This is a genomic window from Streptomyces sp. NBC_00237, assembly GCF_026342435.1.
Lineage (GTDB): Bacteria > Actinomycetota > Actinomycetes > Streptomycetales > Streptomycetaceae > Streptomyces.
Genome location: NZ_JAPEMT010000005.1, coordinates 456,800 through 514,470 on the forward strand (window position 1 = coordinate 456,800; position 57,671 = coordinate 514,470).

Annotated in this window: 48 protein-coding genes and 1 pseudogene (2 of these 49 running past the window's edge); 25 read left to right on the forward strand and 24 right to left on the reverse strand. The window is 72.6% G+C overall.

All coding sequences use genetic code 11. From position 1 onward, the window contains the following. On the forward strand, positions 1–1,416 hold the 3' portion of the coding sequence (locus OG897_RS37840) for an FtsX-like permease family protein (RefSeq protein ID WP_266664452.1). It extends 1,053 nt beyond the left edge of the window; 1,416 of the gene's 2,469 nt are visible here — the last part of the coding sequence; its start codon lies beyond the left edge, outside the window; its stop codon occupies positions 1,414–1,416. A gap of 60 nt (positions 1,417–1,476) precedes the next feature. On the opposite strand, the gene OG897_RS37845 is transcribed toward OG897_RS37840, so the two are convergent. From OG897_RS37845 to OG897_RS37870, 6 genes are all read right to left on the reverse strand, one after another. Next, positions 1,477–1,677, reverse strand: a complete 201-nt coding sequence (locus OG897_RS37845) for a hypothetical protein (protein WP_266664453.1) — start codon at positions 1,675–1,677, stop codon at positions 1,477–1,479. 124 nt (positions 1,678–1,801) lie between these two features. Then, positions 1,802–2,188 (reverse strand): hypothetical protein, encoded by a 387-nt coding sequence (locus tag OG897_RS37850; RefSeq protein WP_266664454.1) that lies wholly within the window; start codon positions 2,186–2,188, stop codon positions 1,802–1,804. Positions 2,189–2,559: 371 nt separating this feature from the next. Continuing rightward, positions 2,560–2,934 (reverse strand): hypothetical protein, encoded by a 375-nt coding sequence (locus OG897_RS37855; RefSeq protein ID WP_266664455.1) that lies wholly within the window; start codon positions 2,932–2,934, stop codon positions 2,560–2,562. Between the two features lie 71 nt (positions 2,935–3,005). Next, the gene (locus OG897_RS37860; RefSeq protein WP_266664456.1) at positions 3,006–3,887 is read right to left on the reverse strand and encodes an NlpC/P60 family protein; all 882 of its coding nucleotides are present in this window, start codon (positions 3,885–3,887) and stop codon (positions 3,006–3,008) included. A gap of 170 nt (positions 3,888–4,057) precedes the next feature. Continuing rightward, positions 4,058–7,879, reverse strand: a complete 3,822-nt coding sequence (locus tag OG897_RS37865; RefSeq protein WP_266664457.1) for a helix-turn-helix domain-containing protein — start codon at positions 7,877–7,879, stop codon at positions 4,058–4,060. A 117-nt stretch (positions 7,880–7,996) separates the two neighbouring features. Then, entirely contained in the window at positions 7,997–8,299 is a 303-nt protein-coding gene (locus OG897_RS37870; protein ID WP_266664459.1) for a hypothetical protein, read from the reverse strand. Positions 8,300–8,460: 161 nt separating this feature from the next. Here OG897_RS37870 and OG897_RS37875 point away from each other — a divergent pair, with 161 nt between their 5' ends. Further along, the gene (locus OG897_RS37875; protein WP_266664461.1) at positions 8,461–8,652 is read left to right on the forward strand and encodes a hypothetical protein; all 192 of its coding nucleotides are present in this window, start codon (positions 8,461–8,463) and stop codon (positions 8,650–8,652) included. A gap of 138 nt (positions 8,653–8,790) precedes the next feature. Here the strand turns inward: OG897_RS37875 and OG897_RS37880 are convergent, their stop codons facing one another. Further along, positions 8,791–9,210, reverse strand: coding sequence for a CBS domain-containing protein (locus OG897_RS37880; protein WP_266664463.1), 420 nt, complete (start codon positions 9,208–9,210; stop codon positions 8,791–8,793). A gap of 465 nt (positions 9,211–9,675) precedes the next feature. Here OG897_RS37880 and OG897_RS37885 point away from each other — a divergent pair, with 465 nt between their 5' ends. Both OG897_RS37885 and OG897_RS37890 read left to right on the forward strand, forming a co-directional pair. Beyond that, a complete protein-coding gene (locus OG897_RS37885; RefSeq protein WP_266664465.1) occupies positions 9,676–10,698 on the forward strand; it encodes a MerR family transcriptional regulator in 1,023 nt (340 codons plus the stop codon). Between the two features lie 155 nt (positions 10,699–10,853). After that, positions 10,854–12,047 carry an acyl-CoA dehydrogenase family protein gene (locus OG897_RS37890; protein WP_266664467.1) on the forward strand — a complete coding sequence of 398 codons (1,194 nt, stop codon included), beginning with the start codon at positions 10,854–10,856 and terminating at the stop codon, positions 12,045–12,047. 58 nt (positions 12,048–12,105) lie between these two features. Here OG897_RS37890 and OG897_RS37895 read toward each other — a convergent pair whose 3' ends face one another. Next, a complete protein-coding gene (locus OG897_RS37895; RefSeq protein ID WP_266664469.1) occupies positions 12,106–12,549 on the reverse strand; it encodes a YrdB family protein in 444 nt (147 codons plus the stop codon). Between the two features lie 161 nt (positions 12,550–12,710). On the opposite strand from OG897_RS37895, the gene OG897_RS37900 reads away from it, so the two are divergent. Next, positions 12,711–13,610 (forward strand): oxygenase MpaB family protein, encoded by a 900-nt coding sequence (locus OG897_RS37900; RefSeq protein ID WP_266664471.1) that lies wholly within the window; start codon positions 12,711–12,713, stop codon positions 13,608–13,610. Positions 13,611–13,628: 18 nt separating this feature from the next. Then, complete coding sequence (locus OG897_RS37905) at positions 13,629–15,899, forward strand: serine/threonine-protein kinase (RefSeq protein WP_266664473.1); 2,271 nt, start codon at positions 13,629–13,631, stop codon at positions 15,897–15,899. 80 nt (positions 15,900–15,979) lie between these two features. Here the strand turns inward: OG897_RS37905 and OG897_RS37910 are convergent, their stop codons facing one another. After that, positions 15,980–17,083 carry a copper resistance D family protein gene (locus tag OG897_RS37910; RefSeq protein ID WP_266664475.1) on the reverse strand — a complete coding sequence of 368 codons (1,104 nt, stop codon included), beginning with the start codon at positions 17,081–17,083 and terminating at the stop codon, positions 15,980–15,982. 144 nt (positions 17,084–17,227) lie between these two features. Here OG897_RS37910 and OG897_RS37915 point away from each other — a divergent pair, with 144 nt between their 5' ends. Both OG897_RS37915 and OG897_RS37920 read left to right on the forward strand, forming a co-directional pair. Beyond that, the gene (locus OG897_RS37915; RefSeq protein ID WP_266664477.1) at positions 17,228–18,802 is read left to right on the forward strand and encodes an NAD(P)/FAD-dependent oxidoreductase; all 1,575 of its coding nucleotides are present in this window, start codon (positions 17,228–17,230) and stop codon (positions 18,800–18,802) included. Between the two features lie 58 nt (positions 18,803–18,860). After that, a complete protein-coding gene (locus OG897_RS37920) occupies positions 18,861–19,241 on the forward strand; it encodes a hypothetical protein (protein ID WP_266664479.1) in 381 nt (126 codons plus the stop codon). Positions 19,242–19,281: 40 nt separating this feature from the next. Here OG897_RS37920 and OG897_RS37925 read toward each other — a convergent pair whose 3' ends face one another. After that, entirely contained in the window at positions 19,282–21,096 is a 1,815-nt protein-coding gene (locus OG897_RS37925) for a serine hydrolase (protein WP_266664481.1), read from the reverse strand. Between the two features lie 118 nt (positions 21,097–21,214). Here OG897_RS37925 and OG897_RS37930 point away from each other — a divergent pair, with 118 nt between their 5' ends. Together OG897_RS37930 and OG897_RS37935 are read left to right on the forward strand one after the other, a co-directional pair. Beyond that, the gene (locus tag OG897_RS37930) at positions 21,215–22,318 is read left to right on the forward strand and encodes a nitronate monooxygenase (RefSeq protein WP_266664483.1); all 1,104 of its coding nucleotides are present in this window, start codon (positions 21,215–21,217) and stop codon (positions 22,316–22,318) included. Positions 22,319–22,324: 6 nt separating this feature from the next. Then, positions 22,325–23,902 carry an acyl-CoA synthetase gene (locus OG897_RS37935; protein ID WP_266664485.1) on the forward strand — a complete coding sequence of 526 codons (1,578 nt, stop codon included), beginning with the start codon at positions 22,325–22,327 and terminating at the stop codon, positions 23,900–23,902. A 13-nt stretch (positions 23,903–23,915) separates the two neighbouring features. Here the strand turns inward: OG897_RS37935 and OG897_RS37940 are convergent, their stop codons facing one another. Beyond that, complete coding sequence (locus tag OG897_RS37940; RefSeq protein WP_266664487.1) at positions 23,916–26,198, reverse strand: germacradienol/geosmin synthase; 2,283 nt, start codon at positions 26,196–26,198, stop codon at positions 23,916–23,918. Positions 26,199–26,397: 199 nt separating this feature from the next. Continuing rightward, positions 26,398–28,794, reverse strand: coding sequence for a penicillin acylase family protein (locus tag OG897_RS37945; RefSeq protein WP_266664489.1), 2,397 nt, complete (start codon positions 28,792–28,794; stop codon positions 26,398–26,400). 161 nt (positions 28,795–28,955) lie between these two features. Between OG897_RS37945 and OG897_RS37950 the strand changes: the two genes are divergently transcribed. Beyond that, on the forward strand, positions 28,956–30,500 hold the full coding sequence (locus OG897_RS37950; protein ID WP_266664491.1) for a fatty acyl-CoA synthetase: 1,545 nt from the start codon (positions 28,956–28,958) through the stop codon (positions 30,498–30,500). Positions 30,501–30,530: 30 nt separating this feature from the next. Here OG897_RS37950 and paaK read toward each other — a convergent pair whose 3' ends face one another. Continuing rightward, positions 30,531–31,817: a phenylacetate--CoA ligase PaaK gene (paaK, locus tag OG897_RS37955; RefSeq protein ID WP_266664493.1), complete on the reverse strand. Its 1,287-nt coding sequence runs from the start codon at positions 31,815–31,817 to the stop codon at positions 30,531–30,533. 258 nt (positions 31,818–32,075) lie between these two features. On the opposite strand from paaK, the gene OG897_RS37960 reads away from it, so the two are divergent. The 4 genes from OG897_RS37960 (at position 32,076) to OG897_RS37975 (ending at position 35,918) form a co-directional block, all read left to right on the forward strand. After that, positions 32,076–32,540, forward strand: coding sequence for a hypothetical protein (locus OG897_RS37960; protein WP_266664495.1), 465 nt, complete (start codon positions 32,076–32,078; stop codon positions 32,538–32,540). A gap of 325 nt (positions 32,541–32,865) precedes the next feature. Further along, positions 32,866–34,395: an alpha/beta fold hydrolase gene (locus tag OG897_RS37965; RefSeq protein ID WP_266664497.1), complete on the forward strand. Its 1,530-nt coding sequence runs from the start codon at positions 32,866–32,868 to the stop codon at positions 34,393–34,395. A gap of 92 nt (positions 34,396–34,487) precedes the next feature. Continuing rightward, complete coding sequence (locus OG897_RS37970) at positions 34,488–34,862, forward strand: hypothetical protein (protein WP_266664499.1); 375 nt, start codon at positions 34,488–34,490, stop codon at positions 34,860–34,862. Positions 34,863–34,976: 114 nt separating this feature from the next. Next, positions 34,977–35,918 (forward strand): ketopantoate reductase family protein, encoded by a 942-nt coding sequence (locus tag OG897_RS37975; RefSeq protein ID WP_266664501.1) that lies wholly within the window; start codon positions 34,977–34,979, stop codon positions 35,916–35,918. Between the two features lie 23 nt (positions 35,919–35,941). Here the strand turns inward: OG897_RS37975 and OG897_RS37980 are convergent, their stop codons facing one another. After that, the gene (locus tag OG897_RS37980) at positions 35,942–36,445 is read right to left on the reverse strand and encodes a DUF4232 domain-containing protein (protein ID WP_266664503.1); all 504 of its coding nucleotides are present in this window, start codon (positions 36,443–36,445) and stop codon (positions 35,942–35,944) included. 112 nt (positions 36,446–36,557) lie between these two features. Between OG897_RS37980 and OG897_RS37985 the strand changes: the two genes are divergently transcribed. Beyond that, complete coding sequence (locus OG897_RS37985) at positions 36,558–36,998, forward strand: SRPBCC family protein (protein ID WP_266664505.1); 441 nt, start codon at positions 36,558–36,560, stop codon at positions 36,996–36,998. 61 nt (positions 36,999–37,059) lie between these two features. Here the strand turns inward: OG897_RS37985 and OG897_RS37990 are convergent, their stop codons facing one another. Next, positions 37,060–38,676: an acyl-CoA synthetase gene (locus OG897_RS37990; RefSeq protein ID WP_266664507.1), complete on the reverse strand. Its 1,617-nt coding sequence runs from the start codon at positions 38,674–38,676 to the stop codon at positions 37,060–37,062. Positions 38,677–38,852: 176 nt separating this feature from the next. Here OG897_RS37990 and OG897_RS37995 point away from each other — a divergent pair, with 176 nt between their 5' ends. The 4 genes from OG897_RS37995 to OG897_RS38010 all read left to right on the forward strand — a co-directional run bounded on the left by OG897_RS37995 (position 38,853) and on the right by OG897_RS38010 (position 43,266). Further along, on the forward strand, positions 38,853–39,707 hold the full coding sequence (locus OG897_RS37995) for a crotonase/enoyl-CoA hydratase family protein (protein ID WP_266664509.1): 855 nt from the start codon (positions 38,853–38,855) through the stop codon (positions 39,705–39,707). Between the two features lie 346 nt (positions 39,708–40,053). Beyond that, positions 40,054–40,995 (forward strand): Zn-ribbon domain-containing OB-fold protein, encoded by a 942-nt coding sequence (locus tag OG897_RS38000; protein ID WP_266664511.1) that lies wholly within the window; start codon positions 40,054–40,056, stop codon positions 40,993–40,995. 1 nt (position 40,996) lies between these two features. Next, entirely contained in the window at positions 40,997–42,067 is a 1,071-nt protein-coding gene (locus tag OG897_RS38005) for a thiolase domain-containing protein (RefSeq protein WP_266664513.1), read from the forward strand. After that, positions 42,064–43,266, forward strand: a complete 1,203-nt coding sequence (locus tag OG897_RS38010; RefSeq protein WP_266664515.1) for a thiolase domain-containing protein — start codon at positions 42,064–42,066, stop codon at positions 43,264–43,266. Before OG897_RS38005 ends, OG897_RS38010 begins: the two co-directional genes overlap by 4 nt. A 72-nt stretch (positions 43,267–43,338) precedes the next feature. Here OG897_RS38010 and OG897_RS38015 read toward each other — a convergent pair whose 3' ends face one another. After that, complete coding sequence (locus tag OG897_RS38015; protein WP_266664517.1) at positions 43,339–43,635, reverse strand: hypothetical protein; 297 nt, start codon at positions 43,633–43,635, stop codon at positions 43,339–43,341. Positions 43,636–43,932: 297 nt separating this feature from the next. Between OG897_RS38015 and OG897_RS38020 the strand changes: the two genes are divergently transcribed. Both OG897_RS38020 and OG897_RS38025 read left to right on the forward strand, forming a co-directional pair. Beyond that, positions 43,933–44,355 carry a thiol-disulfide oxidoreductase DCC family protein gene (locus OG897_RS38020; protein ID WP_266664519.1) on the forward strand — a complete coding sequence of 141 codons (423 nt, stop codon included), beginning with the start codon at positions 43,933–43,935 and terminating at the stop codon, positions 44,353–44,355. Between the two features lie 47 nt (positions 44,356–44,402). Further along, positions 44,403–44,639, forward strand: a complete 237-nt coding sequence (locus tag OG897_RS38025; protein WP_266664521.1) for a DUF397 domain-containing protein — start codon at positions 44,403–44,405, stop codon at positions 44,637–44,639. Between the two features lie 14 nt (positions 44,640–44,653). Here the strand turns inward: OG897_RS38025 and OG897_RS38030 are convergent, their stop codons facing one another. The 7 genes and pseudogenes from OG897_RS38030 to pelF form a co-directional block, all read right to left on the reverse strand. After that, the gene (locus tag OG897_RS38030; protein ID WP_266664625.1) at positions 44,654–45,496 is read right to left on the reverse strand and encodes an endo alpha-1,4 polygalactosaminidase; all 843 of its coding nucleotides are present in this window, start codon (positions 45,494–45,496) and stop codon (positions 44,654–44,656) included. 209 nt (positions 45,497–45,705) lie between these two features. Continuing rightward, a complete protein-coding gene (locus OG897_RS38035; protein ID WP_266664522.1) occupies positions 45,706–46,368 on the reverse strand; it encodes a spherulation-specific family 4 protein in 663 nt (220 codons plus the stop codon). A 332-nt stretch (positions 46,369–46,700) separates the two neighbouring features. Further along, positions 46,701–47,585, reverse strand: a pseudogene (locus OG897_RS38040) (NAD-dependent epimerase/dehydratase family protein); the annotation flags it as partial. Between the two features lie 6 nt (positions 47,586–47,591). Further along, on the reverse strand, positions 47,592–48,305 hold the full coding sequence (locus OG897_RS38045; protein ID WP_266664524.1) for a sugar phosphate nucleotidyltransferase: 714 nt from the start codon (positions 48,303–48,305) through the stop codon (positions 47,592–47,594). 86 nt (positions 48,306–48,391) lie between these two features. Beyond that, the gene (locus tag OG897_RS38050) at positions 48,392–49,393 is read right to left on the reverse strand and encodes an SDR family NAD(P)-dependent oxidoreductase (RefSeq protein ID WP_266664525.1); all 1,002 of its coding nucleotides are present in this window, start codon (positions 49,391–49,393) and stop codon (positions 48,392–48,394) included. Positions 49,394–49,495: 102 nt separating this feature from the next. Next, on the reverse strand, positions 49,496–50,893 hold the full coding sequence (locus OG897_RS38055; RefSeq protein WP_266664526.1) for a hypothetical protein: 1,398 nt from the start codon (positions 50,891–50,893) through the stop codon (positions 49,496–49,498). Next, on the reverse strand, positions 50,890–52,410 hold the full coding sequence (gene pelF / locus OG897_RS38060; protein ID WP_266664527.1) for a GT4 family glycosyltransferase PelF: 1,521 nt from the start codon (positions 52,408–52,410) through the stop codon (positions 50,890–50,892). Before pelF ends, OG897_RS38055 begins: the two co-directional genes overlap by 4 nt. A gap of 703 nt (positions 52,411–53,113) precedes the next feature. Here pelF and OG897_RS38065 point away from each other — a divergent pair. From OG897_RS38065 to OG897_RS38075, 3 genes are all read left to right on the forward strand, one after another. After that, on the forward strand, positions 53,114–55,894 hold the full coding sequence (locus OG897_RS38065) for an AAA family ATPase (protein WP_266664528.1): 2,781 nt from the start codon (positions 53,114–53,116) through the stop codon (positions 55,892–55,894). Between the two features lie 260 nt (positions 55,895–56,154). Further along, positions 56,155–56,961, forward strand: a complete 807-nt coding sequence (locus OG897_RS38070) for an alpha/beta fold hydrolase (RefSeq protein WP_266664530.1) — start codon at positions 56,155–56,157, stop codon at positions 56,959–56,961. A 63-nt stretch (positions 56,962–57,024) separates the two neighbouring features. After that, positions 57,025–57,522, forward strand: coding sequence for a hypothetical protein (locus tag OG897_RS38075; protein WP_266664532.1), 498 nt, complete (start codon positions 57,025–57,027; stop codon positions 57,520–57,522). Positions 57,523–57,536: 14 nt separating this feature from the next. On the opposite strand, the gene OG897_RS38080 is transcribed toward OG897_RS38075, so the two are convergent. Continuing rightward, positions 57,537–57,671, reverse strand: partial view of an N-acetylmuramoyl-L-alanine amidase gene (locus OG897_RS38080; protein WP_266664627.1) — the 3' end only. 1,620 nt of this gene lie beyond the right edge of the window; 135 of the gene's 1,755 nt are visible here — the last part of the coding sequence; the start codon falls outside the window, past its right edge — the gene reads right to left on this strand; its stop codon occupies positions 57,537–57,539.

Consider the following 57,671-nt stretch of genomic DNA (forward strand, 5'->3'; position numbering starts at 1 on the left):
GGCTGGTACGTCTTCGCCCTGGCCTTCCTCTTCGGCGTCCTGCTCACCCTGCTCGCCGTGCGCGCCCCGGCGAAGGCCGCCTCCGCCGTGCCGCCCGTCGCCGCGCTCGGCGGTGCGCACGCCGCGACCCCGGACAGCGCCGGCAGCCGCGTCGTGCGCACCGTGTTCTCCGTGCTGCTGCTGGGCGCAGGCGCGGCGCTGCTCGCCGTCGGCTCCGTGGCGCCCGCGCCGATGAGCCTGCTCGCCGTCACCCTGGGCGCGATCCTCAGCTTCTTCGGCGTGCTGCGGCTCGCCCGCTGGCTGCTGCCGCCCGTCGTGACGGTCCTCGCCCTCCCGGCCCGCCGCCTCTTCGGCACCACCGGCAGACTCGCCGCCCAGCAACTGCACCGCAATCCGGGCCGCACCGGCTCCGCGGCCTCCGCCCTGCTGGTCGGCGTCACCGTGATGGTCGCCGCCGCGACCGTGGTCTCCACCACCGGCGGCTCCCTCAACGACCTGTTGTCCTCCCGGCAGCCCGGCGCGTTCTCCCTGGTCACCGACAAGAAGCAGGTGCCGCAGGAGGCGCTGGACGCGATCGGGCGGGAGAAGCGGCTCCGGGTCGCCCCGGTCCGCAGCGCCACCTTCGAGGTGAACGGCCGCAAGACCGTCGTCGCAGCGGCGGACCCCGCACTCCTCAACGACAACGCCAAGGACGTCGGCCGGGCCCGCACCCTCGCCGAAGGACAGGCCCTGGCCGGTTCCACAGGGAAGGAAGCCGACGTCCCGCCGGGCCTGAAGCCGGTGCCCGGCACCTCGTCGCTGCCCTTCTCGGTCCTGCCCGTGGCGTCGTACTTCGTCACCCCGGGCACCCTGGAGCGCCTCGCCCCGCGCACCGTCGTCAGCGCCGCCTGGGTCACCACCGTCGGCGACCTCCCGCACGACGAGGCCCGCAAACTCCTCGACCGGGCCCTGGCCGACCTGCCGACCGTCCGCGTCCAGGACACCGACGCGGAGGCCGAGGTCATGCGGTCGATGATGGACCGCATGGTGATGGTCGCCGGGGTGCTGCTTGCCTTCTCGATGCTGATCGCCGCCCTCGGCGTCGCCGCCACCCTGATGCTCGGCGTCGACGAGCGCACCCGGGAGATCGGCATGCTCCGCGCGATCGGCCTCGGCGGCGGACAGCTGCGCGCGATGCTCACCCTGGAGGCGGTCCTGCTGTCCCTGACCGGCGCGGTCGCGGGCACCGTCCTCGGTCTGGTCTACGGCTGGCTCGCGGGCCGCTCGGTCACCCGGTCGTACGGGATCGAGCACACCCCCGCCCTGATGATCGCCGGGCTGCTGGGCGTCACGGTCCTGATCGGCCTGACCGCCGCCGTCCTGCCCGCCCGGAGGGTGCGCCGGATGGCGGTGGTGGACGCGCTGCACGCGGAGTGAGCACAGGGGAGGGGCCGGGACGTCCTGACGACTCCCCGGCCCCTCCCTCGGTCTGCGGTGTCAGCTCCTGCCGTGCTCCTGGCCGGTGCGGTGCTGCCGTCGGACCGGCTCGGACTGCTCGACGGTCCGACGCTCGCCGTGGTGGTGGCGTTCGGTGGACTCCGGCGTACGGCGGGCGATCGGGGACGGGCTCGTGTCGGAGGAGCGGCGGACCTCGGCGCGGATCATCGCGTTCAGTGCGGCGTACGGGTCAAACGGCATGGCTGTGTCGTCCTTTGCGGTACGGAGAGACCCCGCGCGCCTCTGAGAGGTGCGTGGGCGGGCACGGCGTACCGGCCGGAAGGGCCCGGGAGGAGCCCTACGGGCGGACCGGTACAGGGGCCTCTCAGCAGCGCAGCACCGCGCACCGTGCCGCGTACGGCGCGGGCCCACGGGCGGGGGAGGTGCGGGCGGACGCGGCGGTCGGCACGTACACCGACCGCACCGGAGGGCCGCTGCGCGGCGGGCTCTGCGGCGGGGCGGGCGGGGCCTGCACCCGGCGTACGCCGCCCAGCAGGAGCCGCAGTTCCGCATCCGCCGAGCCGTCCGGCGCACCCTCGCTCTCGGCGGAGCCCGAACCGGGCGGGGCACCCGCCGACCGGGTCTCCACGGAACCGCCGACACCCATGCCCGGCTCCGCGCCCACCAGCAGCGCGAACACCGCGGTGAACGCCAGCAGCGCGGCAAACGCGCGCCGGAGCACCGCCCGCGCGGGGAAGGGCATGGCAGCCATGGGGCACAGGTTCCCCACAACTCGACAGGAATGGAATGATTCGCCCCGACTTCAACCCATCGTGGTGAGCTGGACGGAGCAACGACCGGGAGCCGAGCGGCTGCTACCAGCTCGGTGACTTCGCGCCGTCCCATGTCGTCAACGACACGGACCAGGTCGCGGTGGTGTGGTCGGGCTCCGGCTGCACCGGAACGGTCGACTACGTGATCGACCCCGGCGGCTCGCACTACGGCGGGCGGAGCGTGTCCATCTGACGCGGGCCGCGTGACCCGTGACGTGGCTGTGGGCCGCTCCCCGGTTCTGCGGGAGCGGCCCACGGCTTCTGCGGGAGCGGCCCACGGCGCAGGCGGTTCAGCGCCCGCCGAGGCGCCTCAGCACTCGCGCAGGCCCGGCGCCGGGTCGACCGAGGTGTGGACGTCGACGGCGGGCATGTTGCCCCACTGGCCGTTGTCGAGCTGGGTCCAGTACCAGACGTTGTTGCCGCCGCCGTGGCTGTCGCCCCGGCCCCAGCACTGGAACCAGCTGAACGTCGTGTTCATCTGCCCGCGTACCGCCGAGCCGTACGAGCGGTGCTCGTAGCCCTTGGCGCCTGCCTTGTTGCCGCAGTACAGCTTGCCGTCGGAGCGGACCCCGCACTCGGCGGCGGCGGACTGCGGGGCCGCGATCCCGGGGGCGGCAGCGGCGGTGAGACCGGCGGTGAGCGCGGTGGCGGCGATGGCGACGGCGAACTTCTTGGTGAGGTTCATGAACTGCTTCCTTTTCTTGCGGAGTTGCTCGTGTTCTTGCGGAGTTGCTCGTGCGGGTGGGGGAGTGGGCCTTACGGGCAGGTCGGCACGCCGTCCAGCCAGGCGGGGCCCTTGAGGTAGATGTTGGTGATCCATGCCTTGTGGTCGGGCAGGTACGACCAGGCGTCGTTGGTGATGCCCTCGGCGGTCACCGACTGGGCGTGCTTCTGACACTCGATCCGTACCTGCGTGGGCCCGGCGAACCTGTGCACGCGTCGGCTCGTCGTCGACGGCTCGGCGTGCGTCCACACGTCCGTGCCCCAGGTGCTGTGGTTACCGCCCTGGCCGGGCTCGGCGCCGATGCGGACCGCGCCGAAGTAGTCGCCGCCCAGCCGGACGTCGCTGACCATGATCTTGGTGCCGGACTCCTTGGCCTCGACCATCTTTCCCGCGCCGAGGTAGACCGCGATGTGGTGGATCTTGCGGGCGCTGCCCCAGACGACCAGGTCCCCGGGCAGGAGGGGACCGAGCCCCTGCGCGGCGTCGAAACGCGCGCTCACCCGCCCGGAGCCGTACTGGCCGTGCGCGTTGCCGTTGAGCAGGTCCTGCCCGGTGGCCTGCGCGTACGCCCACCGCACGAAGCCCGAACAGTCGAACCCCCTGCGGTACGGGTCCTGGGAGCTGTCCGGGTCGGTCGGGTCGACCTGCCCGTACGTGGGCCCAGGTTGCGGCCCGTGGCCACCGCCCCAGGAGTACCAGGTGCCCAGTTGGGTGCAGGCGGCCCGGACCGCCCTCTGCGCGGCGGCGGACGCGCCGGGGGCGAGGACGTCACAGTCGGACGGTGCTGCCGCCCGTGCTGTTGTGGATGCCGCCGCCGTCACCTGAGCGAGCGTCAGCGGGGTTGCGGCCAGGGCGAGAACGCCGACGGCGACGAGAGTGGCGGCCCGGGGCGGGTGCCGGGTGCGGTGGTGCATGGACGGGTCCCCGTTCGTGGTGCGTGAGTGGATGGCGGGTGAGGTGCCGGAGGTGTGTCCGGCCCTTTCGAGACTGGGCGGTGGCTGCGGCGGCTGTCGAGACTCCTGGCGTCTCCCGATGCGCCGGGAAACGGGAAACGCGCAGGGAAACCGGGGTGTCCCGGAGTGTCTTAGAGGCCGGAGCACCCGGCCAGAGCGCACACCGCCGCCTCCCGGCGGGCCACCGAGGTGTCCCACAGCCGCACCGTTCCGTCGTTGCTGCTGCTGGCGAGCGTTCCCGTACGGCGGTCGAAGGCGATGCCCCACACCGCCCCGCCGTGACCGGCGAGAGCGGCCGTCGGTTCGTGGCGTACGGCGTCCCACAGGCGCACCGTGCCGTCGCTGCCGCTGCTCGCCAGGACCTGCGTGGTGCCCGGTGTCCCGCCGCCCGGTGCGAAGGCGACCGCGCGCACCGCGCCGCTGTGTCCGGTGAGCGCCGCGACGCCGACGCCCCGCGTCAGGTCCCACAGCCGTACGGCGCCGTCGTTGCCGCCCGACGCCAGAGTGCGGCCGTCCGGGGCGAACGCCACCGCCCGCACCGACCCGGTGTGCCCGGGCAGCACGACGCCCGGACGCCACCCGGGCACGCTCCACAGCCGTACGGTCAGATCGTCGCCGCCGCTGGCGAGCGTGCGCCCGTCCGGGCCGAACGCCACCGCGTTCGCGAAGTCCCGGTGCCCGGTCAGGGTGGCGGCGGGCAGCAGCGTACGGGCGTCCCACACACGCACCGTGCGGTCGGCGCTCGCCGACGCCAGCCAGCGCCCGTCCGGCGACCAGGCGAGCCCCAGCACCGAACCGGTGTGTCCGGCGAGGGACTTCAGGAGGCGGCGCGAACCCGTGTCCCAGACCCGCACCGTGCGGTCCGCGCCCGCCGAGGCGAGCCGCCGTCCGTCCGGCGACCACACCACCTGGAAGACGGACCCCGTGTGTCCGCCCAGCGACCCCCGGGGCCGGTGCGTCCGCGCGTCCCACAGCTTGACCGTGCGGTCGGCGCTCGCGGAGGCCAGCCAGCGTCCGTCCGGCGAGAACGCGGGCTGCCAGGACTCCGCGAACGGACGCGTCGTCAGCGCCGCCCGCCCCAGGTCCCAGCGCACCACCGTCCCGTCGAAGCCCGCCGTCGCCAGCACGGCGCCGTCCCGGCCGCCCCCGACGGCCACCGCGAGCACGTAGTCCGTGTGCCCGGACAGCGTGGTCACGGTGCGCCGCGTCGCCACGTCCCACAGGCGTGCGCTCCCGTCGCCCCCGGTGCTGACGACCGTGGTCCCGTCGCGGAAGTACGCCACGGAGTTGACGTCGTCACTGTGCCCCACGAGCACCTGCCGCACCTGGTGCCGCCGCGCGTCCCACAGCCGCACGGTGCGGTCCGCGCCACCGGAGGCGACCTGCTGCCCGTCCGGCGACCAGGCGACCCCGAGCACCCCGTCGGTGTGCCCGTGCAGCACCGCTGCGGGGGCTGCGCCGGAATCCCCCGTGACACCCCACAGGCGCACGGTGCGGTCCATGCCCGCGGACGCCACGCGCTGGGCGTCGGGCGACCAGGCGACCGCCATCACCGCGTCGGTGTGCCCGTGCCACGTCGTACGCAGCGTGTGCCGCCGCGCGTCCCACAGGCGTACGGTGCGGTCCGCGCCGCCCGTCAGGAGGGAGCGCCCGTCCGGGGCGAACGCCACCGCCCGCACCGCGCCGCCGTGCCCGAGCAGGGTTCCGGCGGGCTGGTGGTCCCGTACGTCCCACAGTCGTACCGTGCCGTCCGCCCCCGCCGACGCGAGCACCCGGCCGTCCGGGCTGAAGGCGAGGCCGAGCACCTGCCCGCCGTGTCCGGTGAGCGTCGCGAGGGGCTGCCGGTGACCGGGACCGCCCCACAGCCGTACGGTGCCGTCGTTGCCGCCCGACGCCAGCGTCAGCCCGTCCGGGGCGAACGCGACCGCGTTGACCGGGCCTGTGTGTCCCGTCAGCCGCCCGGCGAAGTACGGGGCCTGCGTGCTCAGCAGCGCGCCGCGCGCCTCGACGGTCGGGGCGGTGCGGTACGCGCGCAGGGCGAGCCGCATCGCCTCCTCCGGCCGTCCGGCGGCGAGCGTCCCGGCCCGTACCGCCATGGCCTGCGACTGGGCGGTGCGCCGCTCCTGGTAGGCGCGTTCCCGCTGCTGGTACGCCACCGTGCCCGCCCCCGTCGCGAGGACCAGCAGCCCCGCGAGGGTGGCGAGCAGCACCCGGCGCGTGCGCACCCGGCGGATCTCGGTGCGCTGCCTGGCCCGCTCCTCCGCCCGGCCCGCCGCGATGAACTCGGCCTCGGCGGGCCCCAGTTCGATCCTGGCGTCCCGCTGGTCGGCCCACTGCGCGACGGTGCGCAGCCGGGAGCCCCGGGGGAGGAGCGCCGGATCGCGGTCCGCCCGCACCCACTCCGCGGCCGACGCGGTGAGCTGCTGGCGCAGCAGCAGGCCCGCCCGGTCGGCGTCGATCCAGTCGCGCAGCCGAGGCCAGGCCCGCAGCAGGGCCTCATGCGTGATCTCCACGGAGTCCCGCCCCGCCGTGAGCAGCCGGGCCGCGACGAACGCGTCGAGCGCGGCCTGCGCCCCGCGCGGATCGGGCAGCCGGGCGAGCAGCCGCTCGCGCCCCGTGCGGCGACGCGACTCGGTGCCGTCCTCGCCGAGGTGCACGAGCCGCACCAACAGCCGCCGGGCCATGTCACGTTCGGCGGGCAGCAGGCGGGTGAACACGTCCTCCGCACTGTGGGCGACGGCCCCTCGGATGCCGCCGGTCCGCTCGTACCCGGCGACGGTGAGGGTGCGCCCGGTGCGGTGCTGCCAGGTCACCCGCAGGGCGTGCGCGAGGAGCGGCAGAGCGCCGGGGGCGTCGGGCCCGCAGCTGAAGGACCCACCGTGCCCCAGGTCGCGGAGCAGCAGCTCGACGAGTCCGGGCTCCAGGACGAGGCCGCACCGGGCGGCGGGCAGGGTGACGGCCTCCCGCAGCTCGCCCTCGGTCATCGGCCCGAGGGCGAACAGCCCGTGTGTGAACACCGGTACCAGGGCGGGAACTTCGAGGCAGCGCCCGGTGAAGTCGGCACGCAGTCCGAGCACGACGACGGCCGGTCCGCCGGGAGCGGCGAGCGCGCGGAGGGCCGCGACGTAGGCGTGCCGCTCGCGCTCGTCGGCACACAGGGTGAAGGTCTCCTCGAACTGGTCGACGAGAAGGACGAGTCGGCGGTCCGGGACCTCAGGTCCCGCGCCCGCTTCTCCCGGGCCCGCCTCCCGCAACGCTTCCGCGAGCCGCTCCGGGCGGGCCGCCAGCGCATCGGGAGAGAGTACGGGCAGGCCGCCGAGCTCTCCGGAGGCGAGTCCCGGCACCCCGCCGAGTGCCTCGGTGACGCCGTGCAGCAGCTCCTTCAAGGGGTGCGCCGTCGGGGTGCACAGCGCCACCGGCCAGTGGTGCGACCCCGGCACCGGGAGTTCCCCGCGCCGCAGCGCGGGCACCAGACCGGCCCGCAGCAGCGACGACTTTCCCGCGCCCGAAGGGGCCGCCACCACGAGCGGCCCGGCGCCCGCCCGCTCCGCCAGCTTGCGCAGCAGGTCGGCGGTGGCCCGCTCCCGGCCGAAGAACCAGCGGGCGTCCTGCGGCCCGAACGACGCCAGCCCCCGGTACGGGCACTCCTGGTCCGCGTCGGAGGGCGGCAGGGCCTCTGCGGGCGGTGCGGGCGCGGGCTGCCGCGCGGCCGGGACGTCCGGCACCAGCCGCAGCAGCGCGCCCCGCGCACCGAGCGCTTCGTCACACCGGCGCGCGACGTCCGGTGTCGGCGGCTTCCCGCCGGTCTCGATCTTGCTGAGGTAGCCCTTGCTGTAGTGGATCGACCGTGCCAGCGCGGTGAGCGACATCCCCCGCTCGCCGCGCAACCGCCTCAACTCCGCGCCGAACGTGCCGGATTCATCGAGAGGGCGCGTGCCCCGTACCCCGTTCATGCCCGGCACCGTACAGCGCGGGCATGGACATTTCAGTTGCGAACGGACATGTTCACCTGAACTCGCGAATCGGTCCGGAGGGAGCTTTACGGACTCCGGGCCGCCTTGCGGATGTCCCTACAGGTCGTCCGACGGATCCAGGTCCAGGTCGTCCGCGTACTCGTCGCCCGTCTCGTCCCCCGAGGGCTGCGGAATGTCCGGCTCCTCCTCGGCCAGCAGCTGATCCAGGGACTCGCCGCGCCGGGCCTCCTCCGCCGTCGTACCGAAGGACTCGGCGGGAGACCAGTGGTCGGGCGGATCGATGCCGGAGTCCAGGGGGTCGTAGTCGAGACGGTCCGTGATCAGCGTGTCCTGGGCGTCGAGCACCCCGTCGTCCTCGGGGAGGTCGCCGTCGCCCGCACCGTCGTACATGTCGCTCATGACCTCACGCTGCCTCACTCGGACGGGGTACGCATCCCGGCGGGGCCCGGGGTGTGCGGCTCAGGAGGTGCGGACCGTTCGGGCGGGCACAAGAATGCGTGGCAAGCGGGACGCGACCCGGAATGTCCGGTGTGAGCGTCCGGACGAACGAAGGAGGCGCCATGAGCGACCAGGGCCCCGACCCGTCCGAAGTGACCCCCGACAGCCTGCTGCACAGCGGCGGCAGCGACGACGCGACCCCGGAGGACCTGGTGCTCGCGTCGGGCCGGGACGTCACGCCGGAGAACCTGGAGTGGGCGCGCAAGCGGCTGGAGAAGGAAGGCCGCGCGGCCATCGAGAGCGAACTTCCCTAGCGTTCTTCCCCGGCGGACCGCCCTGGTGGATTTCCCCAGCGGACTTCCGCGGCGAACCTCCCCGGCCGGAACGCTCCTGTGCCCCGCCCGGATCGACGACCGGGCGGGGCACAGGAGCGTGCGGGGACGGGGCGGACGTCAGCGCCCCGCGTACACCGCGCTGACGAAGGTCACCAGCTGGTCGGCGGGCAGCGCCCGCGCGAGGTCGGCCTCGGTGACCATGCCGACCGGGACGCCGTTCTCCAGCACCAGGAGGCGGCGGATGCGGGCGTCGCTCATGACCCGTACCGCTTCGTCGCTGTCGGCCGAGACGTCGACGGACACGGGGGCGCCCTCGGCGAGGTCGCCCGCGGTCGTCTTCGACGGGTCGTGCCCCGCCGCGATGCACTTCACGACGATGTCGCGGTCGGTGACGATGCCGGTGAGCCCACCGTCGCTGCCCTGGACGGGGAGGGCCCCGATGTGGTGCTCCCGCATCAGCTGGGCGGCACGGTCGAGGGTCTCGGTCGCCGGGATGGACCGCACATCGGGGGTCATCAGGTCACGGACGGTGGTCATGGTTCCTCCGGAGTCGACAGATGGACGAAGGGGGCATCGCCATGCTGCGGCGGAGGAGGGGGTGGTGCGAGCGGACACCGTCGTACGGGTGACGTCCTGGCTCCCTGCCGGGTGAGGGTCCGCACGGAGGCCGGGGGTGGCCAAGGGGTGGGGCAGGGGCAGAAATTCCGCCGAAGGCGGGCCCGGGGCTCGAGGGGGCGGAGCCCCCGGCAATGGTGTCTTCCACCCACCGCCCCACCCAGAGGAACCGGCGGGGCCACGGACGGCCGATCATCCGCCCGTGACACCACCCCGCAGCCGGGCCACTCACATGCTCCCCGCAAGGGTGCCCCGCACGCCCTCCGTAACGCCGGCGACGGAGGAGGCGCGGGTCGCGAAACCAGCCGCAGTTCCTACGTGAGCAACCTTCGTCGCAGTTCGGCGAACCCGGCAACTTGCGTCGCTCGTGCGTCGTATCGTCGGGCCATGAACGGCAGCCGGATCCCGAACGACGGCACCACCACGCACCACCACGCGGCGGGAATGACCACCGGCGACGTCGCCCGCCGCCTCGGAGTCGCCCCCACCACCCTGCGCTCCTGGGACCGCCGCTACGGCATCGGGCCCGCGGTCCGCGACGACGGCAGGCACCGCCGCTGGGCCGCCGCCGACATCGACCTGCTGGAGCGCATGTGCGCCCTCACCGCACGCGGCGTGCCCCCGGCCGAGGCCGCCAGACTGGCCCGCGAGAACACCCCGGCCCCCGAGAACGCCCCGGCCCGCAAGAGCCCCCCACCCGCCTCCGCCCCACCAGCCCCCCTCGCCAAGATCCCCACCCCCCGCCTCCCGTCCACCACCATCCCCGTCCGCACCGTGCGCGGCCTGCGGAACGCCGCCGTGCGCCTCGACTCCCCCCTCATCGACCGGATGCTCACCTCGACGGTCCACTCCCACGGCCTCGCCGGAACCTGGGAGGGTGCGATGTCCCCCGCCCTGCGCGCCATCGGCCGTACCTGGGCGAGCTCGGGCGACCCCACGGGCGAGCGCTACGTGGAGGCGGAGCACCTGCTCTCCTGGCACATCTCCACCGCCCTGCGCCGCAACGCCGACACCGAGGAGCCCGGCGACGACGAGCAGCCCGTACTGCTGGCCTGTCTGCCGGGCGAAATGCACACCCTCGCTTTGGAGGCCCTCACCGCGACCCTGGTCGAACGGGGCCTGCCCGTAAGGATGTTCGGCGCGGCGGTGCCGCTGCGCGCGCTCGCGGAGGCCGTCCGCCGCACCGGCCCGCGCGCCGTCGTCCTGTGGTCCCAGACCCGGCCCACCGCCGACCGCGCCGTCCTCGGCATGGTCCGCTCCACGGCACGCGGCATCCGCGGGGCCCGCACCCAGCCGATGGTCCTCGCCGGGGGGCCCGGCTGGTCACGCACCGCGCCGACCGAGGGCGTCCACCGCCCGCACAGCCTGGCCGATGCGCTGGAGCTGGTCGAGTCGACCGCGTACTGCTGACTTCAGACCCCCAGGCCCCCAGACCCCAACCCATCACCCATGGGCCCCGTCCGCACGCACCGCGCCCCCCTTCCGCATTCCTGCAACACGTTCTACTGTGTGCGCCGCCGCCAGAACCCCGTGTCGTACACGTCTGCAAGACGCCTGGAGGGCCCGTGCATCTCGCCTACACCCCCGCACAGCAGCAGCTGCGCACCGAACTGCGCTCCTACTTCGCCGAGTTGGTCCCCGACGAGGCCCACGCCCACGCCCGCTTCGGCGATGCCGCCACGCAGAAGCGCTTCTACCGCGAGACCGTCCGCCGCCTCGGCGCGGACGGCTGGCTCGGCGTCGGCTGGCCGAAGGAGTACGGCGGACGCGGGCTGACGCCCATGGAGCAGTACGTCTTCTTCGACGAGGCAGCCCAGGCAGGCGTCCCGCTGCCCCTGATGGCCCTCAACACCGTCGGCCCGACGATCATGCAGTACGGCACCGACGAGCAGAAGTCGTACTTCCTCCCCAGGATCCTCTCCGGCGAACTCGACTTCGCCATCGGCTACAGCGAACCCGACGCGGGCACCGACCTCGCCGCCCTGAAGACCCGGGCCGTCCTCGACGGGGACCACTACGTCGTCAACGGCCAGAAGATCTGGACCACCAACGGCGACACCGCCGACTGGGTCTGGCTCGCCGTGCGCACCACCCCCCTGGAGGAAGGGGCCCCGCTCCACAAGGGCATCACCATGCTCCTGGTCCCCACCAGTGACCCCGGCTACTCCTGCACCATCATCAACACCCTCGCCTCGCACGACACCACCGCCAGCTACTACGAGAACATCCGCGTCCCCGTCTCCCGCCGCGTCGGCGAGGAGAACGGGGGCTGGCGGCTCATCACCAACCAGCTCAACCACGAACGCGTCACCCTCGCCGCCCACGGCACCATGGCGGTGCGCGCCCTGCACGACGTGCAGCGCTGGGCCATGGACACCAGGCTGACCGACGGCCGCCGGGTCATCGACCTCAACTGGGTGCGCGGCCGTCTGGCTCGCACGCACACCAAGCTCGACGCGATGAAGCTCCTCAACTGGCAGATGGTGAACGCCGTCCAGAACGGCACCCTCACCCCGCAGGACGCCTCCGCCGTCAAGGTGTACGGCTCCGAGGCCCGCCGCGACGCCTACGGCTGGCTGATGGAGGTCGTCGGCGCGGCGGGCCCCCTCAAGGAGGGCTCCACCGGCGCAGTCCTGCACGGCGAACTGGAACGCGGCTACCGCTCCGCCGTCATCTTCACCTTCGGCGGCGGCAACAACGAGATCCAGCGCGAGATCATCTCGTGGATCGGGCTGGGAATGCCGAGGGTCCGGCGCTAGGCCCGGCCAGGAGGTCAGGTCAGGAGGCCCGGCCAGGAGGCCCGGCCAGGAATTCAAGTCAGGAGTTCAGGTCAGGAGTTCCGGCCAGGGCGTCGTCCCGGGTTTCCGGCGGCGGGCCCACCGCCGTGTACTCCACCGCGACGCTGATCACCGCGAGCCCCGCGAGGACCAGCGTCAGGGTGGTGCGCCCGAAGTCGGCCAGGGCCAGCGCGGCGACGCCGAAGACCGCCAGTTTGACGGTGATCTCCGCGCCCACCGGCAGGGGGACCTTCGGGCCTCCGGCCGCGAGGAACGTTCCCCACACGACCGCCGCCAGGGCCGCGCTCGCCGCGCCGATGACGATCCCCCAGACCGTGTTCGTACCGGTGGCCAGGCCCCAGCAGAAGAGCGCCACCAGCATTCCGCACTCCAGGGCGAGCGCCACCGCCGCGTTGGCGACGGTGACCGGGGTCCACCGCCGGCCCTTCACCGGACCGGGTTTGGCGATTCTCAGACGGCTCATGGGGGCGCTCCTCGGTCTCCGTGCGGGGTGTCCGGTGGGCGGCGACCCCTGCGATGATGAGACTGTCACTCTCCGGCCAACCGTGGCCATTACCTGCGAGGTACGGCGAGGTACTGCGAGGTACGTCGTCCGGCACCGCTTCGGATCAGGAGTGTGGGAAAGTGCCCCCGGAAAGTCCCGGTCACCGTGCACGCCCGGCCGTCCGCGCCGAGGCCGACCCCGGCCTCTTCGGGCCCGCCTCCGTCACCTGGCAGGTGCACGGCGACCCGATGATGTGGATCGCCGGGGTCCGCGCCCTCTACCTCCAGGCCCTGCACCCCGTCGCCGTACGAGGCGTCATGATCAACAGCACCTTCATGGACGACGCCTGGGGCCGTCTGATGCGCACCGCGAACTTCGTGGGCACGACGACGTACGGCACGAAGGACGCCGCCGAGCAGGCCGGGGCCCGGGTCCGGAAGATCCACCGGCTGCTCGGCGTCGACGACCCCGGGCTGTTGCTCTGGGTGCACTGCGCGGAGATCGACTCCTATCTTTCGGTCGCCCGCCGCTCCGGGCTGCCGCTGACGGCAGCGCAGGCCGACCGCTACGTCGACGAACACCGCCAGAGCGCCCGCCTGGTCGGCCTCGACCCGGCCCAAGTCCCCTCCAGTACGGGGGAGATGGCGGACTACTTCGCCTCGGTGCATCCCCTGCTGGAGGCGGGCGAGGACGCCCGCAAGGTGGACGCGTTCCTCCGGCGGCCACCGGTGCCCCCCGCCCTCGTACCGGCGCGTGAGCTGGTCTGGCGGCGGGTCGCGGCCGTCGCGTACGTCTCGCTGCCGCCCTTCGCGCACGCCCTGTACGGCCGGCCCGGTCCTGGCCCCCGTGCCGCGGACCGTCAGCTCCTCGCCGCCGGGCACGTCCTGCGCGCGATTCCCTCCAGGCTCCGCTGGCAGTTGCCACCAGGTCACATCTTGAAGGCAGTTGCCCGCCTGGGCCCCGGCAGCCGCCCCGCCCCGTACAAACTCAGGGCGCAGGCGGCCATACTGGGACGGGCCGGGGAGGGTGCGGGACGATGACGGGGGCGACAGTACGAGATGGCGGACACCAGGCTGATCCAGGGCCGGTACCGGCTGCTCGACCTGATCGGGCGCGGGGGCATGGGCGAGGTGTGGCGTGCCCGCGACGAATCGCTCGGCCGACGGGTCGCGGTCAAGTGCCTCAAGCCCATCGGAACCCAGCACGACCAGCAGATCTCCTCCGTGCTCAGGGAGCGCTTCCGGCGTGAGGCCCGGGTGGCGGCTGCCCTCCAGCACCGGGGCGTCACCGTCGTGCACGACTTCGGCGAGTACGAGGGCGTGCTGTTCCTGGTGATGGAGCTGCTGGAGGGGCGCAACCTCAGTCAGCTCCTGGAGGACAACAAGCAGCACCCGCTGCCCGTTCACGACGTCGTCGACATCGCCGAACAGGTCGCCTGGGCCCTCGCCTACACCCACGAACAGGGCATCGTCCACCGCGACTTGAAGCCCGCCAACATCATGCGGCTCGCCGACGGCACCGTGAAGATCTGCGACTTCGGGATAGCGCGGCTCGGCCACGACATCGGCTTCACCTCCCGCCTCACCGGCACCGGCATCGCCATGGGCACCCCGCACTACATGTCGCCCGAGCAGATCAGCGGGGTCAACGTGGACCACCGCAGCGATCTGTACTCGCTGGGCTGCGTCCTGTACGAGATCGCGACCGGTGTGCCGCCCTTCGATCTCGACGACGCCTGGGCGGTGCTCGTCGGGCACCGGGACACCGCGCCCGAGCCGCCGCGCAGCCACCGGGAGGAACTGCCCGAGTTCTTCGACCGGATAGTCCTGGATCTGCTGGCGAAGACGCCCGACGGGCGGCCCTCGGACGCCAAGGACCTCGGCAGGCGGCTCACCGACGGACGGCTCTCCCCGGCGGGCGTGGCCGTCGCCGGGCACCCCGCGACCGTGCTCGCCACCGCGCCCGAGCTGCGCCCGCCCGCCAAGCGGCCCGAGCAGCCGTCGAGCAGAGCACCCGGGCTGCCGTCCTGGACGCGCGGCATGACCACAGGACACAAGGCGGGCGGCACCGGCACGCTCACCCCGGCGCACGGTGATCCGGCGGCGGGGCTGACGGGGGAGTGGACCAGCGGCGGTGGACTGCGGGCGGGCTCCGACTCCGTGCCTCCCGCCCGTGCGGAGCGGCCCACTCCGCCGCCCGAGGTGCTCGACGTACTCGACAACCGGCACAACGCGGGCCTCAGCCTGGGGCGACTCGGGCGCTGGGAGGAGGCGGGCGAGGTGCATCGGGCCGTGGCCGCCGAGCGGGAGCACGCGTTGGGACCCGATCATCCCGACACCCTGGCCAGCCACTACGAGGTCGGCTTCACGCTCAGTCGTACGGGACGGGCGGCGGACGCGCTGCGGGAGTTCACGAAGGTCACCGAGGGGCGCACGCGCACGATGGGCGCCGAGCATCCGGAGACGCTGGCCGCCCGGCAGGAGACCGCCTACGTGCTGGGGCAGCTCGGGCGGCACTTCGACGCCCACCAGGTGTACTCGGCGGTGCTCGCGGCGCGGGAGCGGACGATGGGGCCCGATCATGTCGACACCTTGCGGTGTCGGCACAACCTGGCCTTCAACCTGAGCCGGCTGGGACGGCTGGAGGACTCGTACCGGATGGCCCGGGACGTGGCCGCCGCGCGGGCGCGGGTGCTCGGGGCGACGCATCCCGACACGCTGGTGACCCGGTACGAGGTGGCGTACGCGCTCGGGCAGCTGGGGCGGTGGACGGAGGCGCTCCAGACGTACCGGGAGGTCGCCGGGGCACGGGCGCAGGCGCTCGGGGCCGATCATCCGGACACGCTGTCCGCGCGGTACGAGGTCGGGATCTGCCTGGGGAGGCTCGGGCGGAGCGCGGAGGCGCTGGAGCTGTACCGGGATCTGGTCGACGACCGGACCCGCACGGGCGGGCCCGCCGACGCGGAGACGCTGCGGGCGCGGCACGGGCTCGGGGTCAACCTCGGGCGGCTGGCGCGGTGGGAGGAGGCCCTCGCCGAGGCGCGGGACGTGTGCGCGATCCGGGAGCGGGTGCTCGGGCCCGACCACCCGGACACCCTGGTGTCGCGGCGCGAGGTGGCGGTGGGGCTGGGGTGGCTGGGGCGGTGGGCGGACGCGCTGGCCGTGTACCGGCAGGTGGCGCAGTCGCGGGAGCGGGTGCTGGGGGCGGACCATCCGGATGCTCTGGCCAGCCGGAATGACGAGGCGCAGTGTCTGGAGCAGTTGGGGAGGGGGGCGGAGGCGGCGGAGCTGTACCGGCGGGTGGCCGCGCTCAGGAGAGGGCGGGGTTAGGCCGTGCGGGGGCTGGGGTTACTGCGCGGGGCCCCGCCCCCGGACCCCCGCGCCTCAAACGCCGGTGGGGCGGGAAATCCTCACCACGTCGGTGTCGGGACGACCGTCAGGAGTGCTGAGACGGCCACCACACCCACCAGGACGACCACTTCGGCCCGTGCTGCCTTCGCCGCTCCGTCCGGATCCACCCGGCCGTGGGCCGAGGGCTTGCGGTGCAGGCGGGAGCGGGCCACCAGGGCCAGTACGCTCACCAGCGTGAAGAGGGCGAGTTTGACGATCAGGGTGCGCCCGTACGCCGTGGTGAGGATGTTCTCCAGCGGCAGTCGGCGGAGCGTGCTGAAGGTGCCCGTCACCGCCAGTGCCACGTAGAGGAAGGCCGCCATGCGGGCGTACCGGCCGAGGAGCCTGCGGCCCGCCCCCGGTTCGCCGTCCGGCTGCGCGCGCCACAGGTGCATCGCGCGCAGTGCGTACACCAGGCCGCCCGTCCACAGGGCGGAGGCCGTCAGGTGGATCGTCGTGAGCGCGATGCCGATCTCGGGGGTGTCCTGCTCCGGGTGCGCCCGCACCGCCTCGGAGAAGATGACCACCGCCAGCGGGAGGAGCGCCCACACCGGCTTCTTGAACAGCCAGGCGCATCCGGCCGCCGCCAGGAACGCGTTCGCCTGGAGGAGCAGCATGCCGCCCGGCTCGGTCGCGTACGTCTCGGTGAAGGTCATTCCGCTGTAGTCGGCCATCTGGACGATCTGGCCGAACGAAGCCGCCGCCCCGGCCAGTGACAGCGCGATCCCCCACATGGGTGGCCGGACCTCCGGAGCACCCGCCACCGTGCGCGCCAGGCGGTGACCGACGATCTCGCCCGTGTGGAGGAAGAGCGCGGCCAGGAAGACCGAGCGCAGCAAGGTCGTGGTCCCGGCCCCGGGTATGTACAGCTCGCCCGTGTTGCGGGACACGATGCCCGTGCCGAGGAGCGCGACGACGATCAGCACCGCGACCGCCGCCGCCGGGGTGGCGAACGTCCGTGCGCGCTGCCGCCAGTCCGTGGGCGCGTCCGCGGGTGCGCCGGAGGGCCCGTCCTCGGGTGCCGAGGCGCGCGGTGCGGACGGGGGCACGGCCGGGAAGCGGCCGTCGCGTACGTCCAGGCGCGGGTCGTCGTGGGTCGGGGTGAGAGGCTCCGGGTAGGTCACCTCCTGATTTTCCCTATGCGGACGAGGTGGCACAAAGCGACCCCCCTCCCGGCCGTCTTCGTCCGGTCTGTACTCCTGCCGCTCCACGGCCATTCCTGTCACCGCCCCCTGTCGTACCTGTGACGCACCGCATAGGGTCCGGCCATGCCTACGTCCCTGTCCCGGCCGGTGCCCCCGCCGCTGCGCTCCTCGTACGACGTCGTGATCGTCGGTGGCGGCCACAACGGTCTCGTCGCCGCCGCCTACCTCGCCCGCGCCGGTCGCTCGGTGCTCCTGCTGGAGCGCCTCGACGCCACCGGCGGCGCCGCCGTGTCCGCCCGCCCGTTTCCCGGCGCGGACGTCCGGCTCTCGCGCTACTCGTATCTCGTGTCTCTCCTCCCCGAGGCCATTGTGCGCGACCTCGGACTCTCGTTCGACGTACGGAAGCGGACAATCTCCTCGTACACCCCCAAGGGAGACGGCGGTCTGCTGGTCGGCGGTTCCCGTACGCGGGCCTCGTTCGCGGAACTCACCGGGGGAGACGCGGAGTTCCGGGCCTGGGAGGAGTTCTACGGCAGGCTGCGGGGCGTCGCCGAGCGGGTCTTCCCGACCTTCACCGAGCCGCTGCCGACCCGGGACGCCCTGCGTCGGCGCATCGACGATCCGGTGGCCTGGCGGATGCTCTTCGAGGAGCCGATCGGCGTCGCCGTGGAGCAGAACTTCGGGCACGACCTGGTGCGGGGAGTGGTGCTGACGGACGCGCTGATCGGGACGTTCGCCGATGCGCACGACACCTCACTCGTCCAGAACCGCTGTTTTCTCTACCACGTGGTCGGCAACGGAACCGGCGACTGGGACGTACCCGTCGGCGGCATGGGCGCCCTCACCGACGCCCTCGCCCGGGCCGCCCGCGCCGCCGGCGCCACCCTCGTCACCGGGCACGACGTGACCCGCGTCGAGACCGACGGGGTCCGGGCGGAGGTTGCGTACCGTACGGGCGAGGGGGCGAGCGGACGTGTCGGCGCGCGCCACGTGCTGGTCAACGCGGCTCCGCACCACCTCGGCGCGCTGCTCGGCGAGGGGCCCGCCCCGTTCGCGCCGCCCCCGGAGGGCGCCCAGTTCAAGGTCAACATGCTGCTGACGCGGCTGCCGAAGCTCCGGGACCCCTCCGTCGACCCGCGCGACGCGTTCTCCGGGACCTTCCACATCGGGGAGGGGTACGAGGCGCTGGGCGAGGCGTACGCGCAGGCGGCCGCCGGGCGGCTGCCGAGCGCCCCGCCCTCGGAGGTCTACTGCCACTCGCTGACCGACCCGTCGATCCTCGGCCAGGACCTGGCCGGAAGCGGACACCACACCCTCACCCTCTTCGGCCTGCACACCCCGGCACGCCTCTTCGCCGCCGACAACGACGCCACCCGCGCCGAACTCCTGCGGACCACCCTGGCCCAGCTCGACGCCCACCTCGCCGAACCGATCGCCGACTGCCTGGCACGGGACGCCGACGGCAACCCCTGCATCGAGGCCAAGACCCCGCTCGACCTCGAACGCGAACTGCGCATGCCGGGCGGCCACATCTTCCACGGCGACCTCGCCTTCCCGTACGCGGCCGGTCCTGGCGACCGGTGGGGCGTGGCCACCGCACACCCCAACGTGCTGGTCTGCGGCGCGGGTTCCGTACGCGGGGGCGGCGTCAGCGGCATCGGCGGGCACAACGCGGCGATGGCGGTGCTGGGGCGGTAGGCGGGCGGGCCGCGCACGACCCGGGACACACACCGAGGTTCCGGGGCAGTATGGCCGCATGTCGAAACTCGGGAAGCGCCGCGGTCGTACGTCCGTCAACTCGACCTTCTCGCTCTACTCCCAGGATTCCCTGCTGTCGATCGGCTCCGCTGGCTCGGTGCTGTCCGTCGGCTCGGTCGGCTCCGTGCTGTCCGTGGGTTCGGTCGGTTCCGTGCTGTCGGCGGGGTCGATCGGCTCGGCACTGTCCAGGGTGTCCATCGGGTCGGTGATGAGCACCGGGTCGTTCCTGTCCGCGCAGTCCGCCTGGTCGATGTTCTCCGTGCGGTCCCGGTACAGCCTGCGGGCGATCGGCGGCGACGGGCCGGGGCCCGCCGCAGGGGCCGCGGCTGCGGCGGCGGCAGGAGCTGCCGTGCTGCTGCTCCTGCGCCGCCGCCGCTGAGCGGCCGGGGGTCCCCGGACCCCCGGCCCCGCCGCGAGGTTCAGTCCCGGGACTCCGTCCAGCCCCGCGCCTCGATGCGGGCCGCGTCCTGGGGCCGGGTCTCGTCGAACACCGTCCGGTGCCCGTCCTCGACGCGCAGGCCGTCGACGTACACCCCGCGTCCGACGTACCGCAGGTCGGTCGTGTACCGCCAGCGCAGCGCGACACTCGTGCCCTCGTACGGTGCGAGGTCCGCGCCCGCCCGGTGCCAGACCCGGCCCGACCACCCGGTGACCGCCCCGCCGGGGTGCGGCTCGGGCCGCTCCCCCTTCCGTACGGTCGTGAACGGGACGGGCCGCCAGGTCGCCCCCGCGTCCGCCGAGACCTCCAGGGCGAGCGTGTCCGCGGTGGGTTCCGTGTCCCACCACAGGTCGCAGCGGAACAGCCCCCGGTGCGAGCCGAGCCGCAGCGGTGGCAGGGCGAGCGTCGCCGTCGTCGCGGAGGCCATGCCGGAGAACCAGGCCCTGCGGCCGCGCTCCGGACGCACCGCGACCGCGCGGGCCATCGCGTCGGCGGTCGCCACCCGGGGCGCGGAACCGGAACGCCAACTGCGCACCGGGTGGACGGAGTTGCCGAGGAGGATGAGGAAGGAGTCGGTCGTCGGGTCGAGGACGAGGCTGGTGCCCGTGAAGCCGGTGTGGCCCGCCGTGCGCGGAGTGGCCATCGCGCCCATGTACCAGTGCTGGTAGAGCTCGAATCCGAGCCCGTGTTCGTCGCCGGGGAAGGCGGTGTTGAAGTCCGTGAACATCAGGTCCACGGACTCCGGCTCCAGGATGCGGGCGCGGCCGTAGACGCCGCCGTTGAGGAGGGTGCGGGCGAGGATCGCGAGGTCCCAGGCGGTGGAGAAGACTCCGGCGTGCCCGGCGACGCCGTCGAAGCTGAACGCGTTCTCGTCGTGCACCTCGCCCCAGACCAGCCCTCGGTCGATGCCCGACCACGGCTTGCGGGCGTCCTCGGTGGCGGCGACCTTCGGTTTCCAGGAGGCGGGCGGGTTGAAACGAGTGCGGTGCATCCCGAGCGGAGCAGTGATCTCGTCGTGGAGCAGGGCATCCAAAGGGCGAGCGGTGATCTTTTCGAGGACGAGCTGGAGAGAGATGAGGTTGAGGTCCGAGTACAGATACGCCGTGCCGGGCGGGCTGGCCGGAGCCTCCGCCCACAGCATCTTCAGCTTCCCCTCCCGGGTCGGCTGCGAGTACAGCGCGATCCACGCCCGGAACCCGGAGGTGTGCGTCAGCAGCTGCCGTACGGTGATGTCGCCCTTGCCCGCCCCGCCGAACTCCGGCAGGTACGAGGCGACCTTCGCCTCCAGCTCCAGCGCGCCCCGCTCGATCTGCTGCACCGCCAGCATCGATGTGAACAGCTTGGACACCGACGCCAGGTCGAAGACGGTGTCCCGGGCCATCGGAATCTGCTGCTCCGGCGGGAACTCCACCGCCGTGTCCGTCTTCTCGTCGTACGCCGCGTAGCGCACGGCCGTCCCGAGGGGTTCGTGCAGCGCGACCGTGCCGCCGCGCCCGGCCAGCACCACCGCGCCCGCGTACCAGGGGTGCTTGGGGGACGGGCCCAGGAACCGCTTCGCCTCGCCGACCACCCGTTCCAGGTGCTCGGGCAGCAGCCCGGCACGCGCCGCCGACCCGTACCGCAGCGTCGGACGGTGCCGTCCCGTGCCGCTCTTCTCGCCGTCCGCCGCCCCGGCTGCGGGAATCGGGCCCAGCACCAGCGCACCTCCCAGTGCCACGGCCCCACCCGCGAAGCGCCTGCGCCCCATGCCTCGGTGACTGCCACTGTCGTCTCTGTGCGCATCATCCTCAGTCATGGCCACCAGCAGGCCAAAGCACACCGCCCGTGTCAACGGTCGCCACAGCACCCGAGAATCTGACGCAGCATCAGAAAAGCTCTTCCGCTCTTCGCCCTCCTGCGGCATCCTGCCGCCCATGAAGACGGAGCTGAGCCAGAAACTGGGAGTCGAGCACGCCCTCTTCGGCTTCACGCCGTTCCCCGCCGTGGCGGCGGCCCTCACCCGGGCGGGCGGATTCGGCGTGCTGGGCGCGGTCCGCTACTCCGCCCCCGAGGACCTCGCCCGCGACCTCGACTGGCTGGAGGCGCACACCGAGGGCAAGCCGTACGGCCTGGACGTGGTCATGCCCGCCAAGAAGGTCGAGGGCGTCACCGAGGCCGAGGTGGAGGCGATGATCCCCGAGGGGCACCGCGCGTACGTGCGCGACATCCTCGCCCGGCACGGCGTCCCCGAACTCGCCGACGGGGAAGCCTCCGGGTGGCGCATCACCGGCTGGATGGAGCAGGTCGCCCGCAACCAGCTCGACGTCGCCTTCGACTACCCGATCAAGCTCCTCGCCAACGCCCTCGGCTCACCGCCCGCCGACGTCGTCGCCCGCGCCCACTCCCACGACGTCCTCGTCGCCGCCCTCGCCGGAAGCCCCCAGCACGCACGTCGGCACGCGGAAGCCGGGATCGACGTCATCGTCGCGCAGGGCTACGAGGCGGGCGGCCACACCGGCGAGATCGCCACCATGGTCCTGGTCCCCGAAGTGGTCGACGCCGTAGGGGAGTTGCCGGTACTCGCCGCCGGAGGTATCGGTACGGGCGAGCAGATCGCCGCCGCGTTCGCCCTCGGCGCGCAGGGCGCCTGGCTCGGCTCGCTCTGGCTCACCACCGAAGAGGCCGACCTGCACTCCCGCGCCCTCACCGCGAAACTCCTCGCCGCGGGCTCCGGCGACACGGTCCGCTCCCGCGCCCTCACCGGAAAACCCGCCCGCCAGCTCCGTACCGCCTGGACCGACGCCTGGGACGACCCGAACGGTCCCGGCGCCCTCCCGATGCCGCTCCAGGGCCTCCTGGTCGCCGACGCCAACTCCCGCATCCAACGCCACGAAGTCGAACCCCTCCTCGGTACCCCGGTCGGCCAGATCGTCGGCCGCATGAACTCCGAACGCAGCGTCCAGGCCGTCTTCGACGACCTCACCCGGGGCTTCGAGAAGGCCGTCACCCGCATCAACCGCATCGCCGGAAGGGGCTGAGCGCGCATGACCAAGGCCGAGACCGAGACCGCCCCGGACCCGGAGCGACCCCCGAACGGCTTCTGGGCCCAGGCCGCCGCCGACCCCGACCGCACCGTCCTCACCGACCCCGAAGGCGCCCACTGGACCGCCTCACAACTCCACGCCAACGCCAACCAGTTGGTCCACGGCCTGCGCGCGGCCGGCCTGTCGCGCGGCGACTCCTTCGCCGTCGTCCTCCCCAACGGCGTCGCCTTCCTCACCGCCTACCTCGCCGCCTCCCAGGCGGGCCTCTACCTCGTCCCCGTCAACCACCACCTCACCGGACCGGAGATCGCCTGGATCGTCTCCGACTCCGCCGCCAAGGTCCTGATCGCCCACGAACGCTTCGGCGACACCGCCACGGCCGCCGCGGACGCGGCGAACCTCCCCGCGTCCCACCGCTACGCCGTCGGCGACATCCCGGGCTTCACCCCGTACCCCCAACTCCTCGCCGGTCAAACGCAGTCACCCCCCGCCGACCGCACCCTCGGCTGGGTCATGAACTACACGTCCGGTACGACCGGCCGCCCGCGCGGCATCCGCCGCCCGCTCTCCGGCAAGCTTCCCGAGGAGTCCTACCTCGGCGGCTTCCTGGGCATCTTCGGCATCAGGCCCTTCGACGGGAACGTGCACCTCGTCTGCTCACCGCTCTACCACACGGCGGTCCTCCAGTTCGCGGGCGCGGCCCTGCACATCGGCCACCCTCTCGTCCTCATGGACAAGTGGACCCCGCAGGAAATGCTCCGCCTCATCGACACCCACCGCTGCACGCACACCCACATGGTCCCCACCCAGTTCCACCGCCTCCTCGCGCTCCCGGAGGAGACCAGGCGCTCGTACGACGTCACGTCCATGCGGCACGCGATCCACGGGGCCGCGCCCTGCCCGGAGCACGTGAAGCGGGCGATGATCGACTGGTGGGGGAACTGCGTCGAGGAGTACTACGCGGCGAGCGAGGGCGGCGGTGCTTTCGCCACGGCGGAGGACTGGCTGAAGAAGCCGGGCACGGTCGGGAAGGCATGGCCGATCAGTGAACTGGCCGTCTTCGACGACGATGCGCGCCGCCTTCCGCCCGGCGAACTCGGCACCGTCTACATGAAGATGAACACGGGCGGCTTCAGCTACCACAAGGACGAGGCGAAGACGCGGAAGAACCGGATCGGGGACTTCTTCACGGTCGGTGACCTGGGCGTGCTGGACGAGGACGGCTACCTCTTCCTCCGCGACCGCAAGATCGACATGATCATCTCCGGGGGCGTGAACATCTACCCCGCCGAGATCGAGGCGGTCCTCCTCTCCCACCCGGCGGTGGCGGACGCGGCGGTGTTCGGGATTCCGCACGCGGAGTGGGGTGAGGAGGTCAAGGCGGTGGTGGAGGCGGCCGAGGGGCACGCACCCTCGGACGCCCTGGCCTCGGCGGTCCTCGACCACTGCGCGGGGCAACTCGCGGCGTTCAAGCGCCCGAAGACGCTCGACTTCATCGCGTCGATGCCCCGCGACCCGAACGGCAAGCTCTACAAGCGTCGCTTGCGGGAGCCGTACTGGGACGGGCGGAACCTCTAGGGGTCCGGGGAGCTCAGACCACACCCACTCCCCGGCCCGCCCACAGCTCTCCGACGCGTGCCGCCGACGTGCCGATTCCCGTCGGTGCCAGCCAGCCCGGCCGGGACTCGGCGGGCGGCGCGTGCAACGGGGACTCAGCGGGCTCCGCGTGCAGCCGCACCAGATCCTCCGCCCGGTACCGACGGCACCCCTCGTGCCAGGTCATGATCCCCGACAGCCAGTTCTTCAGCTCCTCCGCGTAGTGCATCAGCACCCCCCGCGCCGCCTCGTCCAGCCCGAACTCCTCGCACAGCTCCGGGATCTCCCCGCTCAGCACGTGCTGGAACTCCGCCATCCGCGCCTTCATCAGATCGACGACCACGTCCCGCGCCTGCTCGATGCCGCACTGGAGGAAGTGCTGCACCACCAGCACCCCGTTGTGCAGCTCGCCCTCGTACTCGATCTCCTTCTGGTACGAGAAGACGTCGTTCAACAACGCCGCGTAGTCCATCGCCGCGCGTTCCATCGTCAGGAACGGCCGCGAGCGGTAGATCTCCGGCGGCAGCGTGTTCCCGTGGGAGAGCCGCGACAGGCTCATCGTCAGGTCGGAGCCGAAGGTGAAGCGGCGCATCTCGAAGTAGTCGACCGGGTCGGGCACCCGGTCCTGCGCCTGGTTGGCCAGTTCCCACAGCCAGCTCGCCGTCATGTCCTCGACGGCCTTGCGGAACTTCTTCCGGGCGTCCACCGCCATCGGCCGTGCCGTCCGCTGCCACAGATCGGCGAGCCCCCGCTCCAGCGGAGTCACCGGCACCGGCACCGGCTCGCTCTCCACGGGCATGAACAGCGACAGCCGGTCGTTGGCCGCCTTCGCCCCGGCCAGGTCCAGCGTCCGCCCGTACAGCAGCGGGAAGAGGTCGTCGCCGTATGTCCCCCAGGCCAGCCACCCGGAGGTGACGTCCAGCTCGGCGAGCGTGGCGTCCGGGTGGATTCCGGCGGAGCACAGCGGCAGGTCGTACGCCCGGATCTTCTCCTCGTTCCAGACCCCCGAACCCGGCAGCCCCGGCACCTCGTCCAGGATGCCCATGGCCCGCGCCCAGACCACCACGTTCTCCCGCGAGGCGTCGAGGTACGGGCTCAGCCGGGTCGCGTACGGCATGCCCAGATCCGGGATCTCCAGATGTCCGACCTTCTCGAAGCGGTGCACCGCCACGTTCTTCAGCCGGGCCGGAACGCCCACGGACAGCGAGCTCAGCAACTGGGCGGCGGCCGTGCCCAGTCCGGTCGGCCCGCCCAGCGCGTACGACGCCGGGCCGTGCGCGTCGTCGCCCGCGCCGTTCATGTACCGGCTGGAACGCATGTGCCACTCGTGGCCGCCGGCCTGCCAGTCCTGGAGGCCCTTGACGTACGCCAGCACGTCCAGCCGCTCCTGCGGCCCGACGCCGAACTCCGTGAAGAGCGGCTCCAGTTCGGTGAGGAAGGTCGTCTCGAACTGCTGGAGCCGCGAGGTCAGCAGATCGTTGACGCGCTCCGCCGCCTCCTGCGTCGGGCAGTCGAGGAAGGTCTCCATCACCAGGACCCCGTTGGACAGTTCACCCTCGTCGAGGATCTCCCGCTCGTACGAGAAGAGGTCGTTGCGCAGGTGCACCCCGTCCGAGAACGCGTCGCGCAGCACGCACATCGGCCGCGAGGCGGCGATCGCGTCGGGAACCTCGGCGTTCGCCACGTACTCGACGAGCCCCGCCGACCACGGGGCGCCGCCCACCTTGCGGCGCATCTCGATGTACTCGATGGGGTTGGAGATCCGCCCCTCGCTGATGTTCATCAGCTCCCACATCGACTCTTCGAGGAGGTGCTCGGTGGCGACCGCGAACCTGCGCCGCCACGCCTCGGTCATCGACGGGCAGGTCCGCCGCCACAGGTCGGCGAGCCCCGCCTCCACCGCGTTCGTCGGCTCGGGCACCGCCGCGCCCGCCTCCACCGGCATGAACATCGGCAGCCGGTCCAGATACGCCTTCGCGCCCACCATGTCGGGGTGGCGCTTGTACAGCTCCACGAAGTGGTCGTCGAAGAAGAACACCCACACGTACCAGTCGGTGACCAGCGCCAACTGCTCGGCCGTGCAGTCGGGATGGGTGTACGCGCACAGCAGCGCGTAGTCGTGGCTGTCGAAGTCGTGCTCGTCCCAGATGTCCGAGCCCTCGATCATGACCATCTCGCGGGCCCACGCCTTGGAGTGTGCGCGAGCATGCTCCAGATGCGGATTCAGCCGGGCCGGATACGGCATGTAGAACTCTGGCAGTGTGAAGGGCTGAGGCATGGTTCGGGTGATCGCCTTCCCGGTTCGACAGCGGTTCTCGACGGTGGTCGCAGCATCGATCCGGCGCACTGGGCGCCGATCCGCCTCACGCTAGGCAGGTGGGCGGCCCGTACGGCACCGGCCCCGGGCGATCACCACCGAAGTAGTGAATCTGCGCCCGGGGCCGGTTAATGATCTTGTTATCGGTGAAGGAGGCCGCTCACCGCTCCCTCGCCCACACCACCCTGAGCTTCGGCGAGGTCAGCACGTCCCCCTCGCAGAACCTCGACTCCACCCACTTCTCGCCCGCGTACAGCTCCGTCTGGTCGCGGTAGTGCGGCGAGTCCGGATTCGAGGACTGGCTGTACGTCAGCAGGGTCTTCGCCACCGGGCACGGTCCGCCGTTCCAGCCGACCGCCTGGAGGTAGCTCGACCCGGTGGTCACCTCGGTGTAGCCCCCGCCCGCCGCGTTCCACACGGGCTCGACCTTGTTCCACACGCCCAGCGACTCGGTCCCGCCGTGGACGGGGATGCGCTTGCCGTTGCGTACGACGAACTGGTTCTGACCCAGCGGCGCGTCCAGCGCGATCCCCGCCGCCTGCAATTCGGCCACCGCGCCCTTCAGGGCCGAGGCGAACCCGGGGGCCGCCGTGTTGAGCCCGCGCGGCGTGCGCACCGGATCCGCCGCGGCGAACGGCGTCCTCCACCGCGTCTCCCCCGGCACGGACGACACCAGCGCCCGCCAGAACCGGTCGAAGAGCAGCGCCCCCCGGCTCCCGGTGTCCATCTTCCGGTCCCACCGCTGCAACACCGCGCACGCGGCGCCGAGTTGGAGCTCCTCGCAGCCCTTCACGACCTCGTCCACCGTCAGGTCCGCAGCCGGAACCCGGTTGGCGAACTGCTGCCTCTGGAGGTCGGCGACCGTCAGCCGACCCTTCTTCGCCATCGCCGCCACGTCCTCGACCGCGCCGCGCGTACGCATCGAGCGCTGCGTGCCGAGGGTGCCGAAGACCCGCTCGTACCCGGTGATCGGCCGGTCGGCGTTGGTCAGCCAAGCGCTGTCGTTGGAGTTCTCGGCGTACGGCGCGTTCTTCAGCGTCGGCATCTTCGAAGGCCCGAAGATCCCCGGCTCGACGGCGTCCTCGTCACGACCCAGCGCGCAGTCCGTCCGCGCACCGTCCAGGACCGCCAGCCCCGCCGAGGGATACGTGACCCTGCCGAGCGGCGTCGAGCACCGCTGCGCCAGGTCGTCCGTGATGCGCGGCAGCACCTGCGACTGCGTGAAGAGCGAACCGCCCGAGGAGTCGGAGGCGATCGTGTTCACCCACGGCAGCCCCTGCGTCCGGCGCAGCGCGTCCTCGACACCCGCCACGTCCCGCGCCTTGCCGAACCCGAGCGCGGTGTCCCCGGCGCGCAGGTTCGTCGCGTTGGGGTCGTTCAGCGCGTACGCCGTCGTGGCCGTCCAGGGCAGCGGAAGCTGCGCGCCGAGCCCGGTGACGACGGGCCCGTACCGGGTCCACCACTGGGTGCGGGTCACCGGCTCGCCGTCCTTGACCGGCACGGTCACGGTCCGCTTCGTCATCGCCTCCCGCTTGCCGTCCACGACGTACACCGTCGGGTCGTCGGGGGCGAGTGTGAGCTGATGGAGGTTCATGGTGGTGCCGGTGGCGACCGTGTGGCTCCAGGCGATCCGCGAGGTGTGCCCGATCGACATCGTCGTCGAACCGACCAACGACCCGCCCATGACGTTGAGTTCACCCGGAATGGTCTGCTGCGACTGCCAGAACCGCCGCCCGCCCGACCACGGGTAGTGCGGATTGCCGAGCAGCAGCCCCCGCCCGTTCGCCGTCGTCCTCCCGCTGAACGCGACGGCGTTGGACCCCATCGCCGCGTCCGAGGTGTCGAAGAACTTCCGCGCGGCCTCACCCGGGTCCACCGGCGTCGCGCCGCCACGGGACTGCGCACCTGCACGCGGAGCCGCCGCGCCCGGCGGCTTCGCGGCGGTGATCCCGTCGACGCCCCGCCCCTGCCCGCCCAGCACGGAGAACGCGTAGTTCAGATGCTGTACGTCCGTCAGCGACACCGGCCGCACCCACGGGGCGCCCTTGCACGTCGGATCGCTCACCCGGTGCTGCTTCAGCCAGGCGTTGTACCCGGCCGTCCAGCCCCGCATCAGCTCCCTGACCTGCTTGCCGGGACCCACGGGTGCGGGCCGCGCCATCAGCTTTTCGACGGTACCGGCCTCCCGGACGCCCTGGAAGAACAAGTCGCTCGCCAGGTTCGTCGACGCCGACGACAGCGAGCCGTCCGGTTTCCCGTCCGCACCGAAGAACCGCGAGCGCTCTCCCCGTACGGTCGCGAAGCCCTCGGCCAGGGTGCACGTCTGGTCGGTGGCCTGCGCCCAGCCGTTGCCGAAGCCGAGGTTGGCGTAGTCCTTGGCGAGGATGTGTGGAATGCCGTATTCGGTGTACCGGATGAGGGCGGAGAGCCCGCCGCCCGAGGGGCGGCGCTCCTGGCCCCGGCCGTCGGCCGAAGCCGTTGGCGACAGTGCGGTGGCCGCGGTGAGCAGGGCGACCGCGGCGACGGTGAGGGATCTCGTACGGGTCCGGAGGGACAACGTGCCTCCCAACAAGGCGTCGCAACAGAGGAGTTGCGAGAGTCGGCCGTGACATGTGGTGCCACTCAGTCATTACCGGTCGGTACCTGTCAACATCCCGGACGGTATGTCGCTGCTTCGATTCTCTTGATTTGGCGCGCACGGCACCGCAGGATCACGCCATGACGACACCAGGGACCCCCGGCCTCCCTTCCAGCCTTCCGTCCGGCCTTCCCTCCGGCCTCCTCGACGGCACTGTCGACGGCGTGCTGCGCGCCACCGCCCGCCGCACCCCCGACCGCCTCGCCCTGCACTACCGGGACCGTTCCTGGACGTACGCCGAACTCGACGCGGCCGTCAGCACCGCCGCCGCCCACCTGCGCACCGACCGCCGCCTCGACGAGGGCGACCGGGTCGCCACGTACGGCCACAACTCGGACGCGTACCTGATCACCTACCTGGCCTGCGCCCGCGCCGGACTCATCCACGTCCCGGTCAACCAGAACCTCACCGGCGACGACCTGACGTACATCCTGGGCCAGTCCGGCAGCTCCCTCGTGCTGGCCGACCCGGACCTCGCCGACCGCGTCCCCGGGGGTTTCGCGGTCCTTCCGCTGCGCGACGCGCCCGACTCGCTCCTGGAGGTGCTGACGACCCCGGTCCCGTACGCGTCGGACCACGACCCGCTCGCCCCCGTGCAGCTCCTCTACACCTCGGGCACCACCGCCGACCCCAAGGGCGCGATCATGACGCACCGCGCCCTGGTGCACGAGTACGCCAGCGCCATCGAGGCGTTGGACCTCACCGAGGCCGACCGCCCCGTCCACGCCCTGCCGCTCTACCACTCGGCCCAGATGCACGTCTTCCTCCTCCCCTACCTCGCGGTCGGCGCGGAGAACACCCTCCTGGACGGGCCCGCGGCGGGCGCGCTCTTCGACCTGGTCGAGGCGGGCCGCGCGGACAGCTTCTTCGCCCCGCCCACGGTGTGGATCTCGATCGCCAACCACCCCGATTTCGGGACCCGTTCGCTGGAAGGGCTCCGCAAAGCCTTCTACGGGGCTTCGATCATGCCGGTCCCGGTCCTGGAGCGGCTCCGCGCCCGCCTCCCCGCCCTGGCCTTCTACAACTGCTTCGGCCAGAGCGAGATCGGCCCGCTCGCCACCGTGCTGCGCCCCGAGGAGCACGAGGGCCGGATGGACTCGTGCGGCCGTCCCGTACGGCACGTCGAGGCGCGCGTCGTCGACGAGAAGGGCACGGAGGTCCCGGACGGCACGGCGGGCGAGATCGCCTACCGTTCACCCCAACTCTGCCTCGGCTACTGGGGCATGGACGACAGCGGCCTCTTCACGGACGGCTGGTTCCGCTCGGGCGACCTGGCGGTGCGCGACGCCGAGGGCTACTTCACGATCGTCGACCGGGTGAAGGACGTCATCAACTCCGGGGGAGTGCTGGTCGCCTCCCGCCAGGTCGAGGACGCCCTCTACACGCACCCGTCGGTCGCCGAGGCGGCGGTGATCGGGCTGCCGGACGAGCGCTGGATCGAGGCGGTCACGGCCGTCGTCGTACCGCGCGACACCGACCTGACGGAGAATCAACTCCTGGCCTACGCGCGCGAGAAGCTCGCCCACTTCAAGGCGCCGAAGCGCATCGTGTTCGTGGACGAGCTGCCGCGCAACGCGAGCGGGAAGATCCTCAAGCGGGAACTCCGGGACAGGTTCTCCACGTAGCGGGAGGGGCGGAAGGGACTCGCCCTGCGGCTACTTGGGCCGCTGGTCCACGATCCGCTTGAACTTGCCCACCGACCGCTCCAGCGTCTCAGGACTCACCACCTCGACGCGGGCGGACACCCCGATGCCGTCCTTGATCGCCGCCGCGACCGCCTGCGCGGCGGCCTCCCGCTCCGTACCGCTCGCGTCCGCCCGCGCCTCGGCCCGTACGGTCAGACAGTCCATCCGGCCCTCCCGGGTCAGCAGCAGCTGGAAGTGCGGGGCCAGCGCGGGGGTGCGCAGCACGATCTCCTCGACCTGCGTGGGAAAGAGATTCACCCCGCGCACGATCACCAGATCGTCGCTGCGCCCGGTGATCTTCTCCATCCGCCGGAACGTGCGCGCCGTGCCCGGCAGGAGCCGGGTCAGGTCCCTGGTCCGGTAACGGATCACCGGCATGGCCTCCTTGGTCAGCGAGGTGAAGACGAGCTCCCCCTCCGACCCCTCCGGCAGCACCTCCCCGGTGATCGGATCGACGACCTCCGGATAGAAGTGGTCCTCCCAGATGTGCAGCCCGTCCTTGGTCTCCACGCACTCCTGTGCCACCCCGGGCCCGATGACCTCGGAGAGTCCGTATATGTCGACCGCGTCGATCGCGAACCGCTCCTCGATCTCCCGGCGCATCTCCTGCGTCCAGGGCTCCGCCCCGAAGATGCCGACCTTGAGGGAGGTGGACCGGGGATCGACGCCCTGCCGCTCGAACTCGTCGAGCAGGGTGAGCATGTACGACGGGGTCAGCATGATGATCTCGGGCTCGAAGTCCTGGATCAGCTGCACCTGACGGGCCGTCATCCCACCGGACGCCGGGATGACGGTGCAGCCGAGCCGCTCCGCCCCGTAATGCGCCCCGAGCCCGCCCGTGAACAGGCCGTACCCGTACGCCACATGGACCTTGTGGCCGGGCCGCCCCCCGGCGGCCCGGATGGAGCGGGCCACCATGTCGGCCCACATCGACAGGTCGTTCTCGGTGTACCCGACGACGGTCGGGCGGCCCGTGGTGCCGCTGGAGGCGTGCAGACGGCGGATCTCGTCCTGCGGTACGGCGAACATCCCGAAGGGGTAGTTCTCGCGCAGGTCGGCCTTGGTGGTGAACGGGAACCGCGCGAGGTCGGCGAGCGAACGGCAGTCCTCCGGTTTCAGCCCCGCCGTCTCGAAGGCCGCCCGATAGTGCGGCACGTTCGCGTAAGCGTGCCGCAGGGTGCTCCGCAACCGCTCCAGCTGGAGGACTTCGAGCTCCTCACGGCCGAGCCGTTCCGTCGCGTCGAGCAGCGCCTTCATGGATCACTCTCCCGTTCCTCGCGCACGTTCCCGGCGCCCGTTCGCCACGCCCATTCCTCGCCAAAATGGACTACCGATCATTCGGTCGTGGTGCGTACGGGGCCAGTAATTCAGGGCGGGAGGGCTTCTGGCAAGAGGTCGTACGGGGCGGAACGACGGACTTCCGGGTGTCCCGCCCGCACCGGCGATGCAAAACACCCCAAACTGGAGGGTATCGGTTGAACGAGGAAGAACCGGATCGAAGGCAAGGACCCCGAAATGCAGCAGTCCGTGACGCAGCGTCGACTCCGCAGAACCGCAGTGGCCGTGCTGATGGGGGTGGCGGGGGCGGCCGTTCTGGCCGCCTGCGGCGACGACAAACCCGTCCCCGCCGTCACGACGACGGTCACCGCCCCCGGGCCGACCGTCACGGTGACGGCCACCCCGCCGCCGCCCGCACCCGTCCCGACCGCGACGGCCGCCCCGACCGGGCAGCCCCAGAGCGCGGCGAAGCCCGACGTCGTCCTGACCGGCGACCCGGACGCGGCGTCCAAGGAACTGGACCGGCTGAAGGCGACCGGCTGGTGGAACCCCGACAAGATCGAGTACGCGGACGACCCGGTGACGGCGCTCCAGCAGTTCGACAAGTGGCTGGGCAAGGGCTACATCGCCCCGGGCGGAGCCTGGACTCCTGCCGGAGTGGCCGCGGTAGAAGCCGCAAACGAGGGCGGCCCGGAGCTGTAGTGCCCGCAGGGGCGCGGGGCCGTACCGATGTGCGGTTCCGCCGCGCGGGCGCGCCCCGGCACGACGCTCCCGCACGTAATGGGACCAGCCGCGTGGCGAGCGCTTGAGGGAAGGGGCGCGGGGCTGTACCGATGTGCGGCCTGAACCCCATCCCACCACCGGCGATCGGGGGAACACCGCACACACGACGCACCGGGGCCTCGCCGCAGACGGCCTGCGCAGGACGGCGCCCCGGTCGCGTGCCCGCGCTACAGCGGACCGGCCCCCGCCCCCCACCCCAACCCCCGGCACGCACCCGCCCCATCCACCTGTTTGGATGGCCCCCATGCCGACCTTCACCGCCCCCGACGGAACCCACCTCGCCTACCACCTCACAGGCACCGGCGAACCCCTCCTCTGCCTCCCCGGCGGAGCGATGCGCGCCTCGGAGTACCTCGGGGACCTCGGCGGCCTCTCCGCCCACCGCCAGCTCGTCCTCCTCGACCTGCGTGGCACCGGAGCCTCCGGCACCCCCGCCGACGAGGACTCCTACCGCTGCGCCCGCCAGGTCGCCGACGTCGAGGCCCTCCGCGTCCACCTGGGTCTGGACCGCGTCGACGTCCTGGCCCACTCCGCAGGCGGCAACCTCGGCATCCTCTACGCCGCCGCCCACCCCGACCGTGTGCGCAGCCTCGCCCTGATCACCCCGACCGCCTGGGAGGCGGGCGTCCTGATCGCGCCGGAGGACCGCCTCGCCGCCGCCCGACTGCGCGCGGGGGAGACCTGGTTCACCGAGGCGTACGCGGCGTACGAGGCACGGCTCGCCGGGCAGGGGACCGAGGTGTCCGTCGACCCGTTCTTCTACGGCCGCTGGGACGACGCGGCCCGCGCCCACGCCGCAGCGGACGCCGACCAGCGCAACCCGGCCGCCGCCGCCCGTTACATCGACCCGCAGCACGTCGACGGGCCCGCCGTGCGCAAGGCGCTGGCCGCGCTCGAAGCGCCCGTGCTGGTGCTGGCGGGAGAACTCGACGGAGCCCCCGACCCGGTCAAGGCGGCGGAGATCGCGGCCCTGTTCCGGCACGGCGAGGTCGCCGTACAGGCAGGGGGAGGGCACTTCCCGTGGCTCGACGACCCGCGCGGCTTCGTCCGTACGGTCGCCGCCTTCCTCGACCCCGCCGTGCACGGCGTGCGGCTGGCCGGGGGGAACCGGATCGCCTACCGCGTGTGGGGCGACCCGGCCGCCCCGCCCGTCGTCCTGCTGCACGGCCGCAGCATGAACAGCGCCGACTGGACCGGCATCGCCGAGGACCTGTCCGCCACCCGCCGGGTGTACGCCCTGGACACGCGAGGGCACGGCCTCAGCGACTGGCCCGGCGACTACGCGTACCCCCGACTCGCGCTGGACGTGGGCGAGGTCATGGACGCCCTGGGCCTCGACCGGATCGACCTCGTGGGGCATTCCATGGGTGGCGCCATCGCGCTCCAGGTCGCCCAGGCCCGACCGGAGCAGATCGCCAGGCTGGTGCTGGAGGACGCACTGCCGCCGTTCCCGATCGTCCCCCCTCGGCCCGCCGAACCGCGCCCTCCGCAGGAGGAGACCGACGCCCTCGCCTTCGACTGGGACGTCGTCCCGGCGACCGACGAAGGGGCCAACCACCCCGACCCGGAATGGGAGGCGGGGCTGGCGAAGATCACCGCGCCGGTGCTGGTGATCTGGGGCGGCGAGGCGAGCTTCCTGCCCGGTGCGGGCCAGCGGGAACTGGCCGAACTGATCCCGGGCGCCCGCAGGGTGACGATCCCGGTGGGTCACCTGATCCACCGGAACGATCCGACGGGATTCCTGGCGGAACTGCGGGGCTTCGGTATTTACTGATCTCGGAGAGCTGCTGCTGACGATCCGTCTATCAGGATGTTTCTGGCCGCACGTCCGAAGAACCCTTCCCCACCCCTCACCGGAGGCCCGAGTTGACCGCGAACGACCGATCCGCCCGTCTGCTCGTCGGCCTGCTCGCCGGGGCGGGCGCCGCCCATGTCGTGGTGCCGAAGCTGTTCGACGCCATGGTTCCGGAGTTCCTGCCGGGCGAGCAGCGCACCTGGACGCACGCGAGCGGCGTCGCCGAACTGCTGCTCGCCGCCGCGATCGCCGTACCGCAGACGCGGAGGGCGGGCGGGCTGGCCGCCGCCGGGTTCTTCGCGGCGATCCTGCCCGCGCACCTGAAGATGGCCCGCGACTGGCGCGACAAGCCGACGGCCCTCCGGGCAGGGGCGTACGCGCGGATTCCGCTCCAGGTGCCGTTGGTGATGTGGGCGGCGAAGGTGGGCCGCGACGCGGCCCGTTGACGGCGCTGGGGTCACGGATGGGGGCTATGCCCCTCGCCCCCTGCACGGGCTTCGCCCGCGCGTCCTCGAACGCCGGACGGGCCGAATTTTCTCCCGCCCCAAGAGAAGGCCCCCATGCGAATCTTGATCATCGGCGCCGGTGCCACCGGCGGCTACTTCGGTGCCCGCCTCGTCCAAGCCGGACACGACGTCACCTTCCTCGTCCGCCCCCACCGCGCCGACACCCTCCGTCGGCGCGGCCTCCGCCTCACCGGCCTCGGTGAGCCCGACGAGCACGTGACCCCGCAGTTCACCACCGCCGCCGAACTCGCCGCCGCGCCCGACCCGGCCCCGTACGACCTGATCCTCCTCACGGTGAAGGCCACCGCCCTCACCCCCGCGATCGAGGACTTCGCGCCCGCCGTCGGCCAGGACACCGTGATCCTGCCCGTCCTCAACGGCCTCGCCCACCTCGATCCGCTCGCCGCCCGCTTCGGCGCGCACCGGGTCTGGGGCGGTGTCGCGAAGATCATCACCACCCTCAACGACGACGGCGACATCGTCCGCCTCGCCCCTTTCGCGACTCTGGACTTCGGGCCTTTCGACGGCAGCGACCCCGCTCGGGCCGAGCGGACGGCCGCGCTGCTCGACGCCGTACCCGGAATCGAGGCGAAGGCGTCCACGGACACGCTCGGCGACATGTGGGCCAAGTGGTCCTTCATCGTGACGGTGAGCACCGTGAACATCCTCGGCCGGGGCAGCGTCGGCGAGGTCGTCGCCGCACCGGGCGGCGATGCCCTCGGCCCCGCCGCCCTGGCCGAAGCGGCAGCCGTGGCCGCCGCTTCGGGGCACGAGCTGCCCCAGGACGTACGGGACCTGGTGTCGGGGATGGCGACCGAGACCGGCTCCCCGCTCACGACCTCCCTCTTCCGGGACATGACGGCGGGCCTGCCCTCCGAGGCCGAGCACCTCTTCGGCGACCTCGTGGCACGGGCCCGCGCCCTCGGCGTGGCCACTCCGCTCCTCGACCTGGCCACCCTGCAACTCCGTGTACAAGAAGCCAGGTTGACGAAGTAAGGGGGCGGAAGTCGACAGTCGCGTCAGGGGGCCTTCGGCTGCCACAGGGAGGTCACCGGGTCGTAGACCCTGACCCCCTTCGGCAGGCCGAGCGACGCGGCCGTGATCCGCACCCCGCGGTGCGCCGGATCCGCCGCCACCCCGATGTCCCGTACGAGGCGCACATCGCCGGGCGTCGGCGGCGCGAGCACGGTGCGCACCGAGGCGTACGCGCTCGCGCCCGCCGCCACCCGGTACGGGGCACTGCCGACCGGGGGATTCGGGCGGGCCGACCCGTCCAGGCCCCCGAAGGTGACGGTCGGGATGCGGTCGACGGTGCAGGCGTGCTTGCCCTTGTTGGTGAAGCGGACGGTGAGGACGTCGGGGGTCGGGGCGGCAGCCGCCCCGACCGTCAGGTTCCGCTCCGCGCAGCGCGGCAGCGGACCGCCGCCCGTCGGCAGTACGCAGGCGGTGGCGGTGGCGGAAGCGGCGAGCAGGACTGCGGCGGCGAGCGCGCCGACCGTGGTGAAACGCTGGTGCGTGTACATGGCTCCATGCTGCGGCCGGGACCCCCGCAACCGGGAGAACGCCACCGGCTGTGTGACGGGTCCGTGACACTCCGACAGGCCCACGCCGCGTTGAGTGCGTACCGTTTGTTCCGTGGCCCTCTTCCGCATCGCACACCGCACGCCCCTCGCCCCGGACGAAGCCTGGCGCAGGCTCACCGCCTGGGAACGGCACGCCGCCCAGGTCCCCTTCACCCACATGGTCTTCGGCACCGACCCGCCGACCCGGCAGGGCACCCGGTTCGTGGCCCGTACCCGGATCGGAAGGATCGGATTCGACGACCCCATGGAAGTCGTCGAGTGGCGGCCGCCGGAGCACTGCCGACTGGAGAAGAGCGGCCGGGCGGTGACGGGGTGGGCCGAGATCGACGTACGGCCCGTACCGGACGGCGGCCCGGGCGCGTACGTGATCTGGACGGAGGATCTGCGGCTGCGCGGGCTGCCCCGGATGTGCGACCCGCTGCTGGCGGCGGCGGGCCGGGTGGTCTTCGGGCGGGCGATGCGTGCGCTGCTGCGGGAACCGAAGGGGCGGTGAGGTCCGCGCGGCCGTGAGCCGAGGCCCCTTCCGCCCGGCCGCTGACCCTTCCGTCCGGCCGTTACCTCTCCCGTGCGGCCTCCGCCTTTGCCCAGCGGTAGTCCGCCTTGCCGCTCGGCGAGCGGTGTATCCGGTCGGTGATCACCAGCTTCCGGGGGATCTTGTAGCCCGCGAGCCGGGTGCGGCAGTGTTCCTGAATGGCTGTCAGGTCGGGAACGGCGGCGTCTGCGCGGAGTTGGACGACGGCTGCGACCCGGTTGCCCCACTTCGGGTCTGGAACCCCGGCGACCAGCGCGTCGTACACGTCCGGATGGGCCTTCAGGGCCTGCTCGACCTCCTCCGGGTAGACCTTCTCGCCGCCGGTGTTGATGCACTGCGAGCCGCGTCCGAGGACGGTGACGATGCCGTCGCCGTCGACGGTGGCCATGTCGCCGAGCAGCACCCAGCGCTGCCCTTCGCGCTGGAAGAAGGTCTCCGCGGTCTTCTTCGGGTCGTTGTAGTAGCCGAGCGGGACGTGTCCGCACTGGGCGAGCCTGCCGATCTCGCCCACGCCCACGGGTTCGTACGTCGCCGGGTCGACGACCTTCGTGCGCTCGTTGACCTCCAGCCGGAACCCCTTCTCCGGGCCGGAGTCGTCCGTGGCCTTCCCGTTCGAACCGGACTCCGACGAACCGAAGTTGTTGAGCAGCGTCACGTTCGGCACGAGCTCCTGGAACTGGGCGCGCACCGTGTCCGACATGATCGCCCCGGAGGACGAGACGCTGAAGAGCGAGGAGAGGTCCGTGCCCTTCAGCGGGCCGTGCAGGGCGTCGATCAGGGGGCGGAGCATCGCGTCGCCGACCAGTGACACGCTCGACACCCGCTCCTTCTCGATGGTCCGCAGCACCTCCTCCGGTACGTACTTGCGGTGGATGACCACCCGCTGCCCGTAGTGGAAGGCGATGAACGACGTCAGCGTCGAGGTGCCGTGCATCAGCGGGGGAGTGGGGAAGAAGGCGAGACCGGCACCACCGGCCGCGACCTTCTCGGCCAGCTCCTCGGGCCGCCTCACCGGACTGCCCGTCGGGTCCCCGCCGAACAACCCAGCGAAGAACAGGTCTTCCTGACGCCACATCACCCCCTTCGGCATGCCCGTCGTGCCACCCGTGTAGATGATGAAGAGGTCGTCGGCGGAACGGTCGGGGAAGCCCCTTCCCGCTGACCCGGAAGCCTCGGCGTCCACGAACTCCACGCAGTCGACGGCCGGGGCGTCGGCGGGCCGCCCGCCCACCCGGACCAGATGGCGCAGCTTCCCGGTGCGCGGCAGGGCGGCTGCCACCCGCTCGGTGAACTCGGTGTCGAAGACCAGCGCGGCGAGGTCCGCGTCGCGATAGAGGTAGACCAACTCCTCTTCCACATAACGGTAATTGACGTTGACCGGTACGAGACGCGCCTTCAGGCAGGCCAGCACCGTCTGGAGGTACTCGACGCCGTTGTAGAGGTGCAGCCCCAGGTGTTCGCCCGGCTTCAGCCCCGCGTGGATGAGGTGGTGCGCGACGCGATTGGCGGCCGAGTCGAGTTCGGCGTAGGTGAGGCGGCGCTCCGCGCCCGTACCGGGATGGTCGACGTACACGAGCGCCTCGCGGTCGGGGACCACGTCGACGACCGACTCGAACAGGTCGGCAAGGTTGTACTCCACCGTTCCTCCTGAACCCCGGTTGTGCACAGGCGAGTTGATGTGTCGGCCATCACAGCAAAGGGTGCTTCAAGTGGGAAGGGTGTACGCCGAAGAAATCTGACTGACTGTCAGAAAACTCTTGAAGTGGCGGGGGCTCTCCTGCAACCTGTTCCAGGTCTGACGACGGGAGGACGGTCATGTCCGATACGGAATCGGGTGCGAGGTCGGGTGCGAGGGGTGCGGAGCCGGGCACGGAACACCTCGCCGTACGGCGCGAGGGCGCCACGCTCGTGCTCACCCTGAACAGGCCCGAGGCGAAGAACGCGTTGTCGTTGCCGATGCTGGTCGGGCTGTACGACGGCTGGCTCGCGGCGGACGCGGACGACTCCGTGCGGTCGGTCGTCCTCACGGGGGCGGGCGGCTGCTTCTGCGCCGGGATGGACCTCAAGGCGCTGGCCGGAACGCGGGGGATGGGCGGAGAGGGCGACACGTACCGCGCACGGATGAAGGCCGACCCCGACCTGCACTGGAAGGCGATGCTGCGCCACCACCGGCCGCGCAAGCCGGTGATCGCGGCGGTCGAGGGCCACTGCGTGGCGGGCGGCACCGAGATCCTCCAGGGGACGGACATCCGGGTCGCGGGAGCCTCCGCGACCTTCGGCCTCTTCGAAGTGCGCCGCGGCCTCTTCCCGATCGGCGGCTCGACGGTGCGGCTGCCACGGCAGATCGCGCGGACGCACGCGTTGGAGATGCTGCTGACGGGGCGGCCGTACGGGGCGCAGGAGGCGGCCAGGATCGGGCTGATCGGGCGGGTCGTTCCGGACGGGACGGCGCTGGAGTGCGCGCTGGAGATCGCCGAACAGGTCAACGCCTGCGGGCCGTTGGCGGTGGAGGCGGTGAAGGCGTCGGTCTACGAGACGGCGGAGATGAGCGAGGGGGAGGGGCTGGCGGCGGAGCTCAAGAAGGGGTGGCCGATTTTCGACACGGAGGACGCGAAGGAGGGGGCGAGGGCTTTCGCGGAGGGTCGGGGGGCGGTGTTCCGGCGGCGGTAGGGGGCGGGCCACCTGGCGCCCCCGGCCGCCCGGAGCGGCCAACCACGCAGCCCGGCCCGAACCCGAACGCGGGCCCGAGGCTGAACCGGAATTCGGGCCCGAGGTCGGTCCCGAATCCGAGCCAATACCCGGACCCGAGTCTGAAACCGGACCGAACCCGAACCGGAGGTCGGGCCGAACCCGAGGCCGGTCTTGAATCCGAGCCAAGGCCCGAGCCCGAGCCAAGGCCCGAGCCCGAGCCCGAACCCGAAGCCGGGCCCCGCCCGAGGCCGGGCTGAACCCGCACCCGAGCCCGGGCCTGAACCCGGGCCGCGATCCGAATCCGCACCCCGAGATCGGAGATCACATGCCCGCCCTCAAAGCCCCCCTCACCGTCGAGTTCCCCTTCACCCGCTCCCTCGGTCCCGTCCAGTCCGCCTTCCTCACCGGCCTGCGCCACCGCACCCTTCTCGGCGTCAGGACCACCTCGGGCGAGGTGCTCGTCCCGCCCACCGAGTACGACCCCGTCACCGCCGAAGAGCTCCGCGACCTCGTCGAAGTCGCCCCCACCGGCACCGTCACCACCTGGGCCTGGAACCCCTCCCCCCGCCCCTTCCAGCCCCTGGCGACCCCCTTCGCCTGGGTCCTCGTCAAGCTCGACGGCGCCGACACCGCCCTCCTGCACGTCCTCGACGCCCCCGGCCCCGACCACCTCCGCACCGGCATGCGCGTCCGTGTCCGCTGGGCCGAGGAACGTACCGGCGCCATCACCGACATCGCCTGCTTCGAGCCGCACGAAAGCACCAACAAGCACGAAGTGAGCGTGCACAGAGGTGAGTTCGAGGACATGACCACCCTCCTCACCGCCCCCGCCCGCCTCGACTACACCTACACCCCGGGCCGCGCCCCCACCGACTACCTCACCGCCCTCGCCGACCACCGCATCGTCGGCGAACGCTGCCCCTCCTGCCAGAAGGTGTACGTCCCGCCCCGGGGGGCCTGCCCCACCTGCGGCATCGCCACCGCCGAACAGGTCGAGGTCGGCCCCAGCGGCACCGTCACCACCTTCTGCATCGTCAACATCAAGGCGAAGAACCTCGACATCGACGTCCCGTACGTCTACGCGCACATCGCCCTCGACGGGGCCGACCTCGCCCTGCACGGCCGCATCGCGGGCATCCCGTACGACGAGGTCCGGATGGGCCTGCGGGTCGAACCGGTGTGGACGGACGGCGCCCGCTACCCCGACCACTACCGGCCCACCGGCGAGCCCGACGCCGACTACGACGCGTACAAGGAGCTGATCTGAGATGCCGCCGACCCCTGCTCGGCCGGTGCGCGACGTCGCCGTGGTCGCCTTCGCGCAGACCGACCACCGCCGCCGCACCGACGAACTGTCCGAAGTCGAGATGCTGATGCCCGTCCTGCACCAGGTCCTCGACGAGACCGGCCTCAGGACCAGCGACATCGGGTTCACCTGCTCCGGCTCCAGCGACTACCTCGCGGGCCGCGCGTTCTCCTTCACCATGGCCCTCGACGGCGTCGGCGCCTGGCCGCCGATCTCGGAGTCGCACGTCGAGATGGACGGGGCCTGGGCCCTGTACGAGGCATGGGTGAAGATCCTCACCGGGGAGGCCGACACCGCACTCGTCTACGCGTACGGCAAGTCCTCGCCCGGCTCGGTCCGCGACGTCCTGACCCGCCAGCTCGACCCCTACTACCTGGCCCCCCTCTGGCCCGACTCGGTCTCGCTCGCCGCCCTCCAGGCGCAGGCCCTCATCGACGCGGGCGACACTGACGAACGCGCCCTCGCCTCGGTCGCGTCCCGCAGCAGGGCCGACGCCCGGGCCAACGCGCATGCCCAGGTCAAGGGCGAGGTCCCGTCGGGCGACTACCTCGTCCACCCCCTCCGCACCACCGACTGCCCTCCCGTCAGCGACGGAGCCGCCGCCGTCATCCTTGCCGCAGGCGACCGGGCCCGAGAGCTCTGCTCCCGCCCCGCCTGGATACGCGGCATCGACCACCGCATCGAGGCCCACAGCCTCGGCGTCCGCGACCTCACCGACTCACCGTCCACCCGGCTCGCCGCCGAACGCGCGGGAGCGTACGAAGTGCGCCTCGACACAGCGGAGTTGCACGCCCCGTTCACGTCCCAGGAAGTCGTCCTGCGCAAGGCACTCGGCCTCGGCGACGACATCACGGTCAACCCGTCCGGCGGGGCGCTCGCCGCCAACCCGATCATGGCCGCCGGTCTCCTCCGCATCGGGGAGGCGGCGGCCCGCATCCACCGGGGCGAGTCCGACGCGGCCCTGGCCCACGCCACCTCGGGCCCGTGCCTCCAGCAGAACCTCGTAGCCGTCCTGGAAGGAGACCCCCGGTGAGCACCCCACGCGCCAGCCGCACCAGCCGCACCAGCCACAAAGAACCCGTCGCGGTCGTCGGCATCGGCCAGACCGCCCACGTCTCCGCCCGACACGACGTCTCGATCGCCGGGCTCGTCCGGGAGGCGGCCCAACGTGCCCTGCTCGACGCCGAGTTGACCTGGCAGGACATCGACGCCGTCGTCATCGGCAAGGCCCCCGACTTCTTCGAGGGCGTCATGATGCCGGAGCTCTACCTCGCCGACGCACTCGGCGCGGTCGGCAAACCCATGCTCCGCGTCCACACCGCGGGCTCCGTCGGCGGCTCGACGGCACTCGTCGCAGCCAACCTCATCGCCGCCCGCGTCCACGGCACGGTCCTCACCCTCGCCTTCGAGAAGCAGTCCGAGTCCAACGCCATGTGGGGCCTCTCCCTCCCCGTCCCCTTCCAGCAACCCCTCCTCGCGGGCGCCGGCGGCTTCTTCGCCCCGCACGTCCGCGCGTACATGCGCCGCACCGGGGCCCCCGACCACATCGGTTCCCTCGTCGCCTACAAGGACCGCCGCAACGCCCTCAAAAACCCGTACGCCCACCTCAAGGACCCCACCCTCACCCTGGAGAAGGTCCAGTCCTCGCCCATGCTCTGGGACCCCATCCGCTACTCCGAGACCTGCCCCTCGTCCGACGGCGCCTGCGCCATGATCCTCACCGACCGCACCGGTGCCGCCCGTTCCCCGCACCCGCCCGCCTGGGTCCACGCCGGGGCGATGCGCAGCGAACCCACCCTCTTCGCGGGCAAGGACTTCGTCTCCCCGCAGGCGGGCAAGGACTGCGCAGCCGACGTCTACCACCAGGCCGGAATCACCGACCCGCGCCGCCAGATCGACGCCGTCGAGATGTACGTCCCCTTCTCCTGGTACGAACCCATGTGGCTCGAAAACCTGGGCTTCGCAGGAGAGGGCGAAGGCTGGAAACTCACCGCATCAGGCGTCACCGAACTCGACGGCGACCTCCCCGTGAACCCCTCCGGCGGCGTCCTGTCCAGCAACCCCATCGGCGCCTCCGGCATGATCCGCTTCGCCGAGGCCGCCCTCCAGGTACGCGGCCGGGCCGGCGCCCACCAGATCCCCGACGCCCGCACGGCCCTCGGCCACGCCTACGGAGGCGGCTCCCAGTTCTTCGCCATGTGGGTGGTGGGGGCGGACCGGCCGGGCGGGTGACGAGCGTGGCCCGCCGAGAGGGCGGCGAGGCGGACCCGCAGCCGCTTCGGCCGGAAGGAGCCGTGGGCGTCCCTACTGCCACACGATCGGACCTGGGACGACGGCTTCCGCAGCCGTGACCGCCTCCGCCAGGGTGTCAAACCCTGGCGAGTCCGGCCAGAACCAACGATCCGTCTCGGACCAACCCGGCTGATGCCTCACATAGTAGAGATGGCCCTCCGAGTTGAGTTCCGGGGTTTCCCCCGGCTCCAGATCGCCCTCTGCCTCGGCGATACCGAACCAGAAGTCGTAGTCCAGCATGACCACGAGCACCGTTGTGGGCACAGCGTTGTCATACAGCCACACGCCTGTTGCCACGACCGACTCCATGCACGCGAGCCTAGGGCCTGCCCGGCGGATCCTGTCGCGGTCGCGTTCCCTGGCGCGCCCTCCCCCAAGGTCTTGAGGACCAGGGGGCCCCTGCGGCGTTGTCGTCAAACTTCCCCAAGCTCCCGGCTTCGCTCCAGCAGGGGAGACGCCACCCCCGCCAGTGCAAGCTCGCCGCGCAGATCCACCGAGCCGGGCGCGCGAGCCGTGGGCAGGCTGCTCAGCGAGCTGACGGACATCGACGTGAAGGGCCGCCGGGCGAAGGGCCGTCGGCTGAAGGGCGCGCGGCATGATGGGGGCATGCCGAACCAACCTGTGCTCGTGTACGACGGGGACTGCGCCTTCTGCACCACCTCCGTGCAGTTCGCCGAGCGACGACTGCGGCCCCGGTGCGCGAGCGTTCCCTGGCAGTTCGCCGATCTCGAAGCTCTCGGCGTCACCCGACAGCGGGCCGAGCACGAGGTGTTGTGGGTAACCCCGGCCGGGGCCGTGCACGGTGGGGCGCAGGCCGTCGCGAAAGTTCTCCTGAGCGCGGGGCGGGGGTGGGCCGTCCTGGGGGCGCTGCTCACCCTGCCTCTCGTACGGCTGCTCGCGCACGGCAGCTACCGGCTCGTCGCGAACAACCGCGAGCGGATGCCCGGCGGCACACCGGCCTGCGCCCTGCCGCCGGGCCCCCGGCCGAGGGGGGAGCGGCCGTCGGACCCTGTCCGTCGTACGGCGTGATGGCTAGTGTTGCTGGCGGACGACGACGATGTGAGGGGAGTGCGACGGTGGCGACGAGTACGCAACAGGAACTGGTGGGGCGGGCGAGGCCGGAGCTCGATCTCAGCGCGGCGGACTGGCAGTCCGGCAGCAAGGGGGCGGGGGACGTGCAGATCGCCTTCGTGGAAGGGTTCATCGCGATGCGCAACGCGGCGAACCCCGTGGGGTCCTCCGTCATCTTCGACCCGGCGCAGTGGCGGGCCTTCGTGGTCAACGCCAGGGCCGGGGCCTTCGATCTGACCTGACCCGCGAACGAGCGTCAGCAGGGCCTGCGCCAAGGGTCCAGACCCAGGTTCTTGCGCATCGAGGACAGACCGAGCCGCCGGGAGTCCGCGCAGAACTCGCCGTTGGGCAAGGCGTATTCCACATGGAAGACCGCCTTGCCCGCGGTGATGAAGGGACGGAGCCGTGCGCACTCGTCGAACTCCGCGCACTCCTCGTTGACCGCGAAGTCGAAATGACGGACGAGCTGCGGGATCTGTTCCAGGTCGTTCTTGAGGCCGACGGCCAGACCGCGTTCGTGAGCCAGGGAAGCGAGCAGCTTGTTGTACGTGAGCTGGTGAGCGGCGGTGAGGGGGAAGCCGGTGTCGTTGAGGTAGGCGTCCATCAGGTCCGGTTCGACCGCGTCGAAGCCCTTCTTCTTGCACATGTCGAAGCGGCGCTCCATGAGCGGGCGCAGTACGTCGATCCGGCGGATGTCCAGCCAGCGCTCGCCCTCCCACCCGTTCGGGCCGCCGAGGACCGACCTCGGGAAGTCGCCCTTGTCGGGGCGGAAGTCCTCCCACGCACCGGCGTTGACGTAGCAGATCACCTTGCGGCCGTCGGCGTGCAGCCGCGCCACGTCGGCCGCGCTGTTCACGAATCCGTCGATGTCGTAGACGGGTACGTCGGTACGGGGATCGACCCGGCCGTCCAGTTGCCACTGCCACGCGGTCCCGGGGCGGGGCTGCCAGATGCCCCGGGCGGCGGGGCGGGTGGTGGCGCCCTTCCGGGGTGGCGGTGAGGAGGAAGGCGGGCGGGACGTGCCGCCCGATGTCGTGGGGGTGGGAGAGGCGGTGGGGGAGGGCTGCGGGGTGGGGCGGGACGGCGGGGGCGAGCCCACGGCCTGCGGGCGTGGGGCCGGGGCGTCGGCACGGTCCTGCGACGGGTCCGGCGACGACGTGCATCCGGCGACCGCGAGCAGTACGAGGAGCGCCAGCGGCAGGGCCGGGTGGGCCCGCTTCCGTACGCGGGTGACGGCGTGCGTCGGGTGGGCGGGGCAGGAGGCCCCGGGAGCCCTCAGGGGCGGAGTGCCTCGGCGCGGCAGGGGTCTCATGACGGGTGCTCCAGAAGTTCGGGCGGCAGCGCCGACCAGGGGTTGGGGAGTTCGCCGCCGACCGCGCAGCACACCGCCGCGCCCCGCGTGCGCGCGGTGCGGGCCGCGACCTGGGACATGGCGCGCGGTACCCCGTACACCAGGTGGCAGAAGAGTTCCGGGGGGTGGCGCAGGGTCCAGCGGGGGCGGTCGAAGAGCGTGACGTAACTCGTCCAGTGCCCCTCGAACGTGACGATCAGGTCGGCGATGCGGGCGTAGCCGGGTGCGGGGTGCACCCCCGGGTTGAGGACCACGGTCCGCGCGCCGGTGCGGCGCGCGGACCGGACGGTTCTGCGGCAGCGGGCCAGCGCCGAACGCTCCGAGGGGGCCCGGTCGAAGAACCAGCCGTCGACACCGAACCACGCCACGTGCCGGGCCAGGTCGGCGGCGATCTCGGGGGCCGGGCGCTCGCCGTAGTCCAGGTCGACGTACCCCAGGACGGGCACCCCCGCCGCGCGCAGGTCGGCGGCGGCGGAGGCGAACGCGGGATCGGGCAGCTCGCCCGGCCCGTCGGCGGCGTTGAGCACCACGCCGTGGACCTGGTCGCCGGCGCGGGCGGCGAGCCGCCACGCCTGAGGGTCCACGGCGGGGTGCGCGTACAGCGGCAGCAGGATGCTCACCGCGGTGCGTCCGGGCGGGGAGCGCGGGACGCGGTGCCGGTGCGGGACCCCCGGGGGTGCGCGTCGGCGGCCGGCCCGGCACCGGGCCTCGGTCTCGGAGCGTGGGCCTGCGGGTGCTGGCCGGTGCCGGGCCGGGGGCGCACAGGGGATGCGCCTGCGGCCTCGGGACCGGAGCGCGGGCCCGGGAGGGGGTCGGGCAGCGGGTCGGAGAGCGGGTCGGAGAGCGGTGCCGGGGCGGCCGTGCCGATGGTCCGCGCGCCGCGTACCCTCGGCCCGTCCGCCCGTTCCGTCGTCTCCCCGGCCGGGGTCCACGCCGCCCCTCCTGACCCGGAGCGCACCGCCTCCCACAGTGCCAGCGCCGCGTCCTCCAGCCCGTAACGGGGGCGCCAGCCCAGTGCGCTGCCCGTCGTGGAGATGTCCGAGCACTGCCAGGACACCTCGGCGGACCGCGTCGAGCGCTGCGTGCCCTCCTCGACCCGGCCGAGGAAGCCCGAGAGCCGGACCAGTTCGTGGAGCAGGTCCCGGGCCGGGCGGGCGCGTCCGCCGGACACGTTGAGGACGGGGGGAAGCGGCCCGGACGCCGTCGCGGCCAGGGCCACGGCCTCGGCCACGTCCCGTACGTCGACGAAGTCGCGGTACGCGGAGAGGTCGCCGATGGGGATCACCGCGTCCGGGTCCGTGCCCGCCGCCAGGAGTTCGCGGGCGAGGCGGCCCGGGAGTCCCGTCGGCGGTGCGCCGGGGCCCACCGGGTTGCCTACCCGGAGCACCACCGCGTCCAGGCCCGAGGTGGCGACGGCCACCGTCCCGGCGAGCTTGGTCGCGCCGTACGCACCCGCCGGGCGGGTCGGGTCGGCCTCGGACACCCGGATGCCGTGGGACGTGGGACCGTACTCGGCGGCGGAACCCAGGTGGATCAGCCGGGTACGGGGCGCGGCCCGGTGGAGCGCCGCCGCCAGGACGGCCGGGCCGCGGGCGTTGACCTCGGCGAGCGTGACCGCGTCGCCGCCCACCGCTCCCGCGCAGTTCACGACCACGTCGGGCCGCAACTCCCGTAAAGCCTCGGCGAGTTCGTGGACGTCGGCCGAGCCGAGGTCCACCCGCAACGCGGCCTGCGGGCCCCGGCCGCCGGAGAGGACCAGGACGTCCGCGAGGGACTCCAGCCGCTCCACGGTGTGGCGGCCCAGATAGCCGGTCGCTCCCAGTACGAGTACGCGCATCGGTTCTCAGGCTCCCTTGAGCAGCAGCGAACGGTGCGTCGTGAACTCCGCGTTCGCCCGGTCGTAGTCGTCGGGGCGGCCGATGTCGAGCCAGTAGCCGTCGAACGCGTAGGCGTGCGGGGGAGTGCCGTCCCGGAGGAGGTCCAGGACGAGTTCGTCGAAGCCGAGGGGGAGGCCCGGAGTGTAGGGCGCGAGGGTGTCGCGGGAGACCCCGTACACGCCCATCGACACCCGGTAGTCCATGCTCGGCTTCTCCGTGAAGGCCACCACCTTGCTCTCGTCGGTGGTCAACACCCCGAAATCGATGCGTACTTGGCGGGCGTACGTGGCGATGGTCAGCGGGGCGTCCGAGGCGCGGTGGCAGGCCAGCACGTCCGCGTAGTCGAGGTCGGTGAGGATGTCGCCGTTCATCACGAGGAACGACTCGGGGAGCTGCTCGCGCAGGTTGAGCAGTGGTCCGATGGTGCCCAGCGGGCTCTCCTCGGTGGCGTAGTCGACCTTCAGACCCCAGCGCTCGCCGTCCCCGACGTACGCGCGGATGATGTGCCCGAGGTGGCCGATCGCGAGGGTGACGCTGGTGAATCCGGCGGACGACAGCTGGCGCAGCACGATCTCCAGGATGGCGTGCTGGTCGCCGATCGGGACGAGCGGCTTGGGCAGGGCCGTGGTGTACGGCCGCAGCCGGACGCCCTTGCCTCCGGCGAGTATCACAGCGTGCATGGTGGCCTCCCTTGGTGGAGCGGTTGGAACGCGGAACCGGCAAGGTAATGAGTGCTGTGCGGAGTTGGGCTGGTGGTGACGGAAAGTCAGATGTTGTAGATGTCCGTCTTGTAGCGGGCCAGGTTCGCCGGGTCGCGGAAGAACTCCACGGTCGCGGCGAGCCCCTGTTCCAGGTCGTGCCCCGGTGTCCACCCCGTCGCGGCGGTCAGCCGGGAAGCGTCCGCGACCAGGCGCATCACCTCGGAGTTCGCGGGCCGGATGCGCTGCTCGTCCTCACGCACGTCGAGGTCGCTCTCCATCACCTTGCCGATCAGACGCACCAGGTCGCCGACCGAGATCTCGCCGCCGGTGCCCGCGTTGAAGGTGCGGCCCACCACGTCCTCGGCGGGTGCGGTGCCGACCGACAGGAATGCCTGCGCGGTGTCCTTGACGAAGGTGAAGTCGCGGGTGGGGCGCAGGTCGCCCAGGGTGATCGTGCGGGAGCCCGCCGCGACCTGGCCGATGACGGTCGGGATGACCGCCCGCATGGACTGCCGGGGGCCGAAGGTGTTGAAGGGGCGCAGCGTGACGACCGGTGTGGCGAAGCTGGCGTAGTAGCTGTCGGCGAGCCGGTCGCCGCCCGCCTTCGAAGCCGCGTACGGGGACTGTGTGTTGATCGGGTGGTCCTCGGTGATCGGCACCGTCTGCGCCGTGCCGTACGTCTCACTGGTGGAGGTGTGGACGAGGCGTGGAGTGCCCAACGCCCGTACGGCTTCCAGGACGTTGAGGGTGCCGGTGACGTTGGTGTCCACATAGCTGTGCGGGGCCTGGTAGGAGTACGGGATCGCGATGAGCGCCGCCAGGTGGTACACGGCCTGAGCCCCCTCGGCCAGGGCCCGTACCGAACCCGGGTCGCGTACGTCGCCGAGGACGATCTCGACCTGGTCCAGGACGTCAGGGGAGAGGGTTTCCAGCCAGCCGTACGAGGAGAAGGAGTTGTACTGCGCCATGGCGCGCACCCGGAACCCGGCGGCCACCAGGGCCTCGGTCAGGTGGGAGCCGATGAAGCCCTCGGCCCCGGTGACGGCGGCGAGCGGTGAGGTGGTCAACTGGGCGTTCCTTAGAGGTAGTTGCGGAAGGGGCGGGATTCGCCCCGAAGGAGGCGCCCGGGGTCTGGGGGCGCCGGAGAGGTTCAGGAGGCGTCGGGCGGCTCAGACGTGCGCCGTCGGACGCCCGAGCAGATGCAGTGCGCAGCCCAGCAGGGCGAGGGCCGCGACACCGCAGCACAGCAGCGGTACGAGAGGGTCCGCCGGGGGCAGCAGGAAGGCGGCCCCCGCCACCCCTGCCGCCGCGCACAGCGTCAGTGCCGCCGGAAGCCAGGCGATGCCGAACGCCTGGAGGAGCAGCGCCGTCCACAGCACCGCCGCCAGCGCGAGGAGCGACGCGGTCCCGCCCCCGGTGAAGTGCGCGGCCGGGACGAGCGGCAGCAGGTAGACGCCCAGGCAGCCGCCCAGGACACCGGCCGACCTGAGCCGGAACCCCGCGGGCGTCGTCGCCCTGCGCAGCACGGCGACCGACAGCCCCCGGTAGCGGTACAGCAGCCACTCGGCCGGCCCCATGCTGAGGGTCAGGACGACCACGGCCCACGGGTGCTGGAGCCCGGCGCACATCACCAGCACGCCCGCCCCCAGGCCGAAGAGCCCGTACGGCAGGGACTCCGCCACCCCCGGCCGGACGGCACCGGGCGCCGGGTCCTCCCGTACCGCAGCACCGATCGCCCGCCAGGCCGTCGCCACCGCCAGCACGACGGTCAGCACGGGGAGGCCGCCCCGCACCCACGGGCCCGGCTCGACCCACGGCAGCAGCGCCGCACCCGCCATGACCGGCACCAGCGCGCCGAGGAGCAAGCGCTCCTCGGCGAACACCAGCAGCACTCCGGCCGCCGCCAGATACACCGACTGCCCCACGGCGAAGAGCGCGGCCGGGGTGGGCCCGGCCAGGACCGCAGCCGCCCCCGACGCCAGCAGCGCGCCCGCCGGGGCCCCGTACAGCAGCGTCCTTCCGGCTTCGTGGCGCCCCGAAGCGAGCCGCAGGTACGCCCGGTGCGCGAGCCCCTGGCTCCACGCCCAGGACACCAGGCCCGCCACGATCAGCGCGGCCACCGCACCCTCGGAGAACCACAGCCCGGACGTCAGCGGATAGGCGAGACCCGGCAGCCCGAACAGCGCCCCGCGCAGAGCGCACCGGAGGTGGTCGGGCGCCCACGGGTCGGCGGCCGCCGGTGGTTCGGGGAAGTCGCGCGGCACCCGGGTGTAGAGGTCCTCGGCCAGCGAGAAGAGGTTCTCGTGGCCGTACCTCGTGGTGATCGCCTCACCGGTCAGGCCCTCCGACTCCAGCAGGGCCGCGACCTCGTACGGGTGCACGGCGGGCCCGATCCGGTCGGCGAGCCGGGCCGCCAACTCGTCCACCGCGTCGTCGGCGCGCACCCGGCGGCCCGCGCCGATGCGCGGCAGCCGCAGCGCCCCGTCGATCGGCGAGGGGGAGGCGAGGCGCAGGGTGAGCGTGTCGTCCGCACGGCGGGCGTCCTTCAGGGGCAGCGGGCCGCTCATCCGGCCACCTGCCGCAACTGGACCGTCTCCGCATGCAGGTGACGACCCGTCATGTCCAGGGTCCGGCCGGTCGGGGTGCCGGTGGCCAGGTCGACGTAGATCTCCCGGAAGGTGTCCACGGTCTGCCGCAGCGTGAACTGCTCGATCACCCGCAGCCGCGCCGCCTCGCCCATCGCCGCCCGACGGGCCGGGGCCCGCAGCAGCTCCAGGGCGGCCGCCGCCATCGCCGACGGATCGCGCGGCGGTACCACGAGCCCCGCGTCGCCGACCGCCTCGCGCACCCCGCCCACGTCCGTCGACACGGTGGCCCGCCCGCACGACATGGCCTCGATCAGGGTGAACGGGAAGCCCTCGCTGATGCTGGACAGCATCACGACGTTGCCGGCCGCGTACGCGTCCTTGATGTCGTCGACCCGTCCCTCGAAGGTCACCGCGTCGCCGTGTCCGAGCTCAGCGGCGAGGGCCTCGCAGCGCTCCCGGTACGCCTCGCCGCCGCGCGGCGTGCCGCCGAACAGTCGCAGCACGGCGTTCGGAAGCTGTGCCCGCACCTCGGCGAACGCACGGATCAGGGTCTCCAGGTCCTTGATCGGGTCGACCCGGCCCGCCCAGCTCAGGGTGGGTCTTTCGGGTTCGGGCCCGGCGGGCGGGAAGGCGGCGGGATCGACGCCGTTGTAGACGGTGCGTATCAACTCCGGTGGTGCGCCGCCCTGTTCCTCCCACAGTCGGTTGTACCGGTTGCCGGGGGTGATCAACGCGGCCTTGCGGTACGTCTCTTCGGCGAGCAGCCGGAAGAACCCGAGCAGCACCGCCTTGACCGGCCAGCGGTACGGAGCGGTCCGGTAGCCGAGGTAGCGCTCGCGCAGGTACACCCCGTGCTCGGTCAACAGCAGCGGTACGCCGTGGAGCTGGAGCGCGGCGAGTCCGGGCAGGACCGCCACCCCGCCGCTGACGGCGTGCGAGACGCCGGTGCGCGGCGGGGGAGCGGAGAGCGGGCGCAGCGCGTGCTCCAGGAGCCCGGTGGCGGTCACCGCGTCGTGCACGGTCGGAGCTGCCTCGCGGACCGCGAGCCCCGGCCGGTTCCACACCTCCGTCAGCACCCGGACCGCCGCTTCGCCGCGCAGCGCCGGGCTGAGCAGCCCGTCCCGGGCGGCGTGCGCCATCTCGTACAGGGCGGGCGCGAACCCGTCCTCGGCGCCCGGGTCGAGCAGTGCGGTCAGGAAGCGTTCGTACGCGGCCGTCAGCCGTCGGCGCCGACGGCCGCGCGGCTCCGCACCGGCCGGGGCGGGACCCCACATGGGCACGGAGAGGACGTCGCGGACGTGACCGGGCAGCTCCCAGGCCAGGGGCTCCCGGCCGGTGCCGGTGACCGCGACGACGTCGAACTCCACGTCCGGCATGCCGGTGACGAGTTGATCGCACCAGACGCTCACGCCGCCGTGGCTGTGGGGATAGGTGCCCTCGGTGAGGAGGGTGACGCGCACGGCACCGGAGTGCGGCGTGCGGTGTGGATCGTGCATCGATGCGCTCCACGGCAAGAAGGGTCAAGAAGGGTGCGGAAGAGACGAGGGCGGCGGGCCGGGCGGCGTACGCACCCTCGGCGGTGCGTGGTCAGCGCTGGACGACCGGGGGCGGAACCGGACAGGTGACGCGTCGGCGGGCGCGGTCGGGTCGAACTCCGGCGCCCGCCGTGTGGGCAAGCCGGGTCGCGGCGGGCCGCGCGTCGGCGGGAGTGCCCCCGCGCCCCGCGAACGATGACGTCTGACTCCGCTTCATGCGGTGTGCTTCCCTCCCGAACGAGGCGTACGGCGGTGACGCCGGGCGGCCCCCCACCCCCAAGGCGGCAGCGGCTCCCGCAGGGGTGCCGCTGTCGCGCTCTGTTGAAACACATATTCGGGCCTGAGTGCAGCATTTGTGTGCCTGATGTGAAACCTGACGAAAAATAGTGGGTGCTGATCACAGGGGAGGGCCCTGATCCTGTGAAGTGCGTGTGAAGCCTGACGCGACATCAGGCCAACTCGCCCGCTCCGCCGAGTCCTCGCCCCACCCCCTTCTCCGGCCGTTCCGCCTGCGGTTGATCCGCCCGCACCCCCCTCGGCCAGGCCGGGCGGCATATGCTGAGGTCCTTCGGCTCCGCACGCCGGTGCCGCCGTGCGCCGGGCGCGGAGCGGGAGTTGGGTGGGGGGCGACATGTCGCGTGGTTCCGGCGTACCCGGGCGCCGAATGTTCGAGCGCGAGAGTGAACTGGCCGCAGTGGACGAGGCGTTGCGCGCCCTCACGGGCCCGCGCGGGAGTGACACCGTCGGCCCTGACACCGCCGGCCCGGACGCCGTCGGCCCGCACGAACCGCCGCGCGGCGGACTCCTCGCCGTCGCGGGGCCCGCGGGCCTCGGCAAGACGACCCTGCTCGCCGAGACCCGGCGCCGCGCCGCCGCCCTCGGCTGCACCGTCCTGTCCGCACGCGGCGGCGACCAGGAGCAGGCCGTCGCCTTCCACGTCGCCCGCCAGCTCCTCCAGCCCCAGCTCGCCGGGGAGTCCGACGCCGCACTCCGCTCCCGGCTGGGCAGTTGGTACGACATCGTCGCCCCCGCCCTCGGGCTGTGCACCGCCACCCGGGGCGCACCGCCCGACCCCCAGGGCCTCCGCGACGGACTCGACTGGGTCCTCACCCACCTCGCCGTCCGGCGCGCACCCCTGGTCGTCGTCGTGGACGACGCGCACTGGGCCGACCCCGAGTCGCTGAGCTGGCTCGCCGCGTTCGCCCCACGCGTCGAAGACCTCCCCATGCTCCTGGTCGTCGCCTACCGCCCCGACGAACTCCCCCACCACGCACACCAGTTGAGTACGCTCCCCGGCCGCGCCGGACACCGCCCGCTCGGCCTCGCCCCGCTCACGGGACCGGCCACCGCACGCCTGGTCCGCGCCACCCTCGGCAGGCACGCCGACGACGCCTTCTGCCGCGCCTGCTGGGACGTCACCGGCGGCAACCCCTTCGAGACCGTCGAACTCCTCGCCAAGGCCCACGCGCGCACACTCCCGCCCACCGCCGCCAGCGTCCACCTGGTCCCCGGCATCGCCGCCGCCGTCAAGGGCAGCGGCCTCGTCGCCCGCCTGGAACGCCTGGGCGCCGCCACCGTCCGCTTCGCCTGGGCCTGCGCCGTCCTCGGCACCGAGATATCCCCCGGCCTGGCCGGCAACCTCGCCGGACTCGGCACCGAGGCCGCGGCCGACGCGGTCGACCGCCTGCGCGAGGCCCGCGTCCTCGCCGTACCGCACACCCGCGACGACGGCGCGGGAGACCCGGACGCGCCCCTGGAGTTCGTGCACCCGCTGATCGCCACCGCCATCTACCGGGCCATACCGGATGCCTTCCGGGTCGCCCTGCACGGACAGGCCGCCTGGTGCGTCGTCGACGCCGGACTCGGCTCGGCCGCCGCCGCCCGCCACCTCCTGGAGACCCACCCGGAGGCCGACCCCTGGACGGTCCACCACCTGCGCGCGGCCGCCCGTGAAACGCTCCGCGCCGGAGCCCCCGACGCGGCCCGCCGGGCCCTCGCCCGAGCACTCCGCGAACCCCCACTGACGGAGGAACGAGCAGCGGTCCTCTACGAGTTGGGCTGCGCGTCGCTCCTCACCGAACCCGCCACCACCGTCAACCACCTCCGCGCCGCCCTCGAAGAGCCGATCGCCGACCCCGCCCTCCGGCAGGGCATCGTCTACCGGCTCTCCCAGGTGCTCGCCCACAGCGACCGCCTCGCCGAAGCCGGTGAACTCCTCGCCCACGAGGCCCGCACCGCCACCGACGCCCGCACCCGGCTCCGTATGCAGGCGGAGAAGTTCATGTGGGACGCCTTCCGGGCCGACGAACCGGACTCACCGGCCCGCTCCCGCCGCCTGGCCCGCCTCGCCGACCGCCTGACCGGCCGCGACGTCACCGAGCGGTACATCATCGGGCTGCGCGCCTGGGACGCCACCCTGCGCGGCGAGGACTCAAGCATCCCCGTCCGCCACGCCGAACGGGCCCTGGAAGGCGGCCTGAGCTGGGCCGACGACAGCAGGGGCTTCGAAGTCCCGGTGCTCTCCGCCCTGGTCTTCATGTACGCCGACCGCCCCGGCCGCGCCGAAGAGCTCTTCGCGCCCGGCATCGCCGAGTTCGAGAGGCAGGGCTGGCGCGGCGCGCACCTCTCCTTCGCGTACACCCTCCTCGGGTACATACGGCTGCGCCGGGGCCGCCTGGCCGAGGCCGAGGACCTCGTCCGCGCCGGAGTGCGCCTCGCCGAACGCACGGGCGTCCGCACCCCCGTCCAGTGGTACGGGCTCGGCGCGCTCGTCGAGGTCCTGCTCGCCCGGGGCAAGGTCGAGGAGGCCACGGAGGTCGCGGAACGGCACGGCCTGCGGGAACCGTTCCCGGCGGCGGTGACCTTCCCCGACGCGCAGACGGTGTACGGCCAACTGCTCCTGGCGCGGGGACTCCCGAAGGAGGCGGCGGCCGAACTGGCCGCAGTGGGACGCCGGTTGGAGCCGCGCGGCATCCGCAACCCCGGCTGGTGCCCCTGGATGCTGCACCTCGCGCGTGCCGAGGCGCACGACGCGCCCCAGCGGGCCCGGGCCACCGCGCAGGAGGCGGTCGCCCGTGCCCGGCAGACCGGTACGCCCTCGGTCATCGGCCAGGCGCTGCGCGTCCAGGCGGAGGTGGCCGATGCCCCGGCCGAACGGGTCAAGCTCCTGGAGGAGTCGGTGGCGTGCCTCGAAGCGTCCCCGGCCGCCTACGAACTCACCTGCTCGCTCTTCGCCCTGGGCCGCGAACTGCGCCGGACGGCGCGGACGGAGGAAGCGGCGGATCACCTGTACCGGGCCCTTGAGGGGGCACTCCAGTGCCACGCCGACGGCCTCGCGGAGGCCGCCCGCGAGGAACTGTCCGCCGCGGGCCTTCGCCCGCGCCGCCCACAGGACACACTCAGCCCGACCGCACGGGAGCGGACAGCGGCGACCCTCGTCGACTAGGGCCCTTGCGAAGGCGCGTCCATGGGCGGAGGTAAAGGCGGGCGGCCCCGCCGCCCAAGGGGGCTAGGCGGAAGCGGAGGGGGCTGGGCCCGCCGCCGAAGGCGGGACGGGTGTCGGGCGGGCCAGGGAACCAGTACCGTCCGGCACCAGACAGCCCAGCCCCACTCCGCCCAGCCCCACCCCGCCCGCGCCCAGCACCGGCGCACCCGGCAGAACCCCACCCCGCCCGCGCCCGAGCGATTCGCGAAGGAGCCCCCCCCATGACCCACTTCCTCCTGGTCCCCGGCGGCTACACCGGAGCCTGGATCTGGCGCGACACCGCCCACCACCTCCGGGAGCGGGGCCACCACCCCCACCCCCTCACCCTCACCGGCCTCGGCGACCGCCGTCACCTCGCGACCCCCTCGACCACCCTCGCCACCCACGTCGCGGACGTCCTCCAGGCCCTCGACCACCTCGACCCCGCCGACCCCTCCGAGCCGACCGTCCTCGTCGGTCACAGCTACGGCATCCACCCCGCCGTCGGCGCCGCCCTCCGCCGCCCCGGACGCATCGACCGGCTGGTCTTCCTCGACGCGGCCATGCCCGCCCACGGCCTCTCCGTGATCGACGCCAACCCCGACCCCACCTACCGCACCCGCCTGCGCGAGCGCGCGGAAAGCCTCGACGGCTGGCGGCTCCCGGTCCCCGCCCTGCACGACACCCAGCTCTGGGGCTCCCTCGCCGAGGTTTCCGAACCCGACCTCAAGCGGATGGAACAGCTCGCCGCCCCCCAGCCCCTCGCCACCCTCGAACAACCACTGGACCTTCCCGCCGACACCCCCTGGCCCCCCTTCAGTGCCGTCTTCTGCACGCGCGGCGGCTTCGCGTCCACCGCCGCGATCCAGGCACTCGTCGCCACCGGAGACCCCCGCTTCCACCGGCTCGCCGACCCCACAGCGGGCTACTTCGACCTCGACACCGGCCACTACCCGATGCTGTCGCGCCCCGCGGAACTCGCCGACGTACTGATCCGCGCGGCCGCAGGCGAGGGACACCGGCTGCACACGGGGCCGCAGCAGCCCTGAGGGGCGGCCGGGGACGGGCCTACCGCTTGAACACCGCCCGCCCCGGCCACGTACCATGTCCGCATGTCCTTCCTCCGCCGCCGCCCCTCCGCCACGCCCACGGGGCCGGATTTCGACGTCCTCGCGATGGACCCGGGCGACTGGCCGGGCAACCTCGGCGCCGGACTGCTGCCCGCCCCCGACGGCACGTGCCAGGGCGTCTTCCTGCGCTACGACCTGTTCGGCGGGCGCGGCCCCTCGATGGTCATCGGGAACCTGCCCGAAGGAGCCCCGGCCCGCGAGCTCGGCGAGGGCCAGGTCCCCTTCGAGGTCGCACAGCTCCTCCTCGCGCTGGAGAACGACGAGGAGGTCGAGGTCGTCAGCACCGAGGACGTCCCCGTCATGCAGGGCGACAACCTGCTGATCGTGCGCCGCCTCAAGCTCTCCGAGAGCCGGATCTCCTGCGTGCAGTTCGACCGCAGCGACAACGTCCTCGTCACGATCGCCAGTTGGGACCGGCCGATCACCGACGACCTGTACGCGCTGCTGAAGCCGCTGCCCGCCGAGATGTTCCAGGGCTGACCGGCCCCACCCGCTCAGTCGCCCAGCACCCGCACGTCCGACTCCTTCACGTACCCGATCCGGTGCCCGTACTGGATCTCGTAGTACTCCTCCGTGCCCCGGACCACTCGCCCCGGCTTCCCGTAGTCCTTCGCGTAGAAGTACTCGCC

Coding starts and splice junctions, on each gene's coding strand:
- OG897_RS37920 (WP_266664479.1), top strand. CDS start 18,861: ATGTCGAAACTCGGGAAGCGCCGCGGTCGTACGTCCGTCAACTCGACC.
- OG897_RS38015 (WP_266664517.1), bottom strand. CDS start 43,635: ATGGAGTCGGTCGTGGCAACAGGCGTGTGGCTGTATGACAACGCTGTG.
- OG897_RS37975 (WP_266664501.1), top strand. CDS start 34,977: ATGCGAATCTTGATCATCGGCGCCGGTGCCACCGGCGGCTACTTCGGT.
- OG897_RS37930 (WP_266664483.1), top strand. CDS start 21,215: ATGAAGACGGAGCTGAGCCAGAAACTGGGAGTCGAGCACGCCCTCTTC.
- OG897_RS37925 (WP_266664481.1), bottom strand. CDS start 21,096: ATGACTGAGGATGATGCGCACAGAGACGACAGTGGCAGTCACCGAGGC.
- OG897_RS37880 (WP_266664463.1), bottom strand. CDS start 9,210: ATGACCACCGTCCGTGACCTGATGACCCCCGATGTGCGGTCCATCCCG.
- OG897_RS37865 (WP_266664457.1), bottom strand. CDS start 7,879: ATGAACGGGGTACGGGGCACGCGCCCTCTCGATGAATCCGGCACGTTC.
- OG897_RS37940 (WP_266664487.1), bottom strand. CDS start 26,198: ATGCCTCAGCCCTTCACACTGCCAGAGTTCTACATGCCGTATCCGGCC.
- OG897_RS38045 (WP_266664524.1), bottom strand. CDS start 48,305: ATGCACGCTGTGATACTCGCCGGAGGCAAGGGCGTCCGGCTGCGGCCG.
- OG897_RS37965 (WP_266664497.1), top strand. CDS start 32,866: ATGCCGACCTTCACCGCCCCCGACGGAACCCACCTCGCCTACCACCTC.
- OG897_RS37885 (WP_266664465.1), top strand. CDS start 9,676: ATGAACGGCAGCCGGATCCCGAACGACGGCACCACCACGCACCACCAC.
- OG897_RS37950 (WP_266664491.1), top strand. CDS start 28,956: ATGACGACACCAGGGACCCCCGGCCTCCCTTCCAGCCTTCCGTCCGGC.
- OG897_RS37875 (WP_266664461.1), top strand. CDS start 8,461: ATGAGCGACCAGGGCCCCGACCCGTCCGAAGTGACCCCCGACAGCCTG.
- OG897_RS38000 (WP_266664511.1), top strand. CDS start 40,054: ATGCCCGCCCTCAAAGCCCCCCTCACCGTCGAGTTCCCCTTCACCCGC.
- OG897_RS37855 (WP_266664455.1), bottom strand. CDS start 2,934: ATGAACCTCACCAAGAAGTTCGCCGTCGCCATCGCCGCCACCGCGCTC.
- OG897_RS38005 (WP_266664513.1), top strand. CDS start 40,997: ATGCCGCCGACCCCTGCTCGGCCGGTGCGCGACGTCGCCGTGGTCGCC.
- OG897_RS37995 (WP_266664509.1), top strand. CDS start 38,853: ATGTCCGATACGGAATCGGGTGCGAGGTCGGGTGCGAGGGGTGCGGAG.
- OG897_RS37860 (WP_266664456.1), bottom strand. CDS start 3,887: ATGCACCACCGCACCCGGCACCCGCCCCGGGCCGCCACTCTCGTCGCC.
- OG897_RS37960 (WP_266664495.1), top strand. CDS start 32,076: ATGCAGCAGTCCGTGACGCAGCGTCGACTCCGCAGAACCGCAGTGGCC.
- OG897_RS38020 (WP_266664519.1), top strand. CDS start 43,933: ATGCCGAACCAACCTGTGCTCGTGTACGACGGGGACTGCGCCTTCTGC.
- OG897_RS38055 (WP_266664526.1), bottom strand. CDS start 50,893: ATGAGCGGCCCGCTGCCCCTGAAGGACGCCCGCCGTGCGGACGACACG.
- OG897_RS37870 (WP_266664459.1), bottom strand. CDS start 8,299: ATGAGCGACATGTACGACGGTGCGGGCGACGGCGACCTCCCCGAGGAC.
- paaK (WP_266664493.1), bottom strand. CDS start 31,817: ATGAAGGCGCTGCTCGACGCGACGGAACGGCTCGGCCGTGAGGAGCTC.
- OG897_RS37915 (WP_266664477.1), top strand. CDS start 17,228: ATGCCTACGTCCCTGTCCCGGCCGGTGCCCCCGCCGCTGCGCTCCTCG.
- OG897_RS37905 (WP_266664473.1), top strand. CDS start 13,629: ATGGCGGACACCAGGCTGATCCAGGGCCGGTACCGGCTGCTCGACCTG.
- OG897_RS38075 (WP_266664532.1), top strand. CDS start 57,025: ATGTCCTTCCTCCGCCGCCGCCCCTCCGCCACGCCCACGGGGCCGGAT.
- OG897_RS38070 (WP_266664530.1), top strand. CDS start 56,155: ATGACCCACTTCCTCCTGGTCCCCGGCGGCTACACCGGAGCCTGGATC.
- OG897_RS37980 (WP_266664503.1), bottom strand. CDS start 36,445: ATGTACACGCACCAGCGTTTCACCACGGTCGGCGCGCTCGCCGCCGCA.
- pelF (WP_266664527.1), bottom strand. CDS start 52,410: ATGCACGATCCACACCGCACGCCGCACTCCGGTGCCGTGCGCGTCACC.
- OG897_RS37895 (WP_266664469.1), bottom strand. CDS start 12,549: ATGAGCCGTCTGAGAATCGCCAAACCCGGTCCGGTGAAGGGCCGGCGG.
- OG897_RS37845 (WP_266664453.1), bottom strand. CDS start 1,677: ATGCCGTTTGACCCGTACGCCGCACTGAACGCGATGATCCGCGCCGAG.
- OG897_RS37935 (WP_266664485.1), top strand. CDS start 22,325: ATGACCAAGGCCGAGACCGAGACCGCCCCGGACCCGGAGCGACCCCCG.
- OG897_RS37850 (WP_266664454.1), bottom strand. CDS start 2,188: ATGGCTGCCATGCCCTTCCCCGCGCGGGCGGTGCTCCGGCGCGCGTTT.
- OG897_RS38065 (WP_266664528.1), top strand. CDS start 53,114: ATGTTCGAGCGCGAGAGTGAACTGGCCGCAGTGGACGAGGCGTTGCGC.